Below are 55,817 nucleotides of genomic sequence, written 5' to 3'. Positions count from 1 at the left end.
ATCGCCGTCGCTCTGCCGGCCGCAGCGCAATCGCCGAACCCCTTGCCGGAAGGCATCCAGATCGGTCTCTCCACCGACGCGGTGTCGATCACCGCCGGCTTTTCCGGCGCCGACCTGACCATTTTCGGTTCGCTGGAAAACCCCGACCCGCTGGTCGCGCGGCAGGGGCGCTATGACGTCATCGTCGTGCTCGAAGGGCCGCCGCGGCCGGTTGTGGTGCGCCGCAAGGACCGGGTGCTCGGCGTCTGGGTCAACCTGGAATCCGAGACCTTCGAGAACGTGCCGGTCTCCTACTCCGTCGCCACGACACGGCCGCTGCAGGACATCACCGAACCCAACAGCTACAAGCAGCTGTCGCTCGGCGCCTCCAACCTTTACATGCAACCGGCCGACGTAACCGACAGTCCGGCGACGATCGAGGAATTCACCGTGGCGCTGCGCGAGCGCAAGGCGGCGACCGGCCTCTATAGCGAGAATGTCGGCGGCGTGCAGTTCCTGTCGCAGAACCTGTTTCGCGCCACGGTGCGGCTGGCGCCCAATGTCCCGGTTGGAACGCATAAAGCCCGCGCGTTTCTGTTCAAGAGCGGCCTGTTCCTCAAGGAAAGCTCGGCCCAGCTCGAAATCCGCAAATCGGGTTTCGAACAGTCGATCTTCCGCGTCGCGCATGATTACTCCTTCCTCTACGGCGTCTTCTCCGTGTCGCTGGCCATGATCACCGGCTGGCTGGGCAGGCTGATCTTCCGCAGGGATTGACGCGCACGACCCATTTCCGGGGAAAGGGGGTTCCCCTTTTCTCAGTCTTGCGATAGACCGCCGCCTCCCAACCCTCGGGTTACACGCACAATCATTCGGCAGAACGGTCAGGCCTCTGGACGGCGCGCCTTGCGGACGCCTGCCACAGCGACGACCCAATGACAGGAGGCTGCAATGCACCAGGCATTTGGCGGCATCGATTTCGGCACGTCCAATTCTACGGTGGGCGTGATCCGCAACGGCCAGGCACGGCTGGTGGCGCTGGAAGGCGAACAGCCGACATTGCCAAGCGCGGTTTTCTTCAACTTCGAGGACGGTCACACCTATTTCGGCCGCCGCGCCATTGCCGACTACACCGATGCCATCGAAGGCCGGCTGATGCGGTCGCTGAAGAGCGTGCTCGGCAGTTCGCTGGCGCATGAGAAGACGCGGATCAAGGCCCGGCAGATCGGTTTCATCGACATTGTCGGCATGTTCGTCGGCCATTTGAAGAAGCGGCTTGAGGAAGATGCCGGCGCTCCGGTGGAGAACGTTGTGCTCGGCCGGCCGGTGCAATTTGTCGACGACGATGTGGAAGCCGATGCCAAGGCGCAAAGCGAGCTTGAAAAAGCGGCGCGCGCGCAAGGCTTCAAGCACATCGCCTTCCAGTTCGAACCGATTGCGGCAGCACTCGACTATGAGCAGGACGTGAAGCGCGAGGAACTGGCGTTGATCGTCGACATGGGCGGCGGCACGTCCGACTTCTCGATCGTGCGCGTTTCGCCGCAACGCGCCCGCTCACGCGACCGCAAGGACGACATCCTCGCCAACCGAGGCATTCATATTGGCGGCACCGATTTCGACCGGCTGCTCAGCATCGCCCATGTCATGCCCAAGCTCGGCTATCTCTCGCCCACAAAAGACGGCAAGCGCAACCTGCCGGCGAGCTATTTCATTGATCTCGCGACGTGGCAACGCATCAACCTCGTTTACACCGCCAAGGCGATGACGCATCTGAGGCAGATCCGCTTCGAGGCCGTCCGCGCCGACCTTGTCGACCGCTTCATCCATATTGTCGAGCACCGTTACGGCCATGCGCTGGCCGGCCTGGTCGAACGAGCCAAGATCGCGCTGACAGATCAGGCTTCGGCTGATGTGACGGTGGCACTGCCCGGCGCGGGTTTTGCCGCCGAGATCACGCGAGACGGCCTGGAAGAGACGATTGCCGCCGACATCGAGCGGGTGTCCGCGACGGTGCGGCAGACGATTGCCGATGCTGGCGTGAAAGCGTCCGACATCACCGCCGTGTTCCTCACCGGCGGCTCGACCGCCATCCCGCTGGCACGGCGCGAAATCCTGTCGCTGGTGCCGCAAGCCGCCGTTATCGAGGGCGACATGTTCGGTTCGGTCGGCCTTGGCCTGGCGCTGGATGCACAGCGGAAGTTTAGCTAGAGCTCACGATGCGGTTCCCGCCCTCAGCGCCGAGATGCGCCTTGAGCGCCATCTGGGCCAGGCTTGCCTGGCGGTCACGATGGGTGATCATGGCGAAGTCGCGCTTCGGCAGCTCGAGCGGCACCGACCGGAGACTGCCCTCGGCGACGGCGCGTCCGACGACGAGGTCCGAGATGATGGTGGCGCCGGCGCCGGCCTCGACCGCCTGGCGAACCGCCTCGTTGCTCGGCAGCACCAGAAATATCTGCAGGTCGCCAAGCGATATCCCCTCGCGGCGGGCCAGGTCCTCCAGCACCTCGCGCGTGCCCGAACCACCCTCACGGATGATCCAGCGCAGCCCTCTGATATCCGGGCGGCCCGGCGCGATCTCGGCGATTTCGGGATGCGAGGCGGCGACGACCAGCATCAACCTGTCGACGTCGACCTTGGTGCGGCGGAGGATGTCTGACTCGGTGCGCCCCTCGACCAGACCGAGATCGGCGGTGCCATCGAGCACGTTGGCCTCGACCTGCCTGGTGTTGCCGATGCTGACGCTCAAGCGCACCGCCGGGTAGGCCTCGTGGAAAGAGGCCAGCCGGCGCGGCAGCCAGTAGCTGGCGATGGTCAGGCTGGCGGCGATGGACAGACTGCCGGCGACCGTCTGCGAGACATGCTCCAGCACATTTCGGGCGGCGGCGGCGCGTTCCAGCACCGCCTTGGCCTCGGGCAGGAAACGGTGGCCGGTCTGAGCCAGCTCGATGTTGCGGCCGACACGGTTGAACAGATGAACGCCATGCTGCTCTTCCAAAGCGCGGATAGCCGCCGACGCCGCCGACTGGGAGATGCCCAAAAGCTCCGCCGCCTTGGTCATATGGCCGCGTTCGGCAACGGCAACGAAAATGCGCAACTGGTCCAGCGTCATGTGTGCATTAAGAACCAATTCCGATCGAATTTACAAGAACAACTGATTAGACGGATCGATAGCTTTATTCTACTTTTTCAGTCGAAGTTAGAAAGAATTCGCCAACAAATCGCGGCCAACAAAATGATCGGGCGGTTCAGATCCCTGTTTGCGCATTGGACCCGTGGCCTCAGGCGGCGGCTGGCCGGCGATCGATATCATCCTGAAGAACACTATATGCGTGGCCCCGGACCGAAGACGCGGGCCAAATTCGCAGGTAGCAAAAGCACGCCGGCATCATGAACCCAGCTGCGCCGCGCGGAGCCAATTCCGCACCGTCGCAACGGCCGCTTGGCGATACACGCGCGCCTGATGAAGGCGACGGCGTCGACACCTCGCCCGCTATCTCCGACAGCATCGCCAAGACCACCTGTTATATGTGCGCCTGCCGGTGCGGCATCGACGTCCACATCAAGGACGGCAAGGTGCGCTACATCAACGGCAACAAGGCCCATCCGGTTAACCGCGGCGTAATCTGCGGCAAGGGCAGCTCCGGCATCATGCAGCACTACAGCCCGGCGCGGCTGAAGAAGCCGCTGTTGCGCAGCGGCCTGCGCGGCTCGGGCGAATTCCGCGAGATCGAGTGGGAAGAAGCGTTTTCGATTGCGACCGGGCGGCTATCGCATATCCGCCGGACCGATCCGAAAAAGCTCGCCTTCTTCACCGGGCGCGACCAGTCGCAGTCGCTGACCGGCTGGTGGGCGAGCCAGTTCGGCACGCCGAACTTCGCCGCCCATGGCGGCTTCTGCTCGGTCAACATGGCGGCCGGCGGGCTCTACACGATCGGCGGCTCGTTCTGGGAGTTCGGCGAGCCGGACTGGGACAATACGAAATACTTCATGCTGTTCGGCGTCGCCGAGGACCATGATTCCAACCCGATCAAGATCGGCTTGGGTAAACTCAAGGCGCGCGGCGCCAAGGTGGTGTCGATCAACCCCTGTCGCACCGGCTACAACGCCATTGCCGACGACTGGATCGGGATCCGGCCCGGCACCGACGGCCTCTTCGTCTTCGCCCTAATCCATGAACTGCTGAAGGCAGGCCGCGTCGATCTCGATTATTTGCTGCGCTACACCAACGCCCATGTGCTGGTCGTCCAGGAGCCGGGTGCGGCGGACGACGGGCTGTTCCTGCGCGACAGCGACAACAATCTTCTCGCCTGGGACAGAGTGGCGAAGACAACCGTCAACGCAGCCGATGCGGATGCGAAACCGGCGCTGACCGGCAGCTTCACGTTCGCCGGCCGCCGTTGCGTGCCGGTGTTCCGGCTTATCGCCGACCGCTACATGGACGACAGCTACGCACCCGATGCGGTCGCGGCACGATGCGGCATTCCGGCCGACACCATCCGCCGGATCGCTGCCGAACTCGCCCACGTCGCCTTCGAACAGACGATCGAACTGCCGGTTGCGTGGACCGACTGGGCCGGACGGCGGCACGAGACGATCAAGGGACGGCCGGTGTCGATGCATGCCATGCGCGGCATCTCGGCCCACTCCAACGGCTTTCACTCCTGCCGTGCCATCCACCTGCTGCAGGTGCTGCTCGGCACGGTGGACGTGCCCGGTGGCTTCCGTTTCAAGCCCCCCTACCCGCGCTCGGCGCCGCCGGGACCGAAGCCGGCCGGCAAGGTGGTCAGGCCGATGACGCCGCTCGACGGCATGCCGCTCGGCTTCGTCTGCGGGCCGGACGATCTCCTGGTCGACGAGGCCGGCACGCCTTTGCGCATCGACAAGGCTTATTCCTGGGATGCGCCGCTCGCCGCGCATGGGCTGATGCATACGGTCATCCGAAATGCGTGGGCCGGTGACCCGTACCCGATCGACACGCTGATGATGTACATGTCGAACATGGCTTGGAATTCCTCGATGAACACCGTCGAGACCATTGCCATGCTCACCGACCATGACGAAGCGGGTAACTACAAGATCCCCTTCATCATCTATTCCGACGCCTATTATTCCGAGACGGTGCCGTTCGCCGACCTGGTGCTGCCCGACACCACCTATCTCGAACGTCACGACTGCATCAGCCTGCTCGACCGGCCGATCAGCCATGCCGACGGGCCGGGCGACGCGATCCGCCATCCGGTGGTCGAACCGGACCGAGATGTCAGGCCGTTCCAATCGGTGCTGATCGAACTTGGCGCTCGGCTTGGCCTGCCCGGCTTCGTCGAGGACGATGGCTCGGCCAGATATGCCGACTATGCCGACTACATCGTCAATCACGAACGCACGCCGGGCATCGGCCCGCTGGCCGGCTGGCGCGGCAAGGACGGCACTTCCGTCGGCAAGGGCGAAGTCAATCCCGACCAGTTGCAGCGCTACATCGGCAATGGCGGCTTCTGGCACCAGGATTTTGCTGAGGACCAGCGCTATTACAAGATGGCCAACCGCTCCTATCTCGACTTCGCAGAGCAGATGGGGTTCATCCCCAAGGCCGAGCCGATCGTGTTCCAGCTCTATTGCGAACCGATGCAGCGCTTTCGCCTCGCCGCGCGCGGTCATGGTCGCGTCCAGCCGCCCGAGAGCGAACGCCGGCGCATCGAGACCTATATGGATCCGCTGCCGTTCTGGTTTACCCCGTTCGAAGAGGCCGCCGTCGATCCGCATAAATACCCGCTGCATGCGCTGACGCAGCGGCCTATGCACATGTATCATTCCTGGGGCTCGCAGAATGCGTGGCTGCGGCAAATCACCAGTCAGAACCGCCTGTTCGTGCACCACAAGACCGCGGCAGATCTCAGTCTTGTCGACGACGACTGGGTGTGGATCGAGAGCATCAACGGTAGGGTTAAGGGGCAGATCAAGCTGGTCGACGGCGTCAATGCGGATACGGTCTGGACCTGGAACGCCATCGGCAAAAGGCGCGGCGCCTGGGGTCTGAAGGACAACGCTGCCGAGACCAACCGCGGCTTCCTGCTCAACCACATTATCGGCGACCAGACATCGGCTGACGCGAAAGGCAAACGCTATTCGAATTCCGATCCGGTGACCGGCCAGGCGGCGTGGTTCGACCTCAGGGTACGCATTGTCAAATGCTCTGATGAGGAAGCCGGCTTCACCGAACCGCAATTCGAGCGTTTCAGCCAGCCGCCAAATGTCGAGCCTTCGCCCGACATCCTTCGCTTCGGCGCCGAGTTCCGCGTCCATAGGGAAGCCGTGGAATGACCTGCCTTCCCGCCCATACAGACAAGAAGCTTGGCCTAGTCATCGACCTCGACACCTGCGTCGGCTGCCAGGCCTGCGTCACCGCCTGCAAGGAGTGGAACACCGGCGGCCACATGGCGCCACTGACCGACATCGACCCCTATGGCGGCCGTGTCGACGGCGTCTGGTTCAACCGCGTGCACAACTACGAGCACACGACCGAGGCGGGCGGGCGCACGGTCAACTTTCCGCGCTCCTGCCTGCATTGCGAGACGCCTGCCTGCGTCACTGTCTGCCCGACCGGCGCGTCCTACAAGCGGGCGTCGGACGGCATCGTGCTGATCGACGAAAGCAAATGCATCGGCTGCAAACTGTGCAGTTGGGCCTGCCCCTATGGCGCGCGCGAATTCGATACCGACGTCGGCGTGATGAAGAAATGCACGCTGTGCGTCGACCGTATCTACAACGACAATCTGGCCGAGGAAGACCGCGTGCCGGCCTGCGTTGCCGCCTGCCCGACCAGCGCCCGGCATTTCGGCGACCTCGGCGATCCCACCTCGGCGGTATCGCAACTGGTGGCGGAGCGTGGCGGCGTCGACCTGATGCCGGAGATGGGTTACAAGCCGACCAACAAATATCTGCCGCCGCGCGCCCAGCGCGCCGCATCGGTGCCGGCGCCAAGGCTCGAGCCAGTCACGGTCGAAGGTGGTTTTCTTGGCTGGATCGACCGCATGCTTTCGAACTGACCAATGCATCCAGCCTTTTCCGTCGTTTTCTTCACCACTGCTACAGGAGCGGGCTACGGACTGCTGGCGCTGCTCGGCGTGCTTGGCGGACTGGGTTTTATCCCGGCCCATTTCTGGCTCGGCCTTATCGGCATGGGGCTGGCGCTTGGCCTGATTGCTGCCGGCCTTTTGTCGTCGACCGGCCATCTCGGCCGGCCCGAACGCGCCTGGCGCGCCTTTTCGCAATGGCGTAGCTCCTGGCTGTCACGCGAGGGTGTATCGTCGGTCGCAACCTTCATTCCCGCCGGGCTGTTCGGCATCGGCTGGGTGTTTTTTGGCCGCACCGGAGGCTGGATGGCCATCGCCGGGTTTCTCGCAACTATCGGCGCAATCGTCACCGTCTGCACCACCGGCATGATCTATGCCTCGCTGAAGCCGATCGCGCAGTGGCATAGCCCGTATACGCTGCCGGGCTATCTCATCTTTTCGGCGATGACCGGCAGCGTGCTGTTGAACGCGCTGCTGCAGGCTTTCGCCATCAGCCCGACCGCCGTTGCGGTAGCCGCCCTGCTGCTGACCTTGCTCGGCTGGGGCTGGAAGCTGGCGACGTGGCGATACAATGACGCGCTGGAGATCGCGACCACCGCCAACACGGCGACAGGCCTCGCCGGAGGGACGGTTCGCTCGCTGGAATGGCCGCACACCGAGGAGAACTACCTGCTCAAGGAAATGGGTTTTCGGATCGCGCGCAAACATGGCGCAAAGCTGCGGCTGATCACGCAGTTGCTGGCTTTCGCCTTGCCTGCCCTGCTGCTGCTTTCTGTCTTACTCGCTTTGCCCTGGCCATTCGCAGCGGTGCTGTCGGTGCTTGCGGCAATCGTCCAGTTCGCCGGCATGCTGGTCGAGCGCTGGCTGTTCTTCGCCGAGGCCAAGCACACCGTCACCCTCTATTACGGCCGGTAGAGCGTCCCGCCGTCAGGCGGCCCGTGCTCGTGGCGCCGCCGGCAAATCCTTAAGCAGGATTTCGATCGCGGCATCGATTACAGCTGTCCTGCGGTCGTGCGCGTAAAGGCCGTATTGGACCGTGAGCGGCTCGGGCAGGCCGGCTGACGTCTTCAGCACCCGCATCGAAGCGGTACGCACGGATTCGGGCGGAAGCAGTCCAACGCCCAGTCCGTTCTCGATGGCGGCCTGAAGGCCGGTGACGCTCTGGCACGACAGGACGATCCGGTGCTCCCGGCCGGCGGCGACCAGCGCCTCGATCATCCGCCTGCGCCAAGGGCAGGTTGCGCCGAAGGCGGCGAGATCGAGTGGCCGGTCATGGTCCAGCACATAGTCCTGGGCGCAGACCCACTGCAGTTCGACGTTCCATGTCGTCACGGCATCGGCCGCGACGACGGATGTCGGGGCAATCATGACATCCAGCGCATCCTCGCTCCACAGCCGTCCCAGCGCGACGCTGTGCTCGACCATCGCGTCGAGGCTGATGTCGGGATAGGTGCGATGCAGCCGCCCAAGCGCGGCCGAAAGCGCGGCCGTGGTGACCTCTTCGGCAAGACCAATACGCACGCCGCCGCCAATGCTAGCCTGCTGCAGACGCGCCACCGCTTCGTCGCCGAGAGCGAGGATGCGGGTCGCGTATCCCAGAAAGAGCTCTCCCGCCGCAGTCGGTACGACACCGCGGCCGGTGCGCTGGAACAAGTGCCGTTGGAGCAGGCCCTCCAGCCGGCGCATCTGCATGCTCATCGCCGATTGGGTCTTGCCGGTCTGCGCGGCGACCCTGCTCAGGCTACCTTGCCGGCAGACCGCGACATAGGTGCGGAGAAGGTCGAGGCCGATCTGCTCAGATATCATTTTGTTTGAACTCTGATGTCATAGGTATCAGTCTACAATGATATCTCGCCACGCGCTATCTCACACTCAAGAGAACAGCGCAGGGGAGAAAACCATGAAAGCGATCCGTGTTCACCGCCATGGCGGGCCAGATGTGCTCGCCTACGAAGATGTCGACATCGGCCAGCCCGGACCGGGCGAGGTGCGCGTGCGCAACCGGGCGGTCGGTCTCAACTTCGTCGACATCTATTTTCGCACCGGCGAATACGCGCCGCCCGCTCTGCCATTCATTCCCGGCAATGAAGGCGCCGGCGAAATCGTCGCCGTCGGTGAAGGCGTCAGCGGCTTCGCGCCTGGCGACCGAGTCGCCTATGTCGAGACGCTCGGCGCCTATGCCGAAGAACGCATCGTGCCGGCGCATTTCGTCGTGCATCTGCCCGACGCCATCGATTTCGAGACGGGCGCGGCCATGATGCTGAAGGGGCTGACGGCGCAATATCTGCTGCGTCGCACGTTTCGCGTCGAGGCGGGCCATACAATTCTGGTGCATGCCGCAGCGGGCGGCGTTGGCCTCATCCTGACGCAATGGGCAAAGCATCTCGGCGCCATCGTCATCGCCACGGTCGGTTCACCCGAAAAGGCCGAACTTGCGCGCGCCAATGGCTGCGACCATGTCATCGACTACAGCAAAGAGAATTTCGCCGCACGGGTGAAAGAGGTCACCAACGGCGAGGGCTGCCACGCCGTCTATGACGGCGTCGGCAACACGACCTTCCCGGCCTCGCTCGACTGCCTGCGGCCGTTCGGCACCTTCGTCAGCTACGGCACAGCGTCGGGGTCGATCCCGCCATTCGACATCATGCTTTTGATGCAGAAGGGTTCGCTGTTCGCCACCTGGCAGTTGCTGTTCCATCATCTCGCCAGGCGTGAGGACGTTGTCGCCATGAGCGAGGATCTGTTCAGCGTCGTCCTCAGCGGCGCAGTGAAAATCCCGGTGCACACAAGCATGCCGCTTGCCGAAGTGGCGGAGGCGCACCGCCGGCTCGAAGCACGGCAGACGACAGGCGCAACCGTGCTTATACCGTAGAAACTCAGCCCGGCCGCAGCATCGAACCGGAAATGGCGAAGATGCGCGCGGCGCCCAGCATATAAGCTATCAACGTCTCGCGGCGGAACAGGCCGGCATAGGCGCGGTCGAGCACGTTGAGCGAGCCGGTATAAGCGCCGAAGGCCGGCATGATCATGCGGCCGCCATCGCCGGCAAAGCAGCGCCGCCGCACCGAGCGGCCCTGCTGGACGATCCTGGCGCAAGGGTGAAGATGGCCGGCAACTTCGCCCTCGGTTCTTATCTTCGACGGCTCGTGGCGGAACAGCAGCGAGCCGATGGCGAGTTCGCGCACCGTCTCGCCGGGCAAATCCGCCGGCGCTTCCGGGTCATGGTTGCCGGCGACCCAGAACCAGTCGCGGCCGGCCATCAATGCTTCCAGCCGATCGCGGAAGGTTTGATGCATGCGCTCGGCGCCGCCGCCGTCGTGGAAGGAGTCGCCCAGGCTGATGACGATGGCCGGCTGGTAGTCCGCGATTACCGCCTGCAGCCGGAGCAGAGTGGCGCCGGTATCGTAGGGCGGGATCAGTGCGCCGCGCCTGGCGAAGGACGAGCCCTTTTCCAGATGCAGGTCGGAGACCGCGAGCAGCCTCAGATCGGGGAAATAGAGCACGCCGCGCGAATCACAGACCGCGCGCTCGCCCGCGATGCCGACCAAGTCGGCCTCGGCCATCAGCGATGCCCGCGCCAGCGAAAAATTCATTCCTCAATCATCCCGGGGCCCATGGCTTCCTCGACCAAAGTCGCGGCATCCATCAGCAGCGTTTCGTCGGCCTCGCCATTCACCGGCATCTTGCCGATTTCGAGCATGATCGGCACGGCCAGCGGCGATATCTGTTCGAGTGCCTTATGCACGATTCGACCCTGGATGCGCGAGAGCATGTCGGCAAGTCTGCTGACATCGAGCAGACCGGTCGCCGCGTCGGCGCGCGTCGCCTGCAGCAGGATGTGGTCGGGCTCATGGCTGCGCAGCACGTCATAGATCAGATCGGTCGAGACGGTGACCTGGCGGCCGCTTTTCTCCTGGCCGGGGTGACGTTTCTCGATCAGGCCCGAAATCAGCGCGCAGTTGCGGAAGGTGCGCTTGAGCAGCCAGCTGTCGGCCAGCCAAGCCTCCAGGTCGTCGCCCAGCATGTCCTGGTCGAACAGCGCGCCAAGCGAAGGTTTCCGCGATTTGAACATCGCACCCATATCGCCCAGCGACCATATGGCCAGGGCATAGTCGGTGGCGACGAAGCCGAGCGGCCTGGCGCCGGCCCTGTCCAGGCGGCGGGTGAGCAGCATGCCGAGCGTCTGGTGCGCCAGCCTGCCCTCGAAAGGATAAGCGACGAGATAGTGACGGTTGCCGCGCGGAAAGGTCTCGATCAAGAGGTCGTCGCGTTTGGGCAGTATCGATTTGTCGGCCTGGAACCGCAGCCAGTCCGACACCTGCTCCGGCAGCTTCCTCCAGCGCTGCGGGTCGTCCAGCATGGCGCGCACCTGCTCGGCGAGGTAGGTCGAAAGCGGAAATTTGCCGCCGCCATAGTAAGGCACCTTGGCGTCGCTTCCCGGCGCGTTCGAGACGAAGCATTCATTCTCGCGGATGCCTTCGAAGCGCAGCACTTTGCCGGCAAACATGAAGGTGTCGCCATGCGTCAGCGTTTCGAGGAAGGCCTCCTCGATCTTGCCCAGAGCCCGGCCGCCGTGCGGAGCCGAGCCTTTGCTGCCAGCCTTGACGTAACGCACATTGAGCGCCGGCACCTCGATGATGGTGCCGACGTTCAGCCGATATTGCTGCGCGACGCGGGGATTGGAGACCCGCCACATGCCGTCCTTGTTGAGGCGGATGCGGGCGTAACGCTCGTAGTTCTTCAGTGCGTAGCCGCCGGTGGCGACGAAATCGATGACGCGGTCGAATGTCGGCCGGTCGAGGCTGGCATAGGGCGCTGCTGTCAGCACTTCCTCGTAGAGATCGTCGGCGCGAAACGGCGCTCCGCAGGCGCAGCCCAGCACATGCTGGGCCAGCACATCGAGCCCGCCATTGACCAGCGGCGGCGTATCCTGGGCGCCGAGATAGTTGGCGTCGAGGGCTGCCCGGCACTCCAGCACCTCGAAACGATTGGCCGGGATCAGGATCGCCTTCGACGGCTCGTCCATGCGGTGATTGGCGCGGCCGATGCGCTGCGCCAGCCGGCTGGCGCCCTTGGGCGCGCCGACATGGACGACCAGATCGACATCGCCCCAATCGATGCCAAGGTCGAGCGTCGAGGTGGCGACGATGGCACGGAGCGCGTTTTCCCCCATCGCCTTCTCGACGCGTCGGCGCTGGGCGACATCGAGCGAGCCGTGATGCAGCGCGATCGGCAAGGTATCCTCGTTGACCCGCCACAATTCCTGAAACAGCAGCTCGGCCTGGCTGCGGGTGTTGACGAACAGCAGGGTGGTCTTGTGGCGCTTGATCTCGCGGTAGATTTCCGGCGTCGCATAGCGCGCCGAATGGCCGGCCCATGGCACGCGCTCTTCCGAATCGAGGATCGAGATTTCGGGCTTCGCGCCGCCGGTTACGACGATGAGCTCAGACATATCGGGACTTGCCAAGCCTTTGGGCGGATTCTGGCTCACCAGCCAGCGCCGCAACTCGTCGGGCTCGGCCACCGTTGCCGACAGACCGATCGTCTGCAGGCCGGGCACGATGCTGCGCAGCCGCGCCAGCCCGAGCGCCAGCAGATGGCCGCGTTTCGATGTCACCAGCGAATGCAGCTCGTCGAGCACGACATAGCGCAGATCCTCGAAGAAGCGCCCGGCATCGCCGGCCGCAATCAGCAGCGCCAATTGCTCGGGCGTGGTGAGCAGGATATCGGGCGGCGCCAGCTTCTGGCGCTGTCGCTTGTGGGAAGGCGTGTCGCCGGTGCGCGTCTCGATGGTGACGGGCATGCCGATCTCCTCCACCGGCTTGCCGAGGTTGCGCTCGATGTCGACGGCCAGCGCCTTCAGCGGCGAGATGTAGAGCGTATGGATGCCGCGCCGTGCCATACCAGCTTTGCGTCTGGGGCGGTTGGCCAGTTCGGTCAACGATGGCAAGAAGCCGGCCAGTGTCTTGCCGGCGCCGGTCGGTGCGATCAAGAGCACCGATTGCCCGGCTTGAGCCTTCGCCAGCAGCTCGATCTGGTGAGCGCGCGGCGACCAGCCTTTTTCGCCAAACCATCTGATGAATGGCTCGGGCAGAAGGACGGCGGCATTTTGTTTGGCAAGGCGCGGCTGCTCGGTCACGCGAAAGAGGTAGCGCGACGGCGCGCGATCGCCAAGGAAAATCGGAACAAAAGGTGATCGGGTGAGTTATCCTCACCCCGTACGGGAGAGGATGCCGGCAGGGGGCAGCGCGAGCTTTCAATCGCTGGCGCCGCCCCTCATCCGCCGTTCGGGCACCTTCTCCCCGTGAACGGGAGCGAAGGAAGAGGCGCTACGGCCGCCGAAAGCCCGTCGGCCCGCCATAGAGATACCCAATCCGGCCGATCGCCTCCTTCAGCCCTTCGCGCGAGACCAGCATGGTGTGGCCGTTGGCGTGGATCATGGTCTCGGCGTCGGTCATGATCGCGACATGGCCCTTCCAGAACACCAGGTCGCCGCGTTTCAGTCCGGCATAATCGAATCCCGGATCGAGCGGCTCGCCGAGGCCTGCCGCTTGCATGTCGGAATCACGCAGCACATTGCGGCCGGCCATGCGCATGGCCAGTTGCACAAGGCCCGAACAGTCGATGCCGAAGCCGGAGCTGCCGCCCCAGAGATAGGGCGTGCCGAGAAACATCTCGGAGACCGAGACATAGTCGGCGGCGATATCACTGACCGGGCGCACATGGCCGGCAATGAGCGCCTCGCCGGAGAGCAACAGCGCATAGTGCGTGCCGCGCGTTTCGGCAGCGCCCGTCACCGTCACCGTCGAGCCCATAGACAATTGGCCGCTGATCGGGAAGCGCAGATCCGGGCCGGGATAGAGGAAGGTGCGCGGCGCCGTGACGATGTGGGTTGGCGCATGCTCGCGTGCGCCCAGCATGGTGGCGCCGACGTAGCCGACATAGCCGTCGCGTTCGGCCTGGACCCAGGCCCATCCCTCGGCTTCCTCGAAGACAAGCACATCGTCGCCGAACAGTACCTGCGTGTTGACGCCGGCATCCGGGCGCGGTGCCTTGCGCACGTCAGCCACGGAGGCTGTGATCCGAGCCGGACGGCCGGTGACGAAGCGATCGGCCGAAACCTTCCCTTTCAGCCTTGCATCGGCGAGGTCGGAACGGAAGGCGTGGAGGCGGGCATCCCTGGCAGTCAAATCGGTACTCGTTCTAATTCATGGATTGATCAGATGGGCAGTTCATGAGCCCTGGCAACGATACCATCCCCGAAGCGCTCGACAAAGAGCGCGCCTTCGACCGTGCGCCGGATCAGCACATTGCGCTTGTCGAGCTCGTCGCGATGGCGTGACACCAGTTTCAGCGCACCCATAGTATCGAGGGCGCGGGTGATGACCGGCTTGGTGACATTGAGGCGGGCTGCCAGGCCGCGCACCGTGTGCGGCGGCGGGTCGAGATAGATGGTGAACAGGATCGCCGTCTGGCGCATGGTGAGATCTGGCGCGCCGGCGCGCACCTGGGACAACATCACCTGCTGCCATAGTCGCATCGCCTGGCTCGGACGCATCGAAATCGACATCGCGCGAGCATGACGGCAAATTGTTTCGGTTCCGTTTCAGTTTAGAGGCAGTGTGCTTTGCTCACGACCCTAGGCATAGCGCCTCGAAATGACCCGCTCCAGTGCACGGATGCCTTGCGCCTCGCCGCCGGCGGGTCCATAGGGGCGATCGGACGGGTTCCAGGCGAAGATGTCGAAATGCGCCCAGCCCGTTGTCCGTTCGACAAAGCGCTTGAGGAACAGCGCCGCGGTGACCGAGCCGGCGAAACCGTCCGTGGTGACGTTGTTGATGTCGGCGATCTTCGACGCCAGCCTGCCGTCATAGGGCCGCCACAACGGCATGCGCCACAACGGATCCTCGACGGCCACCGAGGCCGCAGCCAGTTCGGACGCCAGCGCTTCGTCGCCAGTGTAGAAAGGCGGCAGATCGGGACCGAGCGCGACACGCGCTGCCCCGGTCAGCGTCGCCATGTCGATCAGCAGTTCCGGCTCCTCGTCATCGGCCAGCGCCAGCGCATCGGCCAGCACCAGCCGCCCTTCGGCGTCGGTGTTGCCGATCTCGACGGTGAGGCCCTTGCGGCTGGTCAGTACATCTCCAGGCCGGAAGGCGTTGCCGGCAATCGAATTCTCGACCGCCGGGATCAGGACGCGCAGCCGGATCTTCAGCCCGGCAGCCATGATCATCGAGGCCAGGCCCAGCACATTGGCGGCGCCGCCCATATCCTTCTTCATCAAGAGCATGCCCGACGACGGTTTGATGTCGAGGCCGCCAGTGTCGAAACAGACACCCTTGCCGACCAGCGTCACCTTCGGCGCGCCTTCCGGTCCCCAAACCATGTCGATCAGTCGCGGCGCTCCGACCGAGGCCCGGCCGACCGCATGGATCATCGGGAAATTCTGCTTCAGGAGATCATCCCCCTTGATCACCGACACCTCGGCCTTGTGAGTGGCCGCCAGGGTCCGCACGGCCTTCTCCAACTCGTCCGGTCCCATGTCGCTGGTCGGCGTGTTGACGAGGTCGCGCGCCAGGAAGACGCCGTCGGCGATGCGCCGGACGCGTCCTGCATCTACGCCGAGCGGCAGCGCAAAACGCAGCGTCTTGCCTGATTTCTTTCCGTAGCGAGTGAAGACGTAACCGCCGAGCACCAAGGCTATGGCCGCGAGTTCCGGCTCGGCTGGAGCGGCGGCAAAATGCCAGTCGCCTTCCGGCAAGGCTCTCGCCAGCATGCCGACGGCCAGCGCGCCCTCGCCATCACCGACGCCGAACAAGGCGCCGGCAAGGGAACCGTTGTCGCCGGGGACGGCGAGCGTCCTACCGGCTTCGCCGGAAAAGCCGTTGGCGGCCGCCCATGCGGTCATGGAAGGCGAAAGCCCCAAGGCCTCCAGTCCATCGCTCGCGACCAGATGGACCGGCAGGGCAGTGTTTAGTGTCTCGATGAGTTCGACGGGCATTCGATGGTCTCCGGGAGGCTTGCAGGTCGTCCTCAGTCAAGTGACAGGGACGTCGGATGATTTCAACATCTATGCACAGGGGCCGGCATGGGACTGCCAGGCCAAAGGCTTCCGGCGGGCCGTTCACCGATCCGACGGCTCACTTTTTAACTGTCCGTTAGGGTTAACAGAATATTTCTGCGGGGATGAAGATGGCCACGTGAATGGCCACGCGCAGGAATGGAGAGCCCCGTGCCGATGCCCACCAACCGCAGGATGAACGTCACGGGCAAACGGTTGGTCACCACGGCACTGCTGATGGCGCTGGCGGCCGGTGTTGCCGGGTGCGGAACCAGCAAGCTCACGACCGGCTCGATCGGGCGCACCAGCGGCAAACCGCTGGAAACCATGTCGGCCAGCGAGTTGCACGGGGCGACCGGGCGGCTGGGCGAATCCTACGCAAAGAACCCCAACGACAAGCGGCTGGCGACAAATTTTGCGGCGGCGCTCCAGATGGACGGCGATGCCGACCAGTCGCTTGCCGTGATGCGCAAGCTGGCGATCGCCTACCCCAAGGATCGCGACGTGCTTGCCGCCTACGGCAAGGCGCTGGCCGCCAACGGCCAGTTCGAGCCGGCGCTCGACGCCGTGCGCCGGGCGCAGACGCCGGAATATCCGGACTGGCGGCTGATGTCGGCCGAGGCCGCCATTCTCGACCAGCTTGGCCAGAAGGATGAAGCGCGCCAGAACTACCGCAAGGCGCTGGACCTAAAGCCGAACGAACCCTCGATCCTTTCCAATCTCGGTATGTCCTATGTGCTGGAAGGCGATCTGCGCACCGCCGAGACCTATATGCGCTCGGCAGCCCAGCAACCGAATGCCGACAGCCGGGTGCGCCAGAACCTTGCGCTGGTCGTGGGACTGCAGGGCCGCTTCGACGAGGCCGAGAAGATCGCCTCGCAGGAGCTTTCACCCGAACAGGCGCAAGCCAATGTAGCCTATCTTCGCCAGATGCTTGCCCAGCAGAACGCCTGGAGTCAGCTCAAGGATCAGGACAAGGCAAAGCCGGCGACCAACTGAGCGCCGCATGGGCGCCGGCTCCGCACAGCGCAAAATCCGTCCACATCTCAAAGCTGAAAACAAGAGCCGCACTGCATTGGCAGTGCGGCTCTTTTGTATGGCTGCAACGAGGCCTACTGGCTTGAGGAATTGTGCTGGTCGCCGAAGATGCCGCGCTGACTGACCTGAATGCCGGCTGGGCCCAGAATGATGGCGAACAAAACCGGCAGGAAGAACAGGATCATCGGCACGGTAAGCTTCGGCGGCAGGGCGGCGGCCTTCTTCTCGGCGGCATTCATGCGCATGTCACGGCTTTCCGAGGCCAGCACGCGCAATGCGTGCGCCACGGGTGTGCCGTAGCGTTCGGCCTGGACCAGCGCCTGGGACACTGACTTCACCGACTCCAGGCCGGTACGAGCCGAGAGGTTTTCATAAGCCTGCTTGCGCTCCTGCAGATAAGAGAGTTCGGCGTTGGTCAGCACGAATTCCTCCGCCAGCGCCACCGACTGCGAACCGATCTCCTCGGAGACCTTGCGCAAGGCGGCCTCGACCGACATGCCCGATTCGACGCAGATCAGCATCAGGTCGAGCGCATCCGGCCACGCCGCCTGGATCGACTGCTTGCGCTTGGCGGCACGATTGTTGACGTAAAGGATCGGCGCGTAGAAACCGGCGTAGGCGACAAGGATGCAGACGAACAGTTTCACGAAGGCCGGCCGGTCAGGCAGTCCGCCGAGCACGAACAGATAGATCGCTGCCAGCGTGAAACCGACAAAAGGCAGGATCAGGCGGAAGAACAGGAAGCGGGTCAGCGGGTTCTGGCCACGAAAGCCCGCCACCTTGAGCTTCTGCAACGTGCCTTCATCGGCCAACGCACGCCGCAGGTCCAGCCTGTCGACGATGTTGCGCATGCCGATCGACTGCTCTTCGCGCAGCCCCTTGCGGCGACGATCGGCTTCATTGGCAAGCCGCGCGCGCTGCTTGGCGCGCAATTCGTCACGCTCCAGCGCCACCGATCTCATGCGCGTCTTGAGCTGATTGCCACCAAGGGCCGGCAGCACCGTGAAGACGGTCGCGAACACCGCAATGCCAACCAGCAACGCTATCAGGAAGGCAGGATCGGTCAGCGATTTTACGACTTGGTCGGTCATTCGTTTTCAGTCTTTTCGTTTCGAGCTTTCCAAGGTCGGCCTATACTTCAAAGTTCATCATCTTGCGCATCACCAGAATGCCGATCGACATCCAGACGCCGGAACAGCCGAGGATCAGATTGCCGGTGCTGGTGGTGAACAGCGGCATGATGTAGTTCGGGCTCGACAGATAGACGAGAAGGGCGACGACAAAAGGCAGCGCGCCGATGATGACGGCCGACGCCTTGGCTTCCATGGAAAGCGCCTGGACCTTGGCCTTCATCTTCTTGCGATCGCGAAGCACGCGCGACAGGTTGCCAAGCGCCTCGGAGAGATTACCGCCGGCCTGTGACTGGATCTGGATAACGATGCCGAAGAAGCTTGCCTCGCTGCACGGCATGGTTTCAGCCATGCGCAAGGTGGCATCGGGGATGGACATGCCAATCTGCTGTGAATCGACGATCCGGCGGAACTCGGTCTTGACCGGCTCCGGCGATTCACTGGCGATCAGGCGAATGGCGTCGTTGAGCGGCAGGCCGGATTTGACGGCGCGCACGATGATGTCGAGGGCGTTGGGAAATTCGTTGAGGAACGCCTTGACCCGGCGCGCGCGGCGAAACGAGACGAACCAGCGCGGCAGGCCGAGCGCCCCCGCCAGCAGCGCGCCCGGCAGGACCAGAAGCGGCGCGCCGGCGAGATAGGCAAGCACCGTCAGCGCGATGCCGCAAATGACGGAGTAGATATAGAAACGCTCGATCGAGACCTGCATGCCGGCCTGACGAATCTGGGCCTTTAACGGCGGCTTCTTGACGGCGAGTTCGTTGGTTTTCTGCTTTTCGTCGAGCTGTTTCAGCGTGTCCTGGACAGATTTACGCCGCTTGACCGCCTCCGCGACACGGTCGCGCGAAGCCTTGACGACCGAACGATCGGTCTCGGCGGCCTTGATCGTCTCGAGCCGCTTGCCGGCCTGCTTCTCGTTGCTCATCTTGGTGAACAGGAAGGCATAGGCGACCGCACCGGCGCTGAAGCCGGCGAGCACGATGAACGCCAGTACGGTGGTGTCAATTCCGAACATCGACCTCGGTCCCCAGCGCATATCGCCGTTTCAAGGAAACGGCGATATGCGCTATCGCTTTGTTTTGACGCAATTCCGAAGGGAAAGCGCTACGCGCTTTTCCCGGGAAAACCGCTTCACACTTTTTCTGGAATTGCTTCCAACCTCGATATGCGTCAGTCAGCGCGTTTCTCCATCGATTCCAGCGCATTGGCGAGGCGCTGTTCCTCGCCATAGTAGCGGGCGCGATCCCAGAAGTGCGGACGGCCGATGCCGGTCGACACGTGCTCGCCAAGCAGCCTTCCATTCGAGTCCTCGCCCTTGATGTTGTAGAGCACGATATCCTGCGTGATGATGACGTCGCCTTCCATGCCGATCACCTCGGTGATGTGGGTGATGCGGCGCGAGCCGTCGCGAAGGCGTGCTGCCTGGATGATGACATCGATGGAGCCGACGACGATTTCACGCACGGTCTTCTGCGGCAGCGAATAGCCGCCCATGGCGATCATCGATTCGATACGGTTCAGGCATTCGCGCGGGCTGTTGGAGTGGATCGTTCCCATCGACCCGTCATGGCCGGTGTTCATCGCCTGCAGCAGGTCGAAAACCTCCGGTCCGCGCACTTCGCCGACGATGATGCGTTCGGGCCGCATGCGCAGGCAGTTCTTGACCAGGTCGCGCATGGTCACCTCGCCTTCGCCCTCGAGATTGGGCGGGCGGGTTTCGAGACGCACCACGTGCGGCTGCTGCAGTTGCAGTTCGGCCGAGTCTTCGCAGGTGATGACGCGTTCCTCGCGGTCGATATAGTTGGTCAGGCAGTTGAGCAGCGTCGTCTTGCCGGAGCCGGTACCGCCGGAGATGACGATGTTGCAGCGGACGCGGCCGATGATCTTGAGGATCTCGGCGCCCTGCGGCGAGATGGCGCCGAACTTGACCAGCTGATCGAGCGTCAGCTTGTCCTTCTTGAACTTGCGGATGGTGAGCGCGGTGCCGTCGATGGAGAGCGGCGGGGCGATGACGTTGACGCGGGAGCCGTCGGGTAAGCGGGCGTCGCAGATCGGGCTCGATTCGTCGACGCGGCGGCCAACCTGGCTGACGATACGCTGGCAGATGTTGAGCAGTTGCTGATTGTCGCGGAAGCGGATGCCGGTCTGTTCGACCTTGCCGTTGACTTCGATGTAGACGTTCTTGGAGCCGTTGACCATGATGTCGGCGATATCGTCGCGGGCGAGCAGCGGCTCCAGCGGGCCGTAGCCCAGCACATCGTTGCAGATGTCCTCGAGCAACTCTTCCTGCTCGGCGATCGACATTGCGAAATTTTTGATGGCGATGATGTCGTTGACGATATCCCGGATTTCCTCGCGCGCGCTCTCAGGGTCGAGCTTGGCGAGTTGCGACAGGTCAATGGTGTCGATGAGCGCGGAGAAGACCTGGCTCTTGGTGTCGTAGTAGGTTTCACTTTTTTCGCGCTGGATCTTTTTTGGCGGCTCCGGCGCCATCGACGGCGCCTCAACGGCACGGCGAGTTGGCGGGGTTCCCGGCGCTCCAGGCGGCGCTGCCGCGGGCCGGGCAAGTACCGCCATGTCCGCAGGCGTTGCAGTGGCCGGCGCCGCTGGCGCCGGTGCTGGCTGACGGAACTCCGGGGTGAACCGGCCGCCGTCGTCGGAGCCTCTTTTACCAAACATGATCGACTACCAATTCCGTCCAGAACATGATGCCGAAGCGGTTTTCGAACGACATCATGCTCTACTTCTTGATTTGGAGGGGAGCGTCATTTCTTGTTACGCGAGAGCTTGCCGAGCAGGCCGCCAAGGCCTGCCTTCTTCCTGGCCTTGATTTCGCTGCGACCGGTCAGGACATGCGCGATTTCGTTGATCATGCCGACGACCGGGCTCCTGGCATCCATCTCGCCCAGCATGCGGCCGTTGTTGGCGGCATTTCCAAACAACAACGGGTCGAAGGCGATGACCGACATCGGCGTGAGGCTGAGCGGCTCGGCGAAGTCGGAAGCGGAAATCTCGGGCCGTTTCGGCACGCCGGCCTGGTTGATGATCAGCTTCGGCGGCGGATCGTTCGGGCGAAGCCTCGTCAGCATATCGACCAGGTTCTTGGTGTTGCGCAGATTGGCCAGTTCCGGCGTCGCCGTGATGACGATCTCGTCGGCCTTGATCAGTGTGTTCTTGGTCCAGCCCGTCCAGATATGGGGGACGTCGAGCACCAGCAGCGGCACGCTGCGCTGGGCGGTATCGATGAGTTGCGTGAAGGCATCGGGATCGAAATCATAGACACGTTCCAGTGTGGAGGGCGCGGCGAGCAGCGACAGATGTTCGGCGCACTGGGCAAGCAGACGGTCGAGATAGACCTCGTCGACGCGTTCGGGCGAAAATACGGCTTCGGCGATGCCTTGCGCAGGGTCCTGGTCGAAATTTATGTTGGCCGTCCCGAAAGCCAGGTCGAGATCGGCGACGACCACTTCCGACTTGAACAGCGATGACATCGCCCACGCTACATTGTGGGCGATGGTCGAGGAGCCGACGCCGCCCTTGGCGCCGATGAAGGCGATCGAGCGGCCGATCGGCTCGGCTTCCGGATCGACGAAGATCGATGACACCACGGAGACGATATCGGCCATCGACACCGGCGCGATGACATATTCGGAAATACCGAAGCGGATGAGTTCGCGGTAAAGACCGACATCGTTGTAGTGGCCGATCACCACGACTTTCGAGGAGGGATCGCAATATTCGGAAAGCTGGGCAAGCTGCTCCAGCAACTGCTTCGGTTCGCTGCGCGATTCCAGCAGGATCAGGTTCGGCGTCGGCGCCGATTGATAGAATTCGATCGCCGTGGCGATGCCGCCCATATGCACTTTCAGATGCGCCTTGGCCATGCGGCGATCCTCGCCGGCCCGCTCCACCGGATGCGCGACACCTTCCGTCTCGCAAAATGCCTGGATAGAAATACGCGGCACCGGCCGCAGCGCCTGCATCGCTGCAATATCCGATTGGGAGCTGTCGCCGCCGTCTCCGGGCGTGTCGTAGGCAAGATTGCTCATCGTCATGCTCTTTTCCGTGACTTCTCGTTCCGGTCTCTACGCGGGACCGGCGCTCCTAATACGTCACTTCCGAACTGCCGAGGAACTCGTCCGAAATACCTCTGCCGCGATAGACGTCGATCACCGCGCCGCGGTTCTCGGCGTCGATATCGGACGACTTTCTTGGCCCGAGCAGATCGGCCGGATTGGCGAGTTGCGCAGCGAGGTTGTTTTGAGAGGAGCAGCCGTAATCGGCGTAGTGCTTGTTTTCGGAGGTTGCGAGGATGTCTTCGGGCCAGCGCCCGCATTTGTCGGTCTGGGCTCTCACCGAAATATAGGAAACGCGGATAGGCGCCGAGGCCTCCGGGGAAACCGACTGGTAGGAGGTCACCACGATCCGGTTTCGCTTGATGCCGCCGGCAACCGCCAGCCTGGCGAAATCGCGCGCCGCGGCAGTCGCCGCCACCTCATTGGCCGAGCCGATCGGGATTGCGATCGTCAGCGCCGGGGCAGCGCTCCTGTCGTAGCCGTCAAGGAAGCCCAGAAGCGTGTCGCGCTGCGAGCCGGTCATGCCGCGATCGCCGGCGCCGACCGGGAGGTCCAGCTTCTGGTTCTTCTCGGCAATCACGATCGGATGCGTGGTGCGATAATCATCGGGAATCGCCCCAACCGTGATGCTGTCGCGCTTGGCGCAACCGGCGAGCGAGGCGGCGATCGCGATCGCCAGGATCGGCATTGCCGATCGGCTGATCCGGGCACGGCCGGACCGCACTGTCGCGGCGACCGCCACTGCCTTCGATGCTGACTGAGACATGTCCGCTCCCCGCTTACTTGTAGATGAAGCCGACAACGCCGTGGTAGCGGCCGTTGGGCTTGTCTGTCTGCATGGTGCCGTAGACGCGGTTGACGCGGCCAAGGAACATGGCCGGGCCATCGCCGGCGGCGTTGAAATTGTCATCCGGCTTGGCCAGGTCGTTGCGCGCCACCGGCCGCGCCAGATAAGGCGTGATGATGATGACCAACTCGCTTTCGTTGCGGACGAAATCGCGGCTGCGGAACAGCGTGCCGAGCACCGGGATCTTGGTCAGTCCGGGCAAGCCGTTTACCGCCTGCCTGACGTCGTCGCGGACGAGGCCGGCTATCATCATCGATCCACCCGAAGGCAGTTCCACGGTCGTGTCGGCCAAACGTTTGCGCAGCGATATGACGTTGGTGTCTCCGAAAGAGACCGCGCCTTCGGTGGTCGGTTCGGAAACCGACGTCCTGACCTTCAGGCTGATGCGACCGGGCGACAGCACCACAGGCTGAAATTCCAGGCCGATGCCGTATTCGATTTTCTGAGCCGTCCAAACCCTGTCGGCATTCTGATTGGCATCCGACTTGGCATTTGTAACGGCGCTGACCATATTGTACTCGCCGCCGACCTTGAAGGTCGCCTTCTCACCGGAGACGGCCGTCAAAGTAGGCTCGGCCAGCGTTTTCATGACGCCGGACTGCTCCATCGCAGTGATGTAGCCCTGCAGAGCAGAGGTGGCAAAATTGACCCCCGAACTCGACAACGGCTTGCCTAGGCCGGGGAAGGTGTCACTGGTCGCATTGAAGCTGATGCCGTTGGAGCTGCCTTTGCCAACCATGTTGACGCCGAGCTGCTTCATCACCGAGCGGCTGACTTCGGCCACGGTCACCTTCAGCGTCACCTGGTCGTCGCCGATGATCTGCAGCAGGTTGACGATCTTCGAGACCCGGCGTTCGGCATCCGGATTGTTGATGTCGACGCCGCCATTGGCATTGCCGCCTGCCGCGGTCTGCGAATACTGACCGGTCGTCGCTTCACCGCCGGACACGAAGATGGTTGCCAGATCGACGGCGCGCTTGGCATCGAGCGGCGTGTCCACCGTCCCGGTCAGGACGACGTTGTCGTTCAGCAACTCGACCTTGATCTCGGCATTCGGAAGGAAGCGCTTGAGATAATCTTCCAATCCGGCGACGTCGCGTTCGACGGCCAGATCCAGGCTGGCGATCTGCTCGCCATTGGGACCGAAGACGAAGATGTTGGTTTCGCCCACCGACTTGCCGAACAGATAGATCCGCCTTGCGGTGCGGGTCACCGCATCGGCGACCGCGGGGTTGGCGACCAGGATGTCGTAGGCGTCGCTCGGCAGATCGATGACCACCGATTTGTTGAGGCCAAGCTTGACACGTTGCGTGGCCGACGAGGCCATGACCCCGACGCTCTTTCCGGCGGCCTTGGCGTCGACAAGGCCACTTGCATGGGCTCCGAGAAAAAGCAGACCGATGGCCGCAGCCGTGGTGACCGGCAGTCTAGCGACTAACCTCATTTCCTTGCCCCTACTTCGGAAACTTCGCCCGATTTGATCAACCGCACCGTTCCGCGCCGCCCATTGCCGGAAACGAGGTAGTCGGCTTCATCGGTACCCTTTTCCTTGTTGTCGGTGATCGAGCGCAGCGCCAGCGTCAGGCGATCGGCCATCTGCTGGGCGACGGTGATGATCTCGGCCTGCTGCGGCGTCAGCTCCAGCGTCGCCGTCTGTCCGACCCTGGTCTTCTTGCCTTCCTCGTCCTCCTGGATGGTCTGATCGATCGCCAGGACGCGGATGTTCTTGAGGATGGTCTCGGTGGTGAATCCGCTACCGGCGTTGCCGGTGTCGGATCTGCGGGTCATGATGACGTCGACAAAATCGTTAGGCAGGATAAAGCCGCCTGCCGACGTGTCGGCCGAGATCGCGGTGGCGACGGCACGCATGCCGGTGGGCAGGATCGAAGACATGAAGCTCTGCCCCTCGCCGATCAGCTTGGAGCGCCGCAGCGGCTCACCGGTGTACATCGCCATGCGGGCGACGGAGCCCTTCAGCTTCTCCCGCGCTTCGGGTTCGGCGGCACGGGTGATGAAATTCGCATTGATGCCATCGGACGGCCAGGACTCCCAGCTGAGATTGTTCTCAAGCGGGCTTCCCATCGGCACGTCGCCGGAAAGCACGAGCACATCCTGCAAGGCGATGGCCGGCACCTGCGGGGCATCGACGACGACCTGCTGGGGCGGGACCGCCACCATATTCTTGGCAACATAACCTGCACCACCCGCTGCGGCCACCGCCACGCCCAGAATGATCAGTCGGGATGCTGGCATCTGTCCGAACCCTCGCCTTTAGGCAACCACCTAGCCAGGCCGGACTTTGCAGCGGCAATCGTCAAAACAAGGTTAATACAATGCTTACGATCGTGATTAATTCAAGGTTTACATAATTACACGACCATGCTCCGACAAATGAAAAAGGCGGCCAAGCCGCCTCTTTTCAGGATCGATGCCGGAAGGGCAGAGGAGGTTCGCTACATCAGGTCGCCAACCTTGCCAATGCCCATTCCATCAAGGGCGAATCCGGATAGGTCAGCAGCCCGCCAATGCCGAGTGCGATGCCATAGGGAACGCCATTCATCTCGTCGGCGAAATGGCGCAGGACCGGATTGTGACTGGTGTAGGTCGCCAGCGGCGATTTCCGATAGAGGAGAATGGCGAGCGTCAGCAGGCCACCGATGAACGTCGAAGCCACGAGGTAATTGACAAGGTGAATGTTGAGCCCCATCCAGATGGACGTGGCTGCCAAAAGCTTGGCATCGCCGCCGCCCATGCCGCCGAGCGCAAACAGACCGAAAGTCACGGCCAGCACCAGGCCGCCGGCGGCGAAATGCCAGCCGTAAGTTGCCCAGTCCATACCCGTCAGTGGCGCAACCACGGCAAAGACGGCCACAAGCAGCACCGGCACCCGATTGGAGATTGTCATCGACAGCGCGTCGGAGATCGCCGCAAAAAGCATGCAAAACGGAAAGACAACGAAGATCAGCGCGTTGAGCATCGGTCTCTCATGGTTGGAAAGGCAACGATGGCTGCAGGTTAGGCGGCTTGGGTTAAGGATTGGTGAGTTCTGCTGATGCGGGGCAAATCCCGGGAAATGTCAGGGCGCCAAGCGGCGCAGCAAAGACCAAAGCCAAACGATCTTCAAAGACAAAAGGGCCGCCAGCGAGGCGGCCCTTCCAGTCTACCCGTCGAAACAGGATGCTAGACTATTACTTACAAGCAGCGTTCGTCGGATCCTTCACGCAATCCGCGATGTCCTTGAACTTGTTGTTCAGGGCATTGCCGAGCTGACCAGCGCCAACCATGATGGCAAGCGCGATGAGAGCTGCGATCAGACCGTATTCGATAGCGGTCGCGCCGGATTCGTCCTTCGCGAAACGTGCGATGAGATTAGACATTCGAGAGCTCCTACTCCACGTGTTACAGCACTTCCGTCAACTTCTGTGGTGGTTGATCGGATGCTGCCAATCTACGGAGAAGCTCTTTCAATCGGCTTAATAAACAGCCTTACCGATTCCTTTCCCGCTTCGAACAGCTTGCGTGGTTAACCGTAAACTAAACGCTGGACAGTAGCTCGCCTGCCCGTGAAGAGCTGTAATTTCACGGCTATCGGCAGGATGCATTGTTACATTAGCTGGCAGCAGGATTGGTGCGAATACCCCGGCGCCGGTCAAGGGTTTAACCGTTGGTTCACCAATCTCCTTCATGTTTCTTTGAACAAGTTTTGCCGCTGTGGAGCGCCTTGATGACTGCCATGAAATCGTCATTCCTGCTTGTCGCGCTTCTCGCCGTCCCGGCTTTTGTGCTGCCGGCCAAGGCCGGAGCCGGCATCGAAGTGACGATGAATCAGGCCAAGATCGTCAAACTGACACGCCCCGCCGACACCATAGTCGTCGGCAATCCGGCGATTGCCGACGCCTCCGTCCAGGATGCATCGACGATCGTACTGACTGGCAAGGGGTTCGGCGTCACCAATCTGGTTGTCCTCGACCACGATGGCAGCCCGATCGTCGACGAGCAGGTGACCGTGGTGCGCCAGGACGCGTCGTCCGTGCGTATCTACAGGCGCGCCTCGGTACAGACCATGTCCTGCACGCCCTATTGCGAAAGCTCGTACAAGAGCGACTCGGAAAAGTCGTCCGAAGCCGAGATGAGCGCTGGGCAGTAAGCGCCTCAGTTGGCTCGATTGTCTCGGGAAAGCCGCGTCGGTTAGCGGCCGGTTAATGTCGCCTGGTCGAATTTAACGGTCATTCAAACCGGAGCTAAATGGGTTCTTGATAGTGGTGCTGACGGTACCGCATCAGGATCGCAGGAACGGGATATGGGCGACGTTTTGGACGAGGATTCAGAACGCGAGATCTGCAAGGCCAAGGCAGGGCGCGTGACGTTTGCCCGTCGTTTCCTTCGTGATCGGCGCGGCAGCACGGCGATAGAATTCGCGATGCTTGCGCTACCGTTTGCGGCTCTCGTCTTCGCCATCCTCGAGAGCTGCGTTTCATTTGCCGGACAGGAGGTGATGGCCAACATCACCGATGATATCGCCCGTCAGTTGCGTACTGGCCAGTTGAGGCAAGCCGATGTGACGGAAGAGAAGCTGAAGGGCTTGGTCTGCGCCAGACTCGAGATCATTGTCGCGAAGGGTTGCCCCGGTTTGCTGGTGGATCTGCGCCCGTTCAAGACCTTTGCCGGGGCAGCCAGTGCGGGTTTCACGATTTCCGGCTCGACCATCACGCTGACGGGCAAGGATCCGGATACAGGCAAGGACCCGGCTTTCGGGACCCCTACAATAGGTCCGGCAGAATCAAAGAACATGCTGCGGGTCTTTTACCCTTGGCCGGTCATGACCGATTTCATGGCTCAATACATGTCGAATATGGATGGCGGCAAGACTCTGCATTACGCGACGACAACGTGGCAAAACGAGCCATTTGACAACTGAAATTGCACGTGTAAGCAAAAGGAAAAGTGCATGTTTCGTGCGGGGGCACATCCGGGGATGTCGGTTAGCTGGAAGAGAGCGGCGCGGTTTTTTTCCGATCGGCGCGGCATAGCGGCCGTCGAGTTTGCCCTCATCGTGCCTGTCTTGCTGATCATGTATTTCATTACGATGGAGGCCTCGCAAGCCATCGAGGCCAGCAAGAAGGTCAGCCGCATCAGCTCCATGGTTGCCGACCTCGTCACGCAGCAAACGTCGGTGGTCAACGCAGATCTCACCGACATCATGAAGATCGGCAACTCCAGCCTTCAGCCTTACAACCGCTCGGTCGCCAATATCTCCATTACGGCAATCGACATCAGAACCGACCCGAACAATCCGATACCGCAAGCAAAGGTGGCGTGGTCCTGGAGCGTGCTGGATGGGAAGACTGGCCGCGACTCCAACCCGACAACTTCCACCACCGTTCCGGCGACGCTCAATGTTGCGGGGACTTTCCTCATTCGTGTCAAAACCACTCTAGCATACCAACCGATCATCTCCTGGTCGGAAGGCTCCGAAAAGCCGCTCGGATTTATCTCGGCCTTCAACGAAGGCAAGATAACGATGAGCGAAACCTACTATCTCAGGCCGCGCCGGACCACGTCGATCCCCTGCAGCGATTGCTGAAGCAGCTCTGGCCCATCCGACCCCGGCTTTATTGCGCGCCGCTGTCGGTGCTGCCCGACACCAGGCGCACGATGGAATCGGCCATCGCATAGTCACTCGCAGCGGCGAGCGTGAACCCTCCCGAATGTTTCGATTCCACGAAATCGTAGACTTCCGGCGACTGCGATCTGAGATTGGTGAGGAAGACGGTCAGTCGGCGTTTGGCTTCGGGGTCGAGATCGCTGCGGACGGCGTGAGGGCCGTATCTGAGCACGCCGGAGGTCCAGATGATCTGGAGCGCGGCTTCTGGAATGCCCGCCGCCTCCAGTCGCGCCGCCGTGCCGTCCGGATCAGCCGGCTGATCGCCAGCAATCGCCGTCCGGTTTTCCGCCGTGGCCCGCTCCCAGCCGAACAAGGCATCGGCCTGGCCATCGACCAGCATCGCTTCTGCGGCGGCAGCCGAGCCGGCATGAGCGAGGAATGGCGCATCCTGGCTGATCTTGATGCCGTCGGCCGCCAGCCCGGCGAGCGGTAGAAGCGAACCGCCGACATTGTCGGAAGGCGCCATGGCGATGCGGTGCGTTTCCAGGGCCGCGAGATCGGAAAGCCTGCCGTCGCGCGTCAAAAGCACGGAGCGGATGCCCGTGGCACCGTCGGCATCGACCGGCGCCACAAGAGGTTCGACGCAGCCGCAGCGCTCCGAGGCGGTGGCGTAGGCGGTCGCCGAATAGACCGCGTACTGAATCCGGCCAATGGCCTGTGCCTCTATCAGCGCCGCATAGTCATGCGCGACGACGAATTCCACCTTCATGCCGAGCGCCCTGCCGTAGGCGTCAGTCAGCATGGCCAGACCCGGAACCGTGTTGCCGGCGCCCGGCTCGGCAACGATGCCGATCCGAAACGTGCCGATCTGGTCGCGCCAGTCGGCGTGCGCGGCGAGCTGCGAGGCCAGCAGTGCTACGGTGGTCGCCAGTGCACTCCAACCGAGGTCAGCCCGTCTCATCGATCCATGCCCCGCACACCGTTCCTTGAAGCGCATTGCATGTCTCAAGGATGCGTACACCACGCCTGCCCGACTTCGCGACCATCGCGTCAGGCCGTTGCCGCCTGGTTTACGATTTGCCAATGCCGCGACGGGACCTTATGTCTGGTCAACCAGACTGGCAATGACGGCACCTATGTCACGCGCTTTCCTCTTCGTTCTCGATTCTTTCGGCATTGGCGGCGCCGCCGATGCCGAACGCTATGGCGACGCCGGCTCGAACACATTGGGACATATCGCGCTGGCTTGCGCGGAAGCCCGCGCCGATCGCGAGGGCCTGCGCGAGGGACCGCTGAAGGTGCCCACCATGGTTTCGCTCGGTCTCGGCCGCGCAGCAGAAACCGCAACCGGCTTCCAATTCGACAGCAAAGCCGCCGTTTCAGCCTCCGCCTTCCACGGCGCCGCGCAGGAGATTTCGAGCGGCAAGGATACGCCGTCGGGTCACTGGGAAATCGCCGGGCTGCCAGTGCGGTTCGACTGGGGCTATTTCCCCGATAAGGTGCCCGCCTTCCCTGCCGAACTGACCGAAGCGATGATCCGCGAGGGCAAGGTCCCAGGCATTCTCGGCAACTGCCATGCACCCGGCACGGAGATCATCGAGCGCTTCGGCGAGGAGCATATCCGCACCGGCCAGCCGATCTGCTACACCTCGGTCGATTCCGTCCTGCAGATAGCAGCGCACGAAGTTCATTTCGGCCTGGAGCGGCTCTACGAGTTCTGCAAGACGGTACGCCGGCTGGTCGACCCGCTGAAGATCGGACGGGTGATCGCACGGCCTTTCCTGGGCGAAACATCAGCCACGTTCGAGCGCACCTACAACCGCCATGACTACGCCGTGCCGCCGCCTGAGCCGACGCTGCTCGACCGCTTGACCGGGCGCGGCAGCCGGGTGATCGCGGTCGGCAAGATCGGCGACATCTTCGCCCACCGCGGTATCTCGGAAGTACGCAAGGCGCCCGGCAACATGGCAATGTTCGACAAGGCGCTGGGCGCGATGGACGATGCCGGCGACGGCGACCTGGTGTTCGCCAATTTCGTCGACTTCGACACCGAGTTCGGCCATCGCCGCGACGTCGCCGGCTATGCTGCGGCGCTCGAAGCCTTCGACCGCCGGCTGCCCGAGGCACTGGCAAAGCTGAAGCCGGGCGATCTGCTCATCCTCACCGCCGACCATGGCAACGATCCGACATGGCGTGGCACCGACCACACGCGCGAACGCATCCCGGTCATCGGCATCGCACCGGGTCTCACGGGCGGCGACATCGGGCTCAGGACCACCTTCGCCGATATCGGCGAGACGGTCGCCGAACACCTCAAGCTGGCGCGCGGCCGCCACGGCGCTTCCTTCCATGCGGCGATAGGCGGCCATGCCTGAACTGCCCGAGGTCGAAACGGTCCGGCGCGGCCTGCAGCCGGTTCTGGAATGCGCGCGGATCGTGCGCGTCGAGGCGCGCCGGCCCGATCTCAGATTTCCGTTTCCGGCGAAATTTGCGCAGCGGCTGACCGGCAAGACGGTCATCGCGCTTGGCCGCCGCGCCAAATATCTCACCATACACCTGGACGGTGGCCCCGTGCTGATCTGCCATCTCGGCATGTCGGGCTCGTTCCGCATCGAGGCCGCTGATGACAAAGAGACGCCCGGCACGTTCCATCAGGAGCGCTCGAAGGATGCCAAGCACGACCATGTGGTGTTCCATGTCGTGTCGCCTGTCGGCGTCCAGTCTCGCGTGGTCTTCAACGACCCGCGTCGCTTCGGCTTCATGCTGTTTGCGGAAGGCCTGGCCGACGCGCATCCGATGCTGGCGGGACTGGGCGTCGAGCCGACCGGCAATGCGCTGGAAGGCACCCTGCTCGCCTCGCTGCTGAAGGGCCGCAGATCGCCGTTGAAGGCGGCGCTGCTCGACCAGAAGCTGATTGCCGGGCTCGGCAATATCTATGTGTCGGAAGCGCTGTGGCGCGCCGGCCTGTCGCCATTGCGCGAGGCAGGCACCATCGCGGGGACCGGCAAGAAGGCCAAGGAACAGAGCGAACGACTGGCCGAGGCAATCCGTTCGGTGATCGCCGATGCGATCGCCGCCGGCGGGTCTTCGCTGCGCGACTATGTGCACACAGACGGGTCGCTGGGCTATTTCCAGCATTCCTTCGCGGTCTACGATCGCGAAGGCGAGCCCTGTCCGACGCCCGGCTGTCGCGGCCACATCGAGCGCATCGTGCAAAGCGGCCGCTCGACCTTTTATTGCCGGACCTGCCAGCGGTAAGCTAGACGGTCCTTCAGTGCCGCAACCAGGAGGCCAGCCCATGAGCTATGAAACCATCATCGTCGAGACGCGCGGCAAGGTCGGCCTGATCACGCTGAACCGGCCCAAGGCGCTCAACGCGCTGAACGCGCAGGTGCTGGCGGATTTGCTGACGGCGGCAAAGGGGTTCGACGCCGATCCCGGCATCGGCGCCATGGTCATCACCGGTTCCGAGAAGGCTTTTGCGGCGGGCGCCGACATCAAGGAAATGCAGGCCGTCACCTACGCGGAGGCCTATGTGCAGGATTTCTTCGTCGGCTGGGAAGAGTTTACCCGTGCGCGCAAGCCGATGATCGCGGCGGTCGCCGGCTATGCACTGGGCGGCGGCTGCGAACTGGCGATGATGTGCGATTTCATCATTGCCGCCGACACGGCGAAATTCGGCCAGCCCGAAATCACGCTCGGCGTCATTCCCGGCATGGGCGGGTCGCAACGGCTGACCCGCTTTGTCGGCAAGTCGAAGGCCATGGACATGTGCCTGACCGGTCGGATGATGGATGCCGCCGAAGCCGAGCGCAGCGGCCTGGCCTCGCGCGTCGTGCCGGCCGGCGAGTTGATCGAGGAGGCGATGAAGGCCGCGGCCAGGATATCAGAGTTTTCACTGCCATCGGTGATGATGGCCAAGGAGGCAGTCAACCGCGCCTACGAGACGACGCTGGCGGAGGGACTGCGCTTCGAACGCCGGCTGTTCCACTCGCTGTTTGCGCTCGACGACCAGAAGGAAGGGATGGCAGCCTTTGCCGAGAAGCGGAAGCCGAATTTCACCAATCGCTAGAGTGGCGGCGGAGAGGACCAAAAAGAAGCCAAAGCGGCGTTGACGCGCCGGAAAAGCTGAACTATAAGCCGCTCCAACCGAGGCGGCCGTTGGCTGCCCGTTTGTTTTTTGCGCCCTGCGGCATCCCGCATGCGCCCACCAGATCAGAAGAGAGGCATCATGGCCAATACCTCCTCGGCCAAAAAGGCAACGCGCAAGATCGCCCGCCGCGCAGCGATCAACAAGAACCGCCGCTCGCGCGTGCGTACATATGTCCGCCAGGTCGAAGAGGCACTGGCTGCCGGCGACAAGGCAGCCGCGCTGGAAGCCTTCAAGACCGCAGAGCCGGAATTGATGCGCGCCGCGACCAAGGGCGTGATCCATAAGAATACGGCATCGCGCAAGGTGTCGCGTCTGGCTCACCGCCTCAAGGTGCTGTCGGCCTGATTGACCGTTCCTGAACTGTCGTTCTTTCAAACCCGGCCAATCGCGCCGGGTTTTTTCGTTTGCCGGCAAGCACTTAAAAAGAACGGCCGCAAAGCACGCCCGAGCCGCATTCCAGAGTCTGGAATGCTTTGCCGGCACATACACTCCCACTGATATTCCAATCCGCCGAAACGGCCCACGCCAATAAATTTGGCTGTCACAAATTGCTGATGTTTTTCAACGACTTGCTGGAAGTGATCCACAGCTTGTTCACATCGCCTGTGGGCGATAGGCAGCAAGTTGGTGTCAAGCGAATTATTTCAGAAAATTTCAAACCGCACAGCCATTTTCATATTCGCGGCAAAAGGGTTTGAATCCCAATGGCTTTGTCAAAATATGCGCTTCCAGCACGGAGCCCGAACCGTTGTTCACTAACCAGATTCCTTAAAAATCCGTTAGAGGTGGCCTTGCCCTATCCACAGCGATTTCGGTAATGTCGATCTATCGAAAGGGACGGGCCTTAGCCCTTAACCCAGCCTGAATCGGCCAGCTAACAGTGGCAGAATTCATGACGTGGATCAATTCCGCGAACGGGTATGGCTTGCCTTTTCGATACGATAGGGGACTGGCGTAATTGTACATGGCAGCTTGATGGCGCACCGGCGTTTTCGCCGGGTAGCACCGCTTTGCCCGAACATGTCAGACGGACTGGCCTTAAGCAGCCGGGACCGATCCCATTCTGACGAGGCAACGTCATCCGCCGGCGGCGGCGGTGGTGTTGTAGCGAAGATACGGTCGCCGGAAACATGGGTGCAGGAGGCGCACTCCCGGCGGAAAAAAGGTACAAAGGAAAAGGGACGCACAATCATGCAGAGCGGCATCGAGCGGGAGCTTACGGGCGACCTGCCATTTCCCGGAACATTGGTCGGAGCGCACGATATGGCGGCTTCCAGCGACGCGGAACAGAAGTTCGACCGGGTCAAGGCCCAGTTGAAGGCGCGCCTGGGAACCGAGGTCTATTCGAGTTGGTTCGGCCGTATGAAGGTGGCTGAGGCTTCCCGGGGCATTGTACGCATCTCGGTGCCCACGGCCTTCCTGCGCTCGTGGATCAATGGCCATTATCTCGATCTCATCGCCGATCTGTGGAAGCACGAGGATCCCGAAATCCTCAAGATCGAGATGGTCGTGCGCACCGCGACCCGTCCTGCCCGCAATGGCGTCGAACCCGAGGTCGTGCCGGCGCGCAAGATGACCAAGCATACGCAGACCGCATTGGCGGCCGGCACGGTCGGCCCCGGCAGGGTGGAGCGGGCGCCCGCCCCTCGTCCCGGCACGCCGATCGAGAGCGAATTCCGGCACAATGTGCTGGGGTCGCCGCTCGACCCGCGCTACACGTTCGGCTCCTTCATCGAAGGCCCGTCGAACCGGGTGGCTTTCGCCGCAGCCAAAGCCGTGGCGGAATCGCAGTCGAGCGCGGTGCGCTTCAACCCGCTGTTCCTTCATGCAACCGTCGGGCTCGGCAAGACGCACCTTTTGCAGGCGATTGCGGCCGAATCCCTGAAACAGAACCCGAAATCGCGCGTCGTCTATCTGACGGCCGAATATTTCATGTGGCGCTTCGCCACCGCGATCCGCGACAACAATGCGCTGACGCTGAAGGAACAGCTGCGCGACATCGACCTCTTGATCATCGACGACATGCAGTTCCTGCAGGGCAAGTCGATCCAGCACGAATTCTGCCATCTCATCAACATGCTGCTCGACAGCGCCAAGCAAGTGGTGGTTGCCGCCGACAGGCCGCCGTCGGAACTGGAATCGCTGGAACCGCGGGTGCGCTCGCGCCTCAATGGCGGTGTCGCGCTGGAAATGTCGGCGCCGGACTTCGCCATGCGCATCGGCATGCTCAAGCTGCGGCTTGCCACGGCCAAGGTCGACGATGCGTCGCTCAATATTTCGGAGGAGATCCTCAACCATGTCGCCCGTACCGTCACCGGCAGCGGGCGTGAGCTGGAGGGCGCGTTCAACCAACTGCTGTTTCGTCAGTCGTTCGAGCCGGCGATCACCATCGACCGCATCGACGAGATCCTGGGGCACATCTATCGCTCTGGCGAGCCGAAGCGGGTGCGCATCGAGGACATCCAGCGCATCGTGGCGCGCCACTACAATGTGTCGAAGACCGAGTTGCTGTCCAACCGGCGCACGCGCACCATCGTGAAGCCCAGGCAGGTCGCCATGTACCTGTCGAAGGTATTGACGCCGCGCTCGCTGCCGGAGATCGGCCGGCGGTTCGGCGGGCGCGACCACACCACGGTGCTGCATGCGGTGCGCAAGATCGAGGACCTTTCCGGCGTCGACAACACGCTGGCGCAGGAACTGGAACTGTTGCGCAGGCTGATCAACGACCAAGCCTGATCGGCGCGGCAAACGGAGCGCGCCGGGTTAGAGTATTCGGTCGTCGCGCTTTAAATTTTCTTGTTTTGATGCATGTCGTTGTCCCAAAACCGCTGCGCAGTTTTCGGCGCTATGCATCGGTTGCCGGCCAACGTCCGCTTTATCCCCAGAAAGCCCGCTTAACCGGCGCGAACCGGTGGCCCGGACTTGCGTTTGCTGGCTTTTTCCTGTCAGTTTGCATAGATTCTGAGCCTGTTCAGACCTTTCGCGGGGCGCCGCCCACTGGTGACCCGTCCATTCATTCAAGCGAGCCTGTTTCGTCATGCGTGTTATCCTGGAACGGTCCAATCTCCTGAAGTCGCTCAACCACGTTCATCGCGTGGTCGAGCGGCGCAATACCATACCGATCCTGTCGAACGTGCTGCTCAGCGCCGAGGGCGCCAGCCTTGAAATGAAAGCCACCGACCTCGACCTCGAAGTGACCGAAGCGACGCCGGCAAAGGTCGAGCGCGGCGGGGCGACGACGGTTCCGGCGCACCTCCTCTACGACATCGTGCGCAAGCTGGCCGACGGCGCCGAAGTGATGCTGAAGACCGATGAGGACGGCAACGCCATGACGGTGACGTCGGGCCGCTCGAGCTTTCGCCTGCAGTGCCTGCCGCAGTCCGATTTCCCGGAGCTTTCGGCGGGGTCCTTCTCACACATCTTCCGGCTCGATTCCGTCGCCCTGAGAGGCCTGATCGAAAAGACCCAGTTCGCCATCTCCACCGAAGAGACGCGCTACTATCTCAACGGCATCTACCTGCACACGCATGAAACTGGCGGCAAGCTGAAGCTGCGTTCGGTGGCGACCGACGGTCACCGCCTGGCGCGCGCCGAGATCGACGCTCCGGCCGGGTCCGAAGGCATGCCGGGCATCATCATTCCGCGCAAGACGGTCAGCGAATTGCAGAAGCTGGTCGACGATCCCGATGTCGCGGTGACCACCGAATTGTCCGACACCAAGATCCGCTTCACCATCGGCAGCGTGGTTCTGACCTCGAAGCTGATCGACGGCACTTTCCCGGACTACCAGCGCGTCATTCCGACCGGCAACGACAAGAAGCTGATCATCGACCGCCAGAGCTTCGCCGCCGCCGTCGATCGCGTCTCGACCATTTCCTCCGAGCGCGGCCGCGCGGTGAAGCTTTCGATCACCGAAGGCCAGGTGACGCTTGCCGTCAACAATCCGGATTCGGGCAGCGCCACCGAGGAACTGGCGGCCGACTATTCGTCCGACCCGATCGAGATTGGCTTCAACGCCAAATATCTGCTCGACGTCGCTGCTCAACTCACCGGCACGGAAGCCAAGTTCATGCTGGCCGATGCCGGCTCGCCGACGCTAATCCACGACATGGCCGATGAGACCGCGCTCTACGTGCTGATGCCGATGCGGGTGTAGCCGCACTGCGGCACACTGCAGCATAGTGATTGCGGCGACTTCTATAGGCGGATAGCGGTTGCCGGAACAAAATCACATAAGTAAGCTCACACTTACGAATTTCCGCAATTATGCGGCGTTGTCGATCGGCTTTTCACCCGGCGCGGTGGTGTTTTCCGGCGACAATGGCGCCGGCAAGACCAATCTCCTGGAAGCCATCTCGCTGCTGACGCCTGGCCGCGGCCTGCGCCGGGCGCCCTATGTCGACGTGGCCCGCGAAGGCGGCGATGGCGGCTTTGCGCTGCACGCAAGGCTCGACGGGCCGGAGGGGCAGGTCGAGATCGGCACCGGCATCACCGGGGGTGAAGCGGCCGGCGAGGGCGGTCGCAAGGTGCGCATCAATGGCGCGCCGGCACGGTCGGCCGACGCCATGCTGGAATGGCTGCGCGTGGTCTGGCTGACGCCGGCCATGGACGGCCTGTTCCCGGGGCCTGCCGCGGACCGGCGGCGCTTTCTCGACAGGCTGGTGCTTGCGATCGATCCCGGCCACGGCCAGCGCGCGCTCGACTATGAGAAGGCGATGCGCGGACGTAACCGATTGCTTACGGAAGGTTCGCGAGACGGCGCATGGTTCGACGCCATCGAGATGCAAATGGTCGAAACCGGCGTGGCGATTGCCGCGGCGCGCGCCGAGCTGGTGCGCCTGCTGGCCGCCATGATCGACAGGTTGCCGTCCAGCGGGCCGTTTCCGCAAGCCGACATCAGCCTCTTCGGCGACCTTGAAAGCCATGTCGCCTCAGCACCCGCTGTGGATGTCGAGCAACGCTATCGCGACGCCCTTGCCGACGGCCGCGAGCGCGACCGCGCCGCCGGACGCACGCTCGACGGCCCGCACCGTTCGGATCTACTGGTGCGCCACCGCCCCAAGGCGATGCCGGCCGAACTCTGCTCGACCGGAGAGCAGAAGGCGCTGCTGGTCGGCATCGTGTTGTCGCACGCAAGGCTGACCGGCGAGATGTCGGCGATGACGCCGATCCTGTTGCTCGACGAGATTGCCGCGCATCTCGATGCCGGCCGGCGCGCCGCGCTGTTCTCGATCCTGGAGGAGCTGAACTGCCAGGCCTTCATGACCGGAACCGACGCCGCGCTGTTTTCCAGCCTGAGGGGACGCGCGCAGTTCCTCACCGTCGACCACGGCACGGTTGGGCCAACCGAAGAGACCTGACAAGGTTTTTGCTCCGCTATATGGTCGGGCAATGACCCCTGCCGCCCTCACCGACGAAGAACTCGAACGCTATGCCCGCCACATCGTGCTGCCCGAGATCGGCGGCGCCGGCCAGCAGCGGCTGAAGCGCGCACGGGTGCTGGTGATCGGCGCCGGCGGCCTCGGCGCACCGGTGCTGGAATATCTCGCTGCCGCGGGCGTCGGCACACTTGGCATCGTTGATGACGACATTGTCTCGCTGTCCAATCTGCAGCGGCAAGTGATCCACGCCACCGATACTGTCGGCGCGGCGAAGACCGAGAGCGCCAAAGCAGCGATCGCCCGGATCAATCCCCATGTCGCGGTGGAATTGCACGATTTCAGGCTGACGGCCGACAATGCTGCCGTTCTCGTCGCGCGCTACGACGTGGTCGTCGACGGCTCCGACAATTTCGAGACGCGCTATGTGGTGGCGGATGCCTGCGCGGCGGAAAAGCGGCCGCTCGTGCATGCCGCCGTCGGCCGCTTCGACGGCTCGGTGACGGTGTTGATGCCGTTCGGGACCGGCGCCGACGGCAGACCGAACCCTGGATATCGCGACCTCTTTCCTGAAGCGCCGCCGGAAGGACTGGTGCCGTCCTGCGCGGTGGCCGGGGTCGTCGGTGCGCTGACCGGCGTCATCGGCACCTTGCAGGCAATGGAAGCCATCAAGCTGATCACCGGTATCGGCGAGCCACTGGTCGGCCGGCTGCTGCTCTACGATGCACTGTCGGCGCGCTTCGACACGATCCGTTACAAGAGAAACTGAGCTTATGGATCGGTCCACCAGCGTCCTTGTTACGCAGCTTGCCTCCGATTTCGAGCGCTGGGACGAACTGCTCAGCCTGATCATGCGCGCCTTTGCACCGATGGACGGCGTCATCGACCCGCCCTCCTCGGCACATCTGCTGAACGCCGGAAACCTCAGGGACAAGGCTGGCCGAGAGACCGTGTTGCTGGCCCTGCAGGATGACAGGATCGCCGGCTGCGTTTTCGCGCTGGAGAGAGCCGATGATTTCTACATCGGCAAGCTCGCCGTCGAACCTGAGCTTCAAGGGCAAGGCATCGGCAGGCGGCTGATGCAGGCTGTCGAATTTCTCGCCCGCAGCCGGAACAAACCGGCCATCGAACTGCAGACGCGAATCGAACTGACCGTAAATCATGCAACCTTTGCCGGTCTCGGCTTTCGCGAGACTGAACGCACCGCGCATGACGGCTATGACCGGCCGACCTCGATCACCTTGCGCAAGGAGTTGGCGTGAGCCTTGCACTCAGCTCACAGGAGCAGACAGTCGCCTCCGGCCATGACGGGGCGGCGATGGCGATGCGCATCGTTGCCGAAAGCGCTGCGCTGCTCGGCGCGCCGCGACTTATCCCGATCGCCTCGACGCATATAGACGGCGCGCTCTATCACGGCGATTCCGGCACGCTGTTTGCCGAAAGGCTGGTCGATAGCGGCGCCAGGGTCGCGGTGCGCTCGACGCTCAATGTCGGCGCGCTCGACCTGATGGGCTGCTCGCGCGTGCGCCTCGAAGAGCCGGCGCGCGGCATGGCGCGACGAATGATGGAGGCCTACCGCAAACTGGGCTGCGAGCAGAGCTGGACCTGCGCGCCCTATCAGGCCGGCCACAGGCCGGCGCTTGGCAGCGATGTCGCCTGGGGTGAATCCAACGCGGTGGTGTTCTGCAATTCGGTTCTGGGGGCACGCACCAACCGCTATGGCGACTTCCTCGACATCGCCTGCGCCATATCGGGCCGCGCGCCGGATTACGGCCTGCATCGCCCCGAGAACCGGCAGGCACGGCTGTTGTTCGATGTGTCCGGCCTATCCGCCTCGTTCCTTGGCTCCGAGATCGCCTGGCCGGTGCTGGGCAACCTCTACGGCCGTGAGGTCGGCAATGCGATCGGCGTCGTCACCGGCATATTCAGCCATCCCGGCGAGGATGCGCTGAAGGCCTTCGGCGCGGCTGCGGCATCGTCGGGCGCCGTCGGCCTGTTCCACATTGCCGGCGTGACGCCCGAGGCGCCCGACGCCGAGACCATCCTGGTGGGCGGCAGGCCGGAAACGATGATCCGCGTAACGCCGGAGATGGCCATGAAGGCCCGCGCCGGCCTGTCCACCGCAGCCACGCAGACCGCCATCGATGCCGTGGCGATCGGCAGTCCGCATCTGTCTTTGGCCGAATTCGATGCACTTGAGCGGCTGATTGGCGGGCGGCGGCTCAGCGTGCCGATTTACGCCTGCACCGGCCGCCACGTGCTCACCAGGCTGGAGCAGAACGGCAAGCGCAAGATGCTCGAAGCCAGCGGCGTCATCATCGTCGCCGACACCTGCGTGGTGGTGACGCCGATCCTGCCGGATCTGGCCGGCGGCGTGCTGATGACCAATTCGGGAAAATTCGCGCACTACGCGCCGGGCAATACCGGTTACGCCGTGCTTTACGGCTCGCTGGCCGACTGCGTGGAAAGCGCGGTTGCCGGTAAGCCCAGGTTTACGGACATCGCCGCATGAATGCTGCAGCCGACATACTGGTGCCGGGCAGCGGAGGCGAAGGACTGGCCTTGGTGCTGACCGCGCCAATCAGCTTCTGGGGTGGCGTCGATCCGAAGAGCGGCCGCATCGCCGATGTCCGTCACCCGCATCATGGCGAGACCATTTCCGGGCGTGTGCTGTTCCTGCCCGGCACGATCGGCTCGTCCTCAGCGTCAGCCGTGCTGATGGAACTCGTCCACAATGGCCATGCGCCGACGGCACTCGTGCTGCACGAGCCGGACGCGATCCTGCTGCTTGGCTTGATCGTGGCCAGGGAAATGGGCTGGCCGACGCCGGTAGCGCTCAGGCTCGAGCGCGACGATTTTGAGGCCTATCGCGGCAAGCGTGTGAGTGTCGCGGCGGATGGCGCCCTCACAACCGCATCCTGAACGCGGCCCGCTTCAAGTCCGTAGCGGCAGCACGCGGTCCGGCGGCCGGTGGCCGTCGAAGAAGGCGCGGATGTTGATGATCACCTTCTCGCCCATGTCGATGCGGCCCTCGATCGTCGCCGAACCCATATGCGGCAAAAGCACGACCTTGTTCTTCGCGGCAAGCTTCAGCAGTTTCGAGTTCAGCGCCGGTTCGTGCTCGTAGACGTCGAGGCCGGCGCCGGCGATCTTGCCGTCCTGGATCAGCTTGACCAGCGCTTCCTCGTCGATGATGTCGCCACGCGCGGTGTTGACCACATAGGCGGTGGGCTGAAGCAGAGCCAGGCGCCGCGCCGAAAGCAGATGAAAGGTCGCCGGCGTCGACGGGCAATTGACCGAGATGATGTCCATGCGGGCAAGCATCTGGTCGAGGCTTTCCCAGTAGGTCGCCTCAAGCCCTTCCTCGACCGCCGGCAGCACGCGATGGCGGTTATGGTAGTGGATCGACAGGCCGAAAGCCTTGGCGCGCCTGGCAACAGCGGTGCCGATGCGGCCCATGCCGACAATGCCGAGGCGCTTGCCCCAGATGCGCCGGCCGAGCATCCAGGTCGGCGACCAACCGGCCCATTTCTTGTCGCTGGTGAGCACATTGGCGCCTTCGGCCAGCCGCCGCGGGCCGGCCAGCATCAGCGCCATGGTCATGTCGGCCGTATCCTCGGTCAGCACGTTCGGCGTGTTGGTGACGGTAATGCCTTTCCTGGCCGCCGCCGCCACATCGATCTTGTCGACGCCATTTCCGAAATTGGCGATCAGCTTGAGATTGTCGCCGGCCTGGGCAATCAGCGCCGCATCGATCTGGTCGGTGATGGTCGGCACCAGCACATCGGCTTCCTTGATCGCCGCGACCAGCTCCGGCTGCGTCATCGGGCGGTCCTCGACATTCAGCCTGGCGTCGAAGAGTTCGCGCATGCGGGTCTCGACCGGATCGGGCAGCTTGCGCGTGATGACGACGAGAGGCCGTTTTTTGCCTGCCATTGTTTCCTCGAACCCGATCTCGTTGAGACCTCTTTAACCAAGACAGGCGAAACTGAATACCGGTCGCGGTGCCTGCCACTCCTGTAACAAGCGGTGCCGCCGAAGACAAAGAAAAAGGGGCGCCCGGACCAAAGGGCACGCGCCGAAAGGAATGAAAGTGTCTGGTTTCGCGTCGCTTCGCCTGATCCTCAGCGCAGCGCTTCTCGGCGCTCTCCTGCATTCCCCGCAAGCCGCGGCGCAAGGTGCCGCCGCACCTGTGCAGACGGTCACGCTCGGGCCGAGCGGCCTGCCGCTGCCGCGTTTCGTCAGCCTGAAATCGGCTCGCGTCAACTCGCGCGTTGGCCCCGGCGCCAACTATTCCGTCGACTGGATGTACACAAAGGCCGGCCTGCCGATGGAAATCATCCAGGAATTCGATACCTGGCGGCGGGTGCGCGATGCCGATGGCTCGGAGGGTTGGATCAACCAGTCGCTGCTGTCCGGCCGCCGGACCGCGATCGTCGCCCCTTGGCAACGCACCAAAGGTGGCCGAATCAATCTGCTCGACGATGCCGATAAGGACGCCAGCGTCATCGCCATCATCGAGCCGGGCGTTACGGGCACGATCAAAACCTGCGATGGCCAGTGGTGCGAAATGACCTTCGACGGCCACACCGGCTGGATCGCCCAGTCGCAGGTGTGGGGCGCCTATCCCGGCGAGCACGTCAAGAATTGAGATTGCTGGAGGCCTAACGGCCGATACGGCCGAGATGGGTGTCCTGAAAACCGGTCGACAGTTTGAGACCGTAGCCGAGCGCGCGGTCGACGGCGATGTGGATGATCAAGATCAGACCAATCGCGGTCCCCGTCGAATTGGCCAGAACATATCCGGCGAGGGCCAGCAACAGCGGGACGATCAGGATGTGCAACGCGTTGTAAGCGACAGCGCCGATCCGTGCCCCGGCGAGATAGCCCAGCATCGACAGGTCGGGCGCCAGAATAAGCAGGGCGAACAGCCACCAGGAAACGCCTGACGCGGCATAGGCGACTATAGCCACGACCGCGACCGCAACCCATTCGAGCCGGATTGCAAAATCGACAGGTTTCACGGGTTGGGGCTTAAACGCTGCGCTTCGGGCGCAGCCTCACCACGATGTCGACATTGGCGATCTCCATGCCTGCGGGTGGCTCCGGCAGGTTGGAGACGGTCACCGGACCGCTTTCTATATCGAAGATCCTGTTTTCGCCTTCGATGTAAAAATGATAGTGATCGGAGGTGTTGGTGTCGAAATAGGTCTTGGACCCCTCGACCGCCAGGATGCGCAGCAGGCCGGCCTGGGTGAACTGGTGAAGCGCGTTGTAGACGGTGGCGAGCGAGACCGGCACGCCGGCGGCGACCGCCTCTTCATGCAGTTCCTCGGCCGAAAGGTGGCGGTCGCCCTTGGCAAACAGCAGATCGGCCAGCGCAATGCGTTGGCGTGTCGGCCTAAGGCCGGCTTCGCGAACCCGCTTGTCCACAGCGACATTTTCCTTCCGGCCGCCCAGATCCATCTATCCGTCCAAGCCCACAGTTCTGCCTCAAGACACGCCCAGAGTGGCGAAAAAACGTCATCAACCGAAACTGGATACCTCCCGACATATATTCTGTTGGCGGAATACGATCAATAGAGCGACGTGCGTCCAGTTGGACGCACTAAGTGCGCTCTATCGCTTTTTTGGCGTCGCATCGTGCTTTCCGGAATCGAGATCGATTTCGGGCCGATGCGAGAGCGCGCATTGACCCGGGCAGACGGGCGGGTTAAGCGCAAACGCCGGTTTCCGGACCGAAAGGGATTGTGTTAGGAAACCAACGACAAGGGCGCCCCACCGCCCGGGACATTATGGGGACGAGACATATGGCGGGTTCGAAATCCAGCTACGGTTATGAGGAATTGCTTGCCTGCGCCCGCGGCGAGCTGTTTGGACCCGGCAACGCCCAGCTGCCCTATCCGCCGATGCTGATGTTCGACCGCATCACCGAGATCAGCGAGACCGGCGGCGCCCACGACAAGGGCTTCATCCGCGCCGAATTCGACATCAAGCCGGACCTGTGGTTTTTCGCCTGCCATTTCATCGGCAATCCGATCATGCCGGGGTGCCTGGGCCTCGACGCCATGTGGCAATTGACGGGTTTCTACCTCGGCTGGCTCGGCGAGCCGGGCAAGGGCATGGCGCTGTCGACCGGCGAAGTGAAGTTCAAGGGGATGGTGACGCCTTCGGTCAAGAAAGTGGAATACGGCATCGATTTCAAGCGCGTCATGCGCGGACGCCTGGTTCTCGGCATCGCCGATGGCTGGCTTAAAGCCGACGGCGAACCCATATACGCGGCGACAGACCTCAAAGTGGGGCTGTCCAAGCAATCGGCCGCCTGACCGGCGCCACTGCAGCAGGGCGTTCCCGGACGCGCAACGACGCTGCGGCATTTTGGTTTTGCGTATGATCGCCGGCGAAAACCGACTAGGGTTTCGGGATCATCCGCTGGAAGGAGTTGCGAATGAGAAGGGTCGTCGTCACAGGCCTCGGCATCGTATCGTCGATCGGCAACAACGCCAACGAGGTGCAATCCTCGCTCCACGATGCCAAATCAGGCATCAGCTTCTCCGATTCCTTCGCCGAACACGGCTTCCGCTGCCAGGTCTGGGGCGCGCCGACGCTCGACCCGACCCCTATGATCGACCGGCGCGCCATGCGCTTCCTGAGCCAGGGCGCGGCCTGGAACCATGTCGCGATGGACCAGGCGATCGCCGACGCCGGGCTTGGCGAAAGCGACATCACCAATGAGCGCACCGGCATTGTCATGGGCTCGGGTGGCCCCTCGACCCGCACCATCGTCGAGGCTGCCGAGACCACGCTCAAGAACAACAGCCCCAAGCGCATCGGTCCGTTCGCGGTGCCGAAGGCGATGTCGTCGACCGCGTCGGCGACGCTCGCCACCTGGTTCAAGATCCACGGCGTCAACTATTCGATCTCGTCGGCCTGCTCGACCTCGGCGCATTGCATCGGCAACGCCTACGAACTGATCCAGTGGGGCAAGCAGGATGTGATGTTTGCCGGCGGCCATGAGGACCTCGACTGGACGATGTCGGACCTGTTCGATGCCATGGGGGCGATGTCGTCGAAGTATAACGACAAGGCGTCAACAGCTTCCCGCGCGTATGACGCCAATCGCGATGGCTTCGTCATCGCGGGCGGCGCGGGCGTCCTCATCCTGGAGGAGCTCGAACACGCCAAGGCGCGCGGCGCCAAGATCTACGCTGAGATCGTCGGCTATGGCGCGACGTCGGACGGTTACGACATGGTGGCGCCGTCGGGCGAAGGCGCGGTGCGCTGCATGCGCCAGGCTCTAGCGACGGTGTCCGCGCCGGTCGACTACATCAACACCCACGGCACCTCGACGCCGGTCGGCGATTCCCGGGAAATGGGCGCCATCCGAGAGGTGTTCGGCGACAAGATGCCGTTCATCACCTCGACCAAGTCGCTGACCGGCCATTCCCTTGGTGCCGCCGGCGTACAGGAATCGATCTACTCGATCCTGATGATGCAAGGCGGCTTCATCGGCGAGAGCGCCCATATCGAAAACCTCGATCCCGAATTCGAGGGCATGCCGATCGTGCGCAAGCGCATCGACGACGCCAGGATCGACACGGTTTTGTCCAACTCGTTCGGCTTCGGTGGCACCAACGCAACGCTGATTTTCCAGCGCTATTCCGCATAAGGCCAGCGTTTTTTTGTAGGGGGATTGCCGGCCATGGACGGACTGATGAAGGGCAAGCGCGGGCTTGTCATGGGCGTCGCCAACGATCATTCGATCGCCTGGGGCATCGCCAGGAAATTGTCCGAACACGGAGCGGAGCTTGCCTTCACCTATCAGGGCGACGCATTCGGGCGCCGCGTCAAGCCGCTTGCCGAGAAGCTTGGCGCGTCTCTGGTGGTGCCCTGTGACGTCGAGGACAGCGCATCGGTCGCCGCCACCTTCGAGACGCTCGGCAAGGAATGGGGCGGGCTCGACTTCGTCGTCCACGCCATCGGCTTTTCCGACAAGAACGAGCTCAAAGGGCTCTACGCCGACACCAGCCGCGACAATTTCGTCCGCACCATGGTCATCTCCTGCTACTCCTTCACCGAGGTCGCCCGCCATGCCGCCCCGCTGATGAGCGAAGGCGGCGCGATGATCACGCTGACCTATGCCGGCTCTGTCCGCGTCATGCCGAACTACAACGTCATGGGCGTCGCCAAGGCCGGGCTGGAAGCCAGCGTGCGCTATCTCGCCAACGATTATGGCCCGCGCGGCATCCGGGTGAACGGCATATCGGCGGGACCGGTGCGTACTTTGGCCGGCGCCGGAATCTCGGACGCCCGCCACATGTACTCCTACCAGCAGCGCAACTCGCCGCTGCGCCGCACGGTGACCATCGACGAGGTCGGCGGCTCGGCGCTCTATCTTTTGTCCGACCTCTCGTCAGGCGTCACCGGCGAAATCCATTATGTGGATTCCGGCTATCACATCGTGTCGATGCCAACCCTGGATGAGTTGAAGCAGACCGACAGCGTACGCGATTAATTCACCAGTAAAATTAGATGCATGGGCGGAAACTCATTTTAAGGAGATATCCGCTAGAAGTCCTATGGGCTTGGGCTCTGCGCGTTCTTGCTGGGCGCAAAGGATGCTTTAGCCTTTATGAATTTGTGCTTGATATTTCCCGAAGTCGAGTTGATTTCGGGATCATGCGACAGGGACTGAGCAATGCCTGCTGTCAGCAACCCGAAGCGAACACCTGTGTTCCGGCTGCTCACCGTCGCCAGTTCGGGCCTTGGCAGTTTCATCCTTGGGCTTTGGGGCCTCCGGCATGGTTTCGGGGACGGCTTTGCCGACATGCAGGCGGAAACCATGATCGGCATCGCGTCGGCGCTATGCGCGCTGGCCGCCGCCGGTGCTGCCTTGTCCTTCTTCGCCGGCGTCGATGAATCGGTGGACTACGTTTTCAACGAAACCCATTTCGACAAGCTGACCGGGCTTTTTGCGCGGCCGGCGATGGTCGGCAGGATTGCCGACGCGGCGTCCGCGACGATCAGGACCGGTGAGCCGGTGTTCCTCATCGACATCGACATCGACCGCTTCAAGCAGATCAACGACGCCATCGGCTACAGCCATGGCGACGAACTGATCCGCGGCTTCACCAAGCGGTTGAAGGCCTGCATGCCCGAAGGCGCGGTGATGGGGCGCATCGGCGCCGGCGAGTTCGCTATCCTTGTCTGGGAACACCAACTCCAAAGCTCGATGGAAAGCACCGTCGAAACCATGATCGAGGAGATGCTGAAGCCGTACCAGCTCGATTCTCACCTGCAGTCGGTCGGCCTGTCGGTCGGCATCGTGGCGATGCCAAAGGATGGCGTCGATCCGGTCCTCATCCTGCGCCGCTCCAACCTGGCGCTGCAGAATGCCCGCGCCGGCGGCGTGGGCAACTGGTCGGTCTTCCATTCCGACATGGGCCAGGTCGCCGACTACCGCCACTGGATCGAATCCGAACTGCACATCGCCTTCGCCCGTGGCGATTTCGACCTTCATTACCAGCCGCAGCTCGACCTGCCGACCGGCCGTGTCGTCGGCTACGAGGCGCTGATCCGCTGGAAGCACCCGGAACGCGGCATGATCCCGCCGATGGAATTCATTCCGATCGCCGAAGAGACCGGCATGATCCACCCGATCGGCAATTGGGTGCTGAACAAGGCCTGCAGCGATGCCCGTCATTTGCCCGAGGACTGCTTCGTTGCCGTCAACATCTCGCCGGTCCAGTTCATGACCAAGGATTTCGTCGGCATCGTGCGCGACACGATGGCCAGCACCGGCATCAAGCCGTCGCGCCTGGAGCTCGAACTGACCGAGACGGCGATGATGCAGGCGCCGCCATCATCCTGCAGCAGCTTGCCGACATGGGCATTTCGGTGGCCGTCGACGATTTCGGCACCGGCTATTCCAATCTGAGCTACCTGATCGACTTCGCCTTCGGCAAGCTGAAGATCGACCGCTCCTTCGTCAGCCGCATCGACACCGATTCCAATTCGGGCGCCGTCGTCTCTACCATCGTTGGCCTGTCGCGGGCGCTCGGCGTCGGCATCATCGCCGAAGGCGTCGAGACCGAGAACCAGGCGACGCTTTTGCGAGCGGCCGGCTGCGAGATGGTGCAAGGCTATCTGTTCGGCAGGCCGGCGCCGCTCAAGATCAAGCCTGGCGACATCAGACCGACCATTCCCGTCCACGAGCCGGCGCGCATCGTCAGCATGCATTGAGGTGACCGGCACCGTCCTATCGGCGCGCGGAGAAAACCTTGAACATGCCGTCGCGGGCGAGCTCGGCATGGCTGGAGAAGACGGCCTTCAGAACCGGCTCATAGGGCAGCTGGCGGTTCGCCACCATGAACAGCCGCCCGCCCGGCTTCAGCGCCTTGCCCGCCGCCTGGATCATGCCGGCGCCGATTTCCGGCTCGGCCGCCCGGCTGCGATGGAAGGGCGGGTTCATGACGATGGCATCATAGCGCCGCTCGACCGGCTCGCTCAGCAGATCGGTCCAGAAGAAGCCGGGCTCGAAGCCTGTCTGGCCGATATTGCCCTTGGCCGCCTCAAGCGCGTCGAAATCCGCTTCGTAAAGGTCGAGCCCCGTTATGCCGGATGAACGTGCCGCGACCTCGGCGGCGACATAACCCCAGCCGGCGCAGAAATCAGCAATGTTGCCGCGCAGGTCTTTGGGCAGGTTGTCGACCAGAAGTTTCGAGCCGACGTCGATCCGGTCGAAGGAGAACATGCCAGGCGCGGTGCGGAAGCGGTCCTCTACGACCAAGGCGGGATTGGCGACGCGCAGTTTTTCCGCAGGCGCCAGATCGGCCGGACGGCGAAGCCAGAAGGCGATGCCGTGATATTTCGGCAGATGCCCTTCGATGGGGACAAGCTCGTCGATGCGCTTGCGCAGGCTGGCGATGCCTTCGTCCTTACCGCCGGCGACAATGATCAGACCGCCCGGCGTGACGCGTTCGATCGCCTCGGCAATACGCATCTCGTTTAGCCCACGATGGCGGCCGGCAAGCACGAGCGCTGCATCGAATGCATCGCCTTCCGCGCGCGGCGTTACCTTGTGACCGGCACGCTCCAGCGCTCGGAGATGCGGCCGGAAACCCTGTGCAAGATGGAGCTCTGCCTCGAAGCCTTCCGGCAAGCGGAAGCCGGGCTCCGCACCCAGGAACAACACACGCTCGCCCTTTTGCGGCAGAGGGAGCCCCTCGGCCTCGAAGGGATGGAACAGTGTCTTCAGCGGCTCAGCGGCCATTCTTCGATTCTCATGTCGTAGACGGGTATTAAACGAAAACGGGCGCGACATAAGCCGCGCCCGTTCAACTCTATTGTCAGACCACTCAGGCGGCGTTTTCTTCGCCTTCGGCCTTCTTGTCGCGGGCGATTTCCTTGCCGGTGGCCTGGTCGACGACCTTCATCGACAGGCGGACCTTGCCGCGCTCGTCGAAGCCCATCAGCTTGACCCAGACCTTGTCGCCTTCCTTGACGACGTCCGAGGTCTTGGCGACCCGGTCGTTGGCAAGCTGCGAGATGTGGACGAGGCCGTCACGCGGACCGAAGAAGTTGACGAAAGCGCCGAAGTCGGCGGTCTTGACGACCGTGCCTTCGTAGATTTCGCCGACTTCCGGCTCGGCGACGATGGTATGGATCCATTTCTTGGCCGCCTCGATCTCCTTGGCGTTCGACGAAGCGATCTTGACCGTGCCGTCGTCCTCGATGTTGATCTTTGCGCCGGTCTTCTCGACGATCTCACGGATAACCTTGCCGCCGGAGCCGATCACGTCGCGGATCTTGTCGGTCGGGATGTGCATAACCTCGATGCGCGGTGCGAACTCACCGAGTTCGGGGCGCGCGCCGGTCAGAGCATGCGCCATCTCGCTGAGGATATGCTGGCGGCCGTCCTTGGCCTGGTCCAGCGCGATCTTCATGATCTCCTCGGTGATGCCCTCGATCTTGATGTCCATCTGCAGCGAGGTGATGCCGCCTTCGGTACCGGCAACCTTGAAGTCCATGTCGCCGAGGTGATCTTCGTCACCCAGGATGTCGGACAGAACCGCGAAGCGCTCGCCTTCCTTGATCAGGCCCATCGCGATACCAGCAACCGGCTTGGCCAGCGGAACGCCGGCATCCATCAGCGCCAGCGATGTGCCGCAGACGGTGGCCATCGACGACGAACCGTTGGACTCGGTGATCTCCGAGACGACGCGCAGCGTGTAGGGGAACTGGTCCGCGCTCGGCAGCATCGGACGGATAGCGCGCCAGGCGAGCTTGCCGTGGCCGATTTCGCGGCGGCCCGGCGAACCCATGCGGCCGGTCTCGCCGACGGAGTAGGGAGGGAAGTTGTAGTGAAGGAGGAACTTCTCCTTGTACATGCCGGTCAGCGAATCGACATACTGCTCGTCCTCGCCGGTACCCAGCGTGGCAACGACCAGCGCCTGGGTCTCGCCGCGGGTGAACAGCGCCGAACCGTGCGTGCGCGGCAGGACGCCGACTTCCGAGACGATCTTGCGGACAGTCTTGAGGTCACGGCCATCGATGCGCGAACCGGTGTCGAGGATGTTCCAGCGCACGACCTTGGCCTGGAGTTCCTTGAACACCGAACCGATCTGCTCGGAGGTGTACTTGGCGTCTTCGCCTTCGGCCGGAGCGAACGCTGCCTTGACCTTCGCCTTGACGGCGTCGACGGCGGCGTAACGCTTCTGCTTGTCGACGTTCTTGTAGGCATTGCTGAGCTCGTCGCCGACGATCTTCAGCATTTCGGCTTCAAGCGCGGAGTAGTCCGGCGCCGTGAAATCGCGCGGCTCCTTGGCGGCAACTTCGGCCAGCTTGATAATGGCGTCGATCACCGGCTGGAAGCCCCTGTGGCCGAACATGACGGCGCCGAGCATCAGCTCTTCGCCGAGTTCCTTGGCTTCGGACTCGACCATCAGCACGGCGTCGGTGGTGCCGGCGACGATCAGGTCCAGCCTAGATTCCTGCATCTCATCGACATGCGGGTTGAGCACGTATTCGCCGTTGATGTAGCCGACGCGGGCGCCGCCGATCGGGCCCATGAAGGGAACGCCCGACAGCGTCAAAGCGGCCGAGGTGGCGACGATCGACAGGATATCGGGATCGTTCTCGAGGTCATGCTGGACGACGGTGACGACGATCTGGGTGTCGTTCTTGTAGCCGTCGGCGAAGAGCGGGCGGATCGGGCGGTCGATCAGGCGGGAAACCAGCGTTTCCTTTTCGCTCGGACGTCCCTCGCGCTTGAAGTAGCCGCCGGGGATCTTGCCGGCGGCGTAGGTCTTTTCCTGGTAGTTGACGGTCAGCGGGAAGAAATCGAGGCCTGGCTTCGGCTCCTTCATCGAAACGACGGTGGCGAGAACCTTGGTTTCGCCGTAGGTCGCAAGCACCGCGCCGTCAGCCTGACGTGCGATCTTGCCGGTTTCCAGGATGAGCGGACGGCCGCCCCATTCGATTTCCACTTTGTGGTAGTTGAACATATCTTGTCCTTAATAAGCGGAAAGGGCCGCGCCGTTTCACGGTGCGCGGATGCCCTTTCCCTGGCTTCCTTTCTCGGGCAGCCACGGGCAAGACAACGGGAAGCTCGGGTAGATTTCGGCGCTGGTTAGCGCACGAGCGTCCTGCAATCCTGCCCCATGACCGTCCATGGGCGGTTTCGAGTGGCCTCTGCGCGCTCGAAACCGGTCTGGCCAATCGATGCGACTGGCAGAATGCGCGACCGGCGGGCTCTCCTTCGAAAGCCCGCCGGTCAATTCGTCAACGGCGCAGACCGAGCTTCTCGATCAACGTCTGATAGCGCGCGTCATCCTTGCGCTTGAGATAATCAAGCAGGCTGCGGCGCTGGGAGACGAGAGCGAGCAGACCACGGCGGGAATGGTTATCCTTCTTGTGGTCCTTGAAGTGGTCGGTCAGGTTCTTGATGCGCTCGGAAAGGATGGCCACCTGGACTTCCGGAGACCCGGTATCGCCCTTGGCGGTTGCGAATTCACCCATCAATTCCTGTTTGCGCTCGGCAGTAATCGACATCGTGTTTTTCCTTATCTGTTTGAGGAAACGGGTCGCCCTCAGCCGGGATGTCGTCCAGCAGGGGCCGGTGCAAGCAAAGCGACATGGCGCGATGCTGCGGCGCATATAGGGCAATTCCCCGGAAAACACCAGCCCATTCATAAAGCCGGCTTGTCGCAGCCCTTTGCTCGGGTATCCAGGATTCCCTTGACACCGAAACCTTACAGCCACTTCTTGCTTTTGAAGAAGACGATCAGCCCGACAGCAACGGCCAGCATGAACAGCAGCGAAGCCGGGTAGCCATAGTAGGCTTTCAGTTCCGGCATGTTCCACGGCGAGATCTCGGGATCGAAATTCATCCCCCAGATACCGACCAGGAAGGTTAGCGGCATGAAGATCACCGAGACGATGGTGAGATAAGAGATGACGTCGTTAGTGCGCGCCTGGCTCAGCGACAAATGCATTTCGATCAAGCCGGTCAGCATATCACGCTGGTTCTCGACCAGCTCGATCAGCCGCAATGCGTGGTCGAGCGTGTCGTTGAAGAAGATTTTCGTCTCCGGCTTCACATAGGGCACGTCGTTGCGGATCAGCGTCGCCAGCGCGTCGCGCATCGGCCACAGCACGCCCTTGAGCACATTGGCGTCGCGCCGCAATTCGTGCAGCTGGCGCATCTGATGCTTGTGAGGCGTGTTGAGCATCTCGTCCTCGATGCCATCGACCTCCTCGCTCGCGGCCTCAATCGGCGGGAAATAGCTGTCGACGATGGAATCGATGAGCGCATAGGCCAGATAGTCGGCGCCGCGCATCCGCAAGCGGTTGGGCAACGCTGCGGCGATGCGCTTGCGCACGGGGCCGAACGGATCGCCTTCGCGCTCCTGGAAGGTGACGACGAATTTCTTGCCGAAGAACACCGCGATCTGCTCATAGCGATGCACCTTGACGTCGTCGATCATGCGCATGACGACGAAGGCGTGGTCCTCGAAGAAGTCGACCTTCGGCCGCTGGCCGGTGTTGACGACATCTTCCAGAGCCAGTGGATGCAGGTTGAAGATCCGGCCGATCTCCTCGATCAGCTGGATGTTGGCGAGACCGGTGCAGTCCAACCAGACGACCGGCCAGTTGTCGCAATGGGTGTTGAGATCGTCGATGCTGGCATCGTTGATGGTCTTGAATTTTTCAGGCGAAATCAGCGTCAGGCGCAGCTCGGACCGTCGCGCCGCCGGATCGGCGATCAGCGTGCCAGGCGAGGCGCCAACCGGCGGCCGCCGCGTTGTCACCGGCGCCCGCTTCTTCACCGCCTCAGCCTTTGCCATGTGCCCCTCGGATGTGACGTCGACGTAAAACTAGACGAGAGTGGTCAGCCGGCAAAGACCCGCTTCGGCTTGAACATGCCTTGCTCGATGGCGCCGATGGCGACAAGCTTGCCGCGCGCGGTGGCGCAGGCTTCCTCGGCTTCCACGGGCGCGTCGCGGCCGCGGATGATGACGGGATTGCCAAGGCGGATTTTCGTCGCCGCTTCGTCGCTGATGGCGATCTGGGGCAGGCAGTCGAGCGCGGCGGCCGTGTCGACGAGCAGCGCATCGATTGCGCCAAAGTCGATCGGCGCGTCGGCAACATCGGCGTCGCCCTCTTTGTCAGCTTCGCGCTGTTCGCCGAAACGGGCGGCTTCCAGTTCGGCGACGGTGACGAAATCCTCCTGGGTGAACGGCTCGACCTCGACCCTGCGCAATTCGGCGATGTGGCCGAAGCAGCCGAGGTCGCGGCCCATGTCGCGGGCCAGCGAGCGCACATAGGTGCCTTTGCCGCATTCGACCTCGAACAAAGTGTGGTCGGCAGCGTGCTCGACGATGTCCAGACGGCCGATCTCGATCTCGCGCGCGGGGATGTCGACTGTCTCGCCCCCACGGGCGAGATCGTAGGCGCGTTCGCCTGATATCTTGATGGCCGAGAATTGCGGGGGTGTCTGCATGATGACGCCGGTGTAGTTCGGCAGCAGCGCCCTGACATCTTCTTCCGCCGGGCGGCGGTCGGAACTTTGCGTCACCGGGCCTTCGAGATCGTCGGTCGAACGCTCCTCGCCCCAAGCGACGGTGAACCGGTAGATTTTGGCGCCGTCCTGCACATAAGGCACGGTCTTGGTTGCCTCGCCGAGCGCGATCGGCAGCATGCCAGAGGCCAGCGGGTCGAGCGTGCCGGCATGGCCGGCCTTTTCGGCCTGGAAAAGCCATTTGATCTTGGAGACGGCTTCGGTCGAACCCATGCCAACCGGCTTGTCCAGCACCACCCAGCCGGAGATCGGCCGGCCCTTCTTCTTGCCGCGGCGCCCCACTATTTCTCGTCCTTGTCGTTGTCTTCGCCATCGGTACCCAAGTCTCGCGCGACTTCCGGCGATTTCAGCAAATCGTTGATCCTGGCGAAATTGTCGAAGGACGTATCGAGCTTGAAGCGGAACTCCGGCATGAACTTCATCTGGCGGAGCGCGCCGGAGACGCGGCCACGGACGAACTTCGCGTGCTTGTTGAGCGCGTCGATGACCGCACCCGTGTCCTTGGCGCCGAGCGGCGAAACGAAGGCCGTTGCGACCCTCAGATCAGTGGACATGCGCACTTCCGAGACCGAAACCACGGTGTTCTCGATCAGCGGGTCGATAATCTCGCCGCGCTGCAAGGTTTCCGACAGCGCATGGCGCACCTGTTCGGCGACGCGAAGCATGCGCTGGGATGGGCTGGAGGCGGTTGGACGGGGCATTTTTCTCAATCCGGAAAGCGTGAGGCGCGGGATCGGACGGTGCCGCCATGTCTCATATTTGTTCTATGCATGTCGTTTATCCCGCACTTTTGGGCGACAGGCATTAAAGTTAGGGCGGCGGTCTTTCGACCACCGCCCGGTCGTATCGACAGTATACGAACTCAGAGCGTCCGGGTCACCATCTCGACGCGGAAGCACTCGATGATGTCGCCAACGCGCATGTCCTCGTAGTTCTGGAAGGCCATGCCGCACTCCTGGCCGCCCGGAACTTCCGCGACTTCATCCTTGAAGCGCTTGAGGGTCTTCAGCGTACCTTCGTGGATGACGACGTTGTCGCGGATCAGGCGCACGCCCGCTCCACGCTCGACCTTGCCTTCGGTGACACGGCAGCCGGCGATCTTGCCGACCTTGGTGATGTCAAAGATCTCGAGGATCTCGGCATTGCCGATGAAGGTCTCGCGGCGTTCCGGCGACAGCAGGCCGGAAAGTGCTGCCTTCACATCGTCGACGAGGTTGTAGATGATCGAGTAGTAGCGGATTTCGATGCCCGCGGCCGCCGCGGCCGCACGTGCCTGCACGTTGGCACGGACGTTGAAGCCGATGATCGCGGCCCCCGAGGTCTCCGCCAGCGACACGTCGCTTTCGGTGATGGCGCCGGCGCCGGCATGAACGATGCGCGCACGCACCTCGTCGGTGCCAAG

At 62.9% G+C, this 55,817-nt stretch carries 54 protein-coding genes and 1 pseudogene (2 of these 55 only partly in view); 27 read left to right on the top strand and 28 right to left on the bottom strand.

Going from position 1 to position 55,817, the window contains the following annotated elements; all coding sequences use genetic code 11:
* Together NKJ88_RS10275 and NKJ88_RS10270 are read left to right on the top strand one after the other, a co-directional pair.
* On the top strand, positions 1–753 hold the 3' portion of the coding sequence (locus NKJ88_RS10275) for a TIGR02186 family protein (RefSeq protein WP_023736135.1). It extends 39 nt beyond the left edge of the window; the window shows 753 of its 792 coding nt (coding positions 40–792); its start codon lies beyond the left edge, outside the window; the stop codon is at positions 751–753.
* A gap of 174 nt (positions 754–927) precedes the next feature.
* Positions 928–2,184 (top strand): Hsp70 family protein, encoded by a 1,257-nt coding sequence (locus NKJ88_RS10270; protein ID WP_023823733.1) that lies wholly within the window; start codon positions 928–930, stop codon positions 2,182–2,184.
* Here the strand turns inward: NKJ88_RS10270 and NKJ88_RS10265 are convergent.
* Positions 2,177–3,085: a LysR substrate-binding domain-containing protein gene (locus tag NKJ88_RS10265; protein WP_023696707.1), complete on the bottom strand. Its 909-nt coding sequence runs from the start codon at positions 3,083–3,085 to the stop codon at positions 2,177–2,179. The genes NKJ88_RS10270 and NKJ88_RS10265 overlap by 8 nt on opposite strands.
* Positions 3,086–3,363: 278 nt before the next feature.
* On the opposite strand from NKJ88_RS10265, the gene NKJ88_RS10260 reads away from it, so the two are divergent.
* The 3 genes from NKJ88_RS10260 to NKJ88_RS10250 are packed head-to-tail and all read left to right on the top strand — an operon-like array spanning position 3,364 to position 7,961.
* The gene (locus NKJ88_RS10260) at positions 3,364–6,294 is read left to right on the top strand and encodes a molybdopterin oxidoreductase family protein (RefSeq protein WP_352444011.1); all 2,931 of its coding nucleotides are present in this window, start codon (positions 3,364–3,366) and stop codon (positions 6,292–6,294) included.
* Positions 6,291–7,019: a 4Fe-4S dicluster domain-containing protein gene (locus NKJ88_RS10255; RefSeq protein ID WP_023823735.1), complete on the top strand. Its 729-nt coding sequence runs from the start codon at positions 6,291–6,293 to the stop codon at positions 7,017–7,019. Before NKJ88_RS10260 ends, NKJ88_RS10255 begins: the two co-directional genes overlap by 4 nt.
* A gap of 3 nt (positions 7,020–7,022) precedes the next feature.
* Positions 7,023–7,961: a dimethyl sulfoxide reductase anchor subunit family protein gene (locus NKJ88_RS10250; RefSeq protein ID WP_023823736.1), complete on the top strand. Its 939-nt coding sequence runs from the start codon at positions 7,023–7,025 to the stop codon at positions 7,959–7,961.
* Positions 7,962–7,973: 12 nt separating this feature from the next.
* Here NKJ88_RS10250 and NKJ88_RS10245 read toward each other — a convergent pair whose 3' ends face one another.
* Positions 7,974–8,852, bottom strand: coding sequence for a LysR substrate-binding domain-containing protein (locus NKJ88_RS10245; RefSeq protein ID WP_023688709.1), 879 nt, complete (start codon positions 8,850–8,852; stop codon positions 7,974–7,976).
* Between the two features lie 94 nt (positions 8,853–8,946).
* On the opposite strand from NKJ88_RS10245, the gene NKJ88_RS10240 reads away from it, so the two are divergent.
* Positions 8,947–9,918 carry a quinone oxidoreductase family protein gene (locus NKJ88_RS10240; RefSeq protein ID WP_023823737.1) on the top strand — a complete coding sequence of 324 codons (972 nt, stop codon included), beginning with the start codon at positions 8,947–8,949 and terminating at the stop codon, positions 9,916–9,918.
* A 4-nt stretch (positions 9,919–9,922) separates the two neighbouring features.
* Here NKJ88_RS10240 and pdeM read toward each other — a convergent pair whose 3' ends face one another.
* The gene (pdeM, locus tag NKJ88_RS10235; protein WP_352444010.1) at positions 9,923–10,639 is read right to left on the bottom strand and encodes a ligase-associated DNA damage response endonuclease PdeM; all 717 of its coding nucleotides are present in this window, start codon (positions 10,637–10,639) and stop codon (positions 9,923–9,925) included.
* Positions 10,636–13,140, bottom strand: a complete 2,505-nt coding sequence (locus tag NKJ88_RS10230; protein ID WP_352444041.1) for a ligase-associated DNA damage response DEXH box helicase — start codon at positions 13,138–13,140, stop codon at positions 10,636–10,638. The genes pdeM and NKJ88_RS10230 overlap by 4 nt, the downstream gene beginning before the upstream one ends.
* Here NKJ88_RS10230 and NKJ88_RS10225 point away from each other — a divergent pair.
* On the top strand, positions 13,048–13,242 hold the full coding sequence (locus tag NKJ88_RS10225; protein ID WP_245260071.1) for a hypothetical protein: 195 nt from the start codon (positions 13,048–13,050) through the stop codon (positions 13,240–13,242). The genes NKJ88_RS10230 and NKJ88_RS10225 overlap by 93 nt on opposite strands.
* Before the next feature lie 133 nt (positions 13,243–13,375).
* Here NKJ88_RS10225 and NKJ88_RS10220 read toward each other — a convergent pair whose 3' ends face one another.
* From NKJ88_RS10220 to NKJ88_RS10210, 3 genes are all read right to left on the bottom strand, one after another.
* The gene (locus NKJ88_RS10220; protein WP_023823740.1) at positions 13,376–14,236 is read right to left on the bottom strand and encodes a C40 family peptidase; all 861 of its coding nucleotides are present in this window, start codon (positions 14,234–14,236) and stop codon (positions 13,376–13,378) included.
* A gap of 29 nt (positions 14,237–14,265) precedes the next feature.
* Entirely contained in the window at positions 14,266–14,616 is a 351-nt protein-coding gene (locus tag NKJ88_RS10215; protein ID WP_023669596.1) for a MarR family winged helix-turn-helix transcriptional regulator, read from the bottom strand.
* A 69-nt stretch (positions 14,617–14,685) separates the two neighbouring features.
* Positions 14,686–16,047 carry a leucyl aminopeptidase family protein gene (locus NKJ88_RS10210; protein ID WP_023732424.1) on the bottom strand — a complete coding sequence of 454 codons (1,362 nt, stop codon included), beginning with the start codon at positions 16,045–16,047 and terminating at the stop codon, positions 14,686–14,688.
* A 237-nt stretch (positions 16,048–16,284) separates the two neighbouring features.
* Here NKJ88_RS10210 and NKJ88_RS10205 point away from each other — a divergent pair, with 237 nt between their 5' ends.
* Positions 16,285–17,106 carry a tetratricopeptide repeat protein gene (locus NKJ88_RS10205; RefSeq protein WP_023669594.1) on the top strand — a complete coding sequence of 274 codons (822 nt, stop codon included), beginning with the start codon at positions 16,285–16,287 and terminating at the stop codon, positions 17,104–17,106.
* Between the two features lie 113 nt (positions 17,107–17,219).
* On the opposite strand, the gene NKJ88_RS10200 is transcribed toward NKJ88_RS10205, so the two are convergent.
* The 9 genes from NKJ88_RS10200 to NKJ88_RS10160 all read right to left on the bottom strand — a co-directional run bounded on the left by NKJ88_RS10200 (position 17,220) and on the right by NKJ88_RS10160 (position 26,575).
* Positions 17,220–18,236 carry a type II secretion system F family protein gene (locus NKJ88_RS10200; protein ID WP_023732425.1) on the bottom strand — a complete coding sequence of 339 codons (1,017 nt, stop codon included), beginning with the start codon at positions 18,234–18,236 and terminating at the stop codon, positions 17,220–17,222.
* 40 nt (positions 18,237–18,276) lie between these two features.
* On the bottom strand, positions 18,277–19,290 hold the full coding sequence (locus NKJ88_RS10195; protein WP_023669592.1) for a type II secretion system F family protein: 1,014 nt from the start codon (positions 19,288–19,290) through the stop codon (positions 18,277–18,279).
* Between the two features lie 155 nt (positions 19,291–19,445).
* Positions 19,446–20,954: a TadA family conjugal transfer-associated ATPase gene (locus NKJ88_RS10190; RefSeq protein ID WP_023688717.1), complete on the bottom strand. Its 1,509-nt coding sequence runs from the start codon at positions 20,952–20,954 to the stop codon at positions 19,446–19,448.
* An 86-nt stretch (positions 20,955–21,040) separates the two neighbouring features.
* Positions 21,041–22,324, bottom strand: a complete 1,284-nt coding sequence (locus NKJ88_RS10185; protein ID WP_023696715.1) for a CpaE/TadZ family protein — start codon at positions 22,322–22,324, stop codon at positions 21,041–21,043.
* 55 nt (positions 22,325–22,379) lie between these two features.
* Complete coding sequence (locus tag NKJ88_RS10180; protein ID WP_023823743.1) at positions 22,380–23,117, bottom strand: CpaD family pilus assembly protein; 738 nt, start codon at positions 23,115–23,117, stop codon at positions 22,380–22,382.
* Between the two features lie 13 nt (positions 23,118–23,130).
* Positions 23,131–24,642 carry a type II and III secretion system protein family protein gene (locus tag NKJ88_RS10175; protein ID WP_023823744.1) on the bottom strand — a complete coding sequence of 504 codons (1,512 nt, stop codon included), beginning with the start codon at positions 24,640–24,642 and terminating at the stop codon, positions 23,131–23,133.
* A complete protein-coding gene (cpaB, locus tag NKJ88_RS10170) occupies positions 24,639–25,451 on the bottom strand; it encodes a Flp pilus assembly protein CpaB (protein WP_023823745.1) in 813 nt (270 codons plus the stop codon). The genes NKJ88_RS10175 and cpaB overlap by 4 nt, the downstream gene beginning before the upstream one ends.
* A 205-nt stretch (positions 25,452–25,656) precedes the next feature.
* Positions 25,657–26,175, bottom strand: a complete 519-nt coding sequence (locus NKJ88_RS10165; protein WP_023688722.1) for an A24 family peptidase — start codon at positions 26,173–26,175, stop codon at positions 25,657–25,659.
* Between the two features lie 211 nt (positions 26,176–26,386).
* A complete protein-coding gene (locus NKJ88_RS10160; protein ID WP_023699479.1) occupies positions 26,387–26,575 on the bottom strand; it encodes a Flp family type IVb pilin in 189 nt (62 codons plus the stop codon).
* A gap of 347 nt (positions 26,576–26,922) precedes the next feature.
* Here NKJ88_RS10160 and NKJ88_RS10155 point away from each other — a divergent pair, with 347 nt between their 5' ends.
* The 3 genes from NKJ88_RS10155 to NKJ88_RS10145 all read left to right on the top strand — a co-directional run bounded on the left by NKJ88_RS10155 (position 26,923) and on the right by NKJ88_RS10145 (position 28,782).
* The gene (locus NKJ88_RS10155) at positions 26,923–27,345 is read left to right on the top strand and encodes a pilus assembly protein N-terminal domain-containing protein (protein ID WP_023681988.1); all 423 of its coding nucleotides are present in this window, start codon (positions 26,923–26,925) and stop codon (positions 27,343–27,345) included.
* A 153-nt stretch (positions 27,346–27,498) separates the two neighbouring features.
* Positions 27,499–28,116 (top strand): TadE/TadG family type IV pilus assembly protein, encoded by a 618-nt coding sequence (locus tag NKJ88_RS10150; protein ID WP_050587055.1) that lies wholly within the window; start codon positions 27,499–27,501, stop codon positions 28,114–28,116.
* 57 nt (positions 28,117–28,173) lie between these two features.
* Entirely contained in the window at positions 28,174–28,782 is a 609-nt protein-coding gene (locus tag NKJ88_RS10145; protein WP_352444009.1) for a TadE/TadG family type IV pilus assembly protein, read from the top strand.
* Positions 28,783–28,810: 28 nt separating this feature from the next.
* On the opposite strand, the gene NKJ88_RS10140 is transcribed toward NKJ88_RS10145, so the two are convergent.
* Positions 28,811–29,764, bottom strand: coding sequence for a PhnD/SsuA/transferrin family substrate-binding protein (locus NKJ88_RS10140; RefSeq protein ID WP_023681991.1), 954 nt, complete (start codon positions 29,762–29,764; stop codon positions 28,811–28,813).
* A gap of 175 nt (positions 29,765–29,939) precedes the next feature.
* On the opposite strand from NKJ88_RS10140, the gene NKJ88_RS10135 reads away from it, so the two are divergent.
* From NKJ88_RS10135 to rpsT, 4 genes are all read left to right on the top strand, one after another.
* A complete protein-coding gene (locus NKJ88_RS10135) occupies positions 29,940–31,178 on the top strand; it encodes a phosphopentomutase (protein WP_023715312.1) in 1,239 nt (412 codons plus the stop codon).
* Positions 31,171–32,061 carry a bifunctional DNA-formamidopyrimidine glycosylase/DNA-(apurinic or apyrimidinic site) lyase gene (gene mutM, locus NKJ88_RS10130; protein WP_023715311.1) on the top strand — a complete coding sequence of 297 codons (891 nt, stop codon included), beginning with the start codon at positions 31,171–31,173 and terminating at the stop codon, positions 32,059–32,061. Before NKJ88_RS10135 ends, mutM begins: the two co-directional genes overlap by 8 nt.
* A gap of 40 nt (positions 32,062–32,101) precedes the next feature.
* A complete protein-coding gene (locus NKJ88_RS10125) occupies positions 32,102–32,875 on the top strand; it encodes an enoyl-CoA hydratase (protein WP_023681994.1) in 774 nt (257 codons plus the stop codon).
* Positions 32,876–33,034: 159 nt separating this feature from the next.
* On the top strand, positions 33,035–33,301 hold the full coding sequence (gene rpsT, locus NKJ88_RS10120) for a 30S ribosomal protein S20 (protein WP_023681995.1): 267 nt from the start codon (positions 33,035–33,037) through the stop codon (positions 33,299–33,301).
* Positions 33,302–33,327: 26 nt separating this feature from the next.
* On the opposite strand, the gene NKJ88_RS10115 is transcribed toward rpsT, so the two are convergent.
* Positions 33,328–33,579, bottom strand: a complete 252-nt coding sequence (locus tag NKJ88_RS10115; RefSeq protein WP_155922475.1) for a hypothetical protein — start codon at positions 33,577–33,579, stop codon at positions 33,328–33,330.
* A gap of 568 nt (positions 33,580–34,147) precedes the next feature.
* On the opposite strand from NKJ88_RS10115, the gene dnaA reads away from it, so the two are divergent.
* The 7 genes from dnaA (at position 34,148) to NKJ88_RS10080 (ending at position 41,256) form a co-directional block, all read left to right on the top strand.
* Positions 34,148–35,692 (top strand): chromosomal replication initiator protein DnaA, encoded by a 1,545-nt coding sequence (gene dnaA / locus NKJ88_RS10110; RefSeq protein WP_031193297.1) that lies wholly within the window; start codon positions 34,148–34,150, stop codon positions 35,690–35,692.
* 301 nt (positions 35,693–35,993) lie between these two features.
* Positions 35,994–37,112, top strand: coding sequence for a DNA polymerase III subunit beta (dnaN, locus tag NKJ88_RS10105; protein ID WP_023669575.1), 1,119 nt, complete (start codon positions 35,994–35,996; stop codon positions 37,110–37,112).
* 58 nt (positions 37,113–37,170) lie between these two features.
* Positions 37,171–38,316 carry a DNA replication/repair protein RecF gene (gene recF, locus NKJ88_RS10100; protein ID WP_023669574.1) on the top strand — a complete coding sequence of 382 codons (1,146 nt, stop codon included), beginning with the start codon at positions 37,171–37,173 and terminating at the stop codon, positions 38,314–38,316.
* Positions 38,317–38,347: 31 nt separating this feature from the next.
* Entirely contained in the window at positions 38,348–39,103 is a 756-nt protein-coding gene (locus tag NKJ88_RS10095; protein WP_023740762.1) for a molybdopterin-synthase adenylyltransferase MoeB, read from the top strand.
* A gap of 4 nt (positions 39,104–39,107) precedes the next feature.
* Positions 39,108–39,596, top strand: a complete 489-nt coding sequence (locus tag NKJ88_RS10090; RefSeq protein ID WP_023669573.1) for a GNAT family N-acetyltransferase — start codon at positions 39,108–39,110, stop codon at positions 39,594–39,596.
* Entirely contained in the window at positions 39,593–40,846 is a 1,254-nt protein-coding gene (locus NKJ88_RS10085; protein WP_023669572.1) for an aconitase X, read from the top strand. The genes NKJ88_RS10090 and NKJ88_RS10085 overlap by 4 nt, the downstream gene beginning before the upstream one ends.
* On the top strand, positions 40,843–41,256 hold the full coding sequence (locus tag NKJ88_RS10080; RefSeq protein WP_023669571.1) for an aconitase X swivel domain-containing protein: 414 nt from the start codon (positions 40,843–40,845) through the stop codon (positions 41,254–41,256). Before NKJ88_RS10085 ends, NKJ88_RS10080 begins: the two co-directional genes overlap by 4 nt.
* 12 nt (positions 41,257–41,268) lie before the next feature.
* Here the strand turns inward: NKJ88_RS10080 and NKJ88_RS10075 are convergent, their stop codons facing one another.
* Positions 41,269–42,270, bottom strand: coding sequence for a 2-hydroxyacid dehydrogenase (locus tag NKJ88_RS10075; RefSeq protein WP_023669570.1), 1,002 nt, complete (start codon positions 42,268–42,270; stop codon positions 41,269–41,271).
* Positions 42,271–42,427: 157 nt separating this feature from the next.
* Here NKJ88_RS10075 and NKJ88_RS10070 point away from each other — a divergent pair, with 157 nt between their 5' ends.
* On the top strand, positions 42,428–42,985 hold the full coding sequence (locus NKJ88_RS10070) for an SH3 domain-containing protein (protein ID WP_023669569.1): 558 nt from the start codon (positions 42,428–42,430) through the stop codon (positions 42,983–42,985).
* A gap of 13 nt (positions 42,986–42,998) precedes the next feature.
* Here NKJ88_RS10070 and NKJ88_RS10065 read toward each other — a convergent pair whose 3' ends face one another.
* Positions 42,999–43,358: a DUF4260 domain-containing protein gene (locus NKJ88_RS10065; protein ID WP_352444008.1), complete on the bottom strand. Its 360-nt coding sequence runs from the start codon at positions 43,356–43,358 to the stop codon at positions 42,999–43,001.
* A gap of 10 nt (positions 43,359–43,368) precedes the next feature.
* Entirely contained in the window at positions 43,369–43,800 is a 432-nt protein-coding gene (irrA, locus tag NKJ88_RS10060) for an iron response transcriptional regulator IrrA (protein WP_352444007.1), read from the bottom strand.
* 344 nt (positions 43,801–44,144) lie between these two features.
* Here irrA and fabA point away from each other — a divergent pair, with 344 nt between their 5' ends.
* The 4 genes and pseudogenes from fabA to NKJ88_RS10040 all read left to right on the top strand — a co-directional run bounded on the left by fabA (position 44,145) and on the right by NKJ88_RS10040 (position 48,576).
* Positions 44,145–44,660 (top strand): 3-hydroxyacyl-[acyl-carrier-protein] dehydratase FabA, encoded by a 516-nt coding sequence (gene fabA / locus NKJ88_RS10055; protein WP_023669566.1) that lies wholly within the window; start codon positions 44,145–44,147, stop codon positions 44,658–44,660.
* Between the two features lie 122 nt (positions 44,661–44,782).
* Complete coding sequence (gene fabB / locus NKJ88_RS10050) at positions 44,783–46,003, top strand: beta-ketoacyl-ACP synthase I (protein WP_023682004.1); 1,221 nt, start codon at positions 44,783–44,785, stop codon at positions 46,001–46,003.
* A 33-nt stretch (positions 46,004–46,036) separates the two neighbouring features.
* On the top strand, positions 46,037–46,849 hold the full coding sequence (fabI, locus tag NKJ88_RS10045) for an enoyl-ACP reductase FabI (protein WP_023669564.1): 813 nt from the start codon (positions 46,037–46,039) through the stop codon (positions 46,847–46,849).
* 183 nt (positions 46,850–47,032) lie between these two features.
* A pseudogene (locus NKJ88_RS10040) lies at positions 47,033–48,576 on the top strand (putative bifunctional diguanylate cyclase/phosphodiesterase).
* A gap of 16 nt (positions 48,577–48,592) precedes the next feature.
* On the opposite strand, the gene NKJ88_RS10035 reads toward NKJ88_RS10040, so the two are convergent.
* The 7 genes from NKJ88_RS10035 to infB form a co-directional block, all read right to left on the bottom strand.
* Complete coding sequence (locus tag NKJ88_RS10035) at positions 48,593–49,606, bottom strand: class I SAM-dependent methyltransferase (RefSeq protein ID WP_023818822.1); 1,014 nt, start codon at positions 49,604–49,606, stop codon at positions 48,593–48,595.
* 85 nt (positions 49,607–49,691) lie between these two features.
* Positions 49,692–51,839 carry a polyribonucleotide nucleotidyltransferase gene (pnp, locus tag NKJ88_RS10030; RefSeq protein WP_023688738.1) on the bottom strand — a complete coding sequence of 716 codons (2,148 nt, stop codon included), beginning with the start codon at positions 51,837–51,839 and terminating at the stop codon, positions 49,692–49,694.
* A gap of 277 nt (positions 51,840–52,116) precedes the next feature.
* The gene (gene rpsO / locus NKJ88_RS10025; RefSeq protein WP_280790898.1) at positions 52,117–52,491 is read right to left on the bottom strand and encodes a 30S ribosomal protein S15; all 375 of its coding nucleotides are present in this window, start codon (positions 52,489–52,491) and stop codon (positions 52,117–52,119) included.
* Between the two features lie 95 nt (positions 52,492–52,586).
* Entirely contained in the window at positions 52,587–53,681 is a 1,095-nt protein-coding gene (gene corA, locus NKJ88_RS10020; protein ID WP_352444006.1) for a magnesium/cobalt transporter CorA, read from the bottom strand.
* Positions 53,682–53,725: 44 nt separating this feature from the next.
* Positions 53,726–54,697, bottom strand: coding sequence for a tRNA pseudouridine(55) synthase TruB (gene truB / locus NKJ88_RS10015; RefSeq protein ID WP_023692584.1), 972 nt, complete (start codon positions 54,695–54,697; stop codon positions 53,726–53,728).
* On the bottom strand, positions 54,697–55,116 hold the full coding sequence (rbfA, locus tag NKJ88_RS10010) for a 30S ribosome-binding factor RbfA (protein WP_023692585.1): 420 nt from the start codon (positions 55,114–55,116) through the stop codon (positions 54,697–54,699). The genes truB and rbfA overlap by 1 nt, the downstream gene beginning before the upstream one ends.
* A 161-nt stretch (positions 55,117–55,277) precedes the next feature.
* A protein-coding gene (infB, locus tag NKJ88_RS10005) for a translation initiation factor IF-2 (protein WP_352444005.1) crosses the window boundary here: on the bottom strand, positions 55,278–55,817 show its final stretch. Its footprint extends 2,022 nt past the window's final position; 540 of the gene's 2,562 nt are visible here — the last part of the coding sequence; its start codon lies off the right edge, out of view — the gene reads right to left on this strand; it ends in the stop codon at positions 55,278–55,280.

Origin of the sequence: Mesorhizobium sp. M0016, from assembly GCF_040324035.1 — a bacterium.
Classification (GTDB): Bacteria; Pseudomonadota; Alphaproteobacteria; order Rhizobiales; family Rhizobiaceae; genus Mesorhizobium.
Note: the sequence above shows the minus strand (reverse complement) of the source record. Positions and strands in the feature narration are given on the sequence as shown.

What these genes read in the sequence shown, in the direction of transcription:
- NKJ88_RS10270 (WP_023823733.1), top strand. Translation starts at nt 928, where the DNA reads ATGCACCAGGCATTTGGCGGCATCGATTTCGGCACGTCCAATTCTACG.
- NKJ88_RS10265 (WP_023696707.1), bottom strand. Translation starts at nt 3,085, where the DNA reads ATGACGCTGGACCAGTTGCGCATTTTCGTTGCCGTTGCCGAACGCGGC.
- NKJ88_RS10260 (WP_352444011.1), top strand. Translation starts at nt 3,364, where the DNA reads ATGAACCCAGCTGCGCCGCGCGGAGCCAATTCCGCACCGTCGCAACGG.
- NKJ88_RS10255 (WP_023823735.1), top strand. Translation starts at nt 6,291, where the DNA reads ATGACCTGCCTTCCCGCCCATACAGACAAGAAGCTTGGCCTAGTCATC.
- NKJ88_RS10250 (WP_023823736.1), top strand. Translation starts at nt 7,023, where the DNA reads ATGCATCCAGCCTTTTCCGTCGTTTTCTTCACCACTGCTACAGGAGCG.
- NKJ88_RS10245 (WP_023688709.1), bottom strand. Translation starts at nt 8,852, where the DNA reads ATGATATCTGAGCAGATCGGCCTCGACCTTCTCCGCACCTATGTCGCG.
- NKJ88_RS10240 (WP_023823737.1), top strand. Translation starts at nt 8,947, where the DNA reads ATGAAAGCGATCCGTGTTCACCGCCATGGCGGGCCAGATGTGCTCGCC.
- pdeM (WP_352444010.1), bottom strand. Translation starts at nt 10,639, where the DNA reads ATGAATTTTTCGCTGGCGCGGGCATCGCTGATGGCCGAGGCCGACTTG.
- NKJ88_RS10215 (WP_023669596.1), bottom strand. Translation starts at nt 14,616, where the DNA reads ATGTCGATTTCGATGCGTCCGAGCCAGGCGATGCGACTATGGCAGCAG.
- NKJ88_RS10210 (WP_023732424.1), bottom strand. Translation starts at nt 16,047, where the DNA reads ATGCCCGTCGAACTCATCGAGACACTAAACACTGCCCTGCCGGTCCAT.
- NKJ88_RS10205 (WP_023669594.1), top strand. Translation starts at nt 16,285, where the DNA reads ATGCCCACCAACCGCAGGATGAACGTCACGGGCAAACGGTTGGTCACC.
- NKJ88_RS10200 (WP_023732425.1), bottom strand. Translation starts at nt 18,236, where the DNA reads ATGACCGACCAAGTCGTAAAATCGCTGACCGATCCTGCCTTCCTGATA.
- NKJ88_RS10195 (WP_023669592.1), bottom strand. Translation starts at nt 19,290, where the DNA reads ATGTTCGGAATTGACACCACCGTACTGGCGTTCATCGTGCTCGCCGGC.
- NKJ88_RS10190 (WP_023688717.1), bottom strand. Translation starts at nt 20,954, where the DNA reads ATGTTTGGTAAAAGAGGCTCCGACGACGGCGGCCGGTTCACCCCGGAG.
- NKJ88_RS10185 (WP_023696715.1), bottom strand. Translation starts at nt 22,324, where the DNA reads ATGAGCAATCTTGCCTACGACACGCCCGGAGACGGCGGCGACAGCTCC.
- NKJ88_RS10180 (WP_023823743.1), bottom strand. Translation starts at nt 23,117, where the DNA reads ATGTCTCAGTCAGCATCGAAGGCAGTGGCGGTCGCCGCGACAGTGCGG.
- NKJ88_RS10175 (WP_023823744.1), bottom strand. Translation starts at nt 24,642, where the DNA reads ATGAGGTTAGTCGCTAGACTGCCGGTCACCACGGCTGCGGCCATCGGT.
- cpaB (WP_023823745.1), bottom strand. Translation starts at nt 25,451, where the DNA reads ATGCCAGCATCCCGACTGATCATTCTGGGCGTGGCGGTGGCCGCAGCG.
- NKJ88_RS10165 (WP_023688722.1), bottom strand. Translation starts at nt 26,175, where the DNA reads ATGCTCAACGCGCTGATCTTCGTTGTCTTTCCGTTTTGCATGCTTTTT.
- NKJ88_RS10160 (WP_023699479.1), bottom strand. Translation starts at nt 26,575, where the DNA reads ATGTCTAATCTCATCGCACGTTTCGCGAAGGACGAATCCGGCGCGACC.
- NKJ88_RS10155 (WP_023681988.1), top strand. Translation starts at nt 26,923, where the DNA reads ATGACTGCCATGAAATCGTCATTCCTGCTTGTCGCGCTTCTCGCCGTC.
- NKJ88_RS10150 (WP_050587055.1), top strand. Translation starts at nt 27,499, where the DNA reads ATGGGCGACGTTTTGGACGAGGATTCAGAACGCGAGATCTGCAAGGCC.
- NKJ88_RS10145 (WP_352444009.1), top strand. Translation starts at nt 28,174, where the DNA reads ATGTCGGTTAGCTGGAAGAGAGCGGCGCGGTTTTTTTCCGATCGGCGC.
- NKJ88_RS10140 (WP_023681991.1), bottom strand. Translation starts at nt 29,764, where the DNA reads ATGAGACGGGCTGACCTCGGTTGGAGTGCACTGGCGACCACCGTAGCA.
- NKJ88_RS10135 (WP_023715312.1), top strand. Translation starts at nt 29,940, where the DNA reads ATGTCACGCGCTTTCCTCTTCGTTCTCGATTCTTTCGGCATTGGCGGC.
- mutM (WP_023715311.1), top strand. Translation starts at nt 31,171, where the DNA reads ATGCCTGAACTGCCCGAGGTCGAAACGGTCCGGCGCGGCCTGCAGCCG.
- NKJ88_RS10125 (WP_023681994.1), top strand. Translation starts at nt 32,102, where the DNA reads ATGAGCTATGAAACCATCATCGTCGAGACGCGCGGCAAGGTCGGCCTG.
- rpsT (WP_023681995.1), top strand. Translation starts at nt 33,035, where the DNA reads ATGGCCAATACCTCCTCGGCCAAAAAGGCAACGCGCAAGATCGCCCGC.
- dnaA (WP_031193297.1), top strand. Translation starts at nt 34,148, where the DNA reads ATGCAGAGCGGCATCGAGCGGGAGCTTACGGGCGACCTGCCATTTCCC.
- dnaN (WP_023669575.1), top strand. Translation starts at nt 35,994, where the DNA reads ATGCGTGTTATCCTGGAACGGTCCAATCTCCTGAAGTCGCTCAACCAC.
- NKJ88_RS10095 (WP_023740762.1), top strand. Translation starts at nt 38,348, where the DNA reads ATGACCCCTGCCGCCCTCACCGACGAAGAACTCGAACGCTATGCCCGC.
- NKJ88_RS10090 (WP_023669573.1), top strand. Translation starts at nt 39,108, where the DNA reads ATGGATCGGTCCACCAGCGTCCTTGTTACGCAGCTTGCCTCCGATTTC.
- NKJ88_RS10080 (WP_023669571.1), top strand. Translation starts at nt 40,843, where the DNA reads ATGAATGCTGCAGCCGACATACTGGTGCCGGGCAGCGGAGGCGAAGGA.
- NKJ88_RS10075 (WP_023669570.1), bottom strand. Translation starts at nt 42,270, where the DNA reads ATGGCAGGCAAAAAACGGCCTCTCGTCGTCATCACGCGCAAGCTGCCC.
- irrA (WP_352444007.1), bottom strand. Translation starts at nt 43,800, where the DNA reads ATGGATCTGGGCGGCCGGAAGGAAAATGTCGCTGTGGACAAGCGGGTT.
- fabA (WP_023669566.1), top strand. Translation starts at nt 44,145, where the DNA reads ATGGCGGGTTCGAAATCCAGCTACGGTTATGAGGAATTGCTTGCCTGC.
- fabB (WP_023682004.1), top strand. Translation starts at nt 44,783, where the DNA reads ATGAGAAGGGTCGTCGTCACAGGCCTCGGCATCGTATCGTCGATCGGC.
- fabI (WP_023669564.1), top strand. Translation starts at nt 46,037, where the DNA reads ATGGACGGACTGATGAAGGGCAAGCGCGGGCTTGTCATGGGCGTCGCC.
- NKJ88_RS10035 (WP_023818822.1), bottom strand. Translation starts at nt 49,606, where the DNA reads ATGGCCGCTGAGCCGCTGAAGACACTGTTCCATCCCTTCGAGGCCGAG.
- pnp (WP_023688738.1), bottom strand. Translation starts at nt 51,839, where the DNA reads ATGTTCAACTACCACAAAGTGGAAATCGAATGGGGCGGCCGTCCGCTC.
- rpsO (WP_280790898.1), bottom strand. Translation starts at nt 52,491, where the DNA reads ATGCGCCGCAGCATCGCGCCATGTCGCTTTGCTTGCACCGGCCCCTGC.
- corA (WP_352444006.1), bottom strand. Translation starts at nt 53,681, where the DNA reads ATGGCAAAGGCTGAGGCGGTGAAGAAGCGGGCGCCGGTGACAACGCGG.
- rbfA (WP_023692585.1), bottom strand. Translation starts at nt 55,116, where the DNA reads ATGCCCCGTCCAACCGCCTCCAGCCCATCCCAGCGCATGCTTCGCGTC.